Source organism: Bradyrhizobium sp. LHD-71 (assembly GCF_031157255.1).
Classification (GTDB): domain Bacteria; phylum Pseudomonadota; class Alphaproteobacteria; order Rhizobiales; family Xanthobacteraceae; genus P52-10.
Map to the genome: position 1 here is coordinate 1 of NZ_JAVIFX010000036.1, position 56,181 is coordinate 56,181.

At 62.5% G+C, this 56,181-nt stretch carries 53 protein-coding genes and 1 tRNA gene (1 of these 54 only partly in view); 25 read left to right on the plus strand and 29 right to left on the minus strand.

Features of this window, described 5'->3' with window-relative positions; translation table 11 throughout:
* The 6 genes from RCO31_RS29900 to RCO31_RS29925 all read right to left on the minus strand — a co-directional run.
* A partial coding sequence (locus tag RCO31_RS29900) for a 3-keto-5-aminohexanoate cleavage protein (protein WP_308972039.1) occupies positions 1-350 on the minus strand: 350 nt, incomplete at its 3' end.
* A 150-nt stretch (positions 351-500) separates the two neighbouring features.
* Positions 501-1,508, minus strand: a complete 1,008-nt coding sequence (locus RCO31_RS29905) for a branched-chain amino acid ABC transporter permease (protein ID WP_308971978.1) — start codon at positions 1,506-1,508, stop codon at positions 501-503.
* Positions 1,508-2,383 (minus strand): branched-chain amino acid ABC transporter permease, encoded by an 876-nt coding sequence (locus tag RCO31_RS29910; protein WP_308971979.1) that lies wholly within the window; start codon positions 2,381-2,383, stop codon positions 1,508-1,510. Before RCO31_RS29910 ends, RCO31_RS29905 begins: the two co-directional genes overlap by 1 nt.
* Before the next feature lie 9 nt (positions 2,384-2,392).
* Positions 2,393-3,106: an ABC transporter ATP-binding protein gene (locus tag RCO31_RS29915; protein ID WP_308971980.1), complete on the minus strand. Its 714-nt coding sequence runs from the start codon at positions 3,104-3,106 to the stop codon at positions 2,393-2,395.
* Positions 3,099-3,860 carry an ABC transporter ATP-binding protein gene (locus RCO31_RS29920; RefSeq protein WP_308971981.1) on the minus strand — a complete coding sequence of 254 codons (762 nt, stop codon included), beginning with the start codon at positions 3,858-3,860 and terminating at the stop codon, positions 3,099-3,101. The genes RCO31_RS29915 and RCO31_RS29920 overlap by 8 nt, the downstream gene beginning before the upstream one ends.
* A gap of 52 nt (positions 3,861-3,912) precedes the next feature.
* Positions 3,913-5,130, minus strand: a complete 1,218-nt coding sequence (locus tag RCO31_RS29925; RefSeq protein ID WP_308971982.1) for an ABC transporter substrate-binding protein — start codon at positions 5,128-5,130, stop codon at positions 3,913-3,915.
* A 279-nt stretch (positions 5,131-5,409) separates the two neighbouring features.
* On the opposite strand from RCO31_RS29925, the gene RCO31_RS29930 reads away from it, so the two are divergent.
* Positions 5,410-6,459: an alcohol dehydrogenase gene (locus RCO31_RS29930; protein ID WP_308972040.1), complete on the plus strand. Its 1,050-nt coding sequence runs from the start codon at positions 5,410-5,412 to the stop codon at positions 6,457-6,459.
* 855 nt (positions 6,460-7,314) lie between these two features.
* On the opposite strand, the gene RCO31_RS29935 is transcribed toward RCO31_RS29930, so the two are convergent.
* The 3 genes from RCO31_RS29935 to RCO31_RS29945 are packed head-to-tail and all read right to left on the minus strand — an operon-like array spanning position 7,315 to position 10,864.
* Positions 7,315-8,988 (minus strand): flavin-containing monooxygenase, encoded by a 1,674-nt coding sequence (locus tag RCO31_RS29935; protein WP_374991552.1) that lies wholly within the window; start codon positions 8,986-8,988, stop codon positions 7,315-7,317.
* 54 nt (positions 8,989-9,042) lie between these two features.
* Positions 9,043-10,068 (minus strand): tripartite tricarboxylate transporter substrate binding protein, encoded by a 1,026-nt coding sequence (locus tag RCO31_RS29940; RefSeq protein ID WP_308971983.1) that lies wholly within the window; start codon positions 10,066-10,068, stop codon positions 9,043-9,045.
* A 25-nt stretch (positions 10,069-10,093) separates the two neighbouring features.
* Entirely contained in the window at positions 10,094-10,864 is a 771-nt protein-coding gene (locus RCO31_RS29945; RefSeq protein WP_308971984.1) for an enoyl-CoA hydratase-related protein, read from the minus strand.
* Positions 10,865-11,091: 227 nt separating this feature from the next.
* Between RCO31_RS29945 and RCO31_RS29950 the strand changes: the two genes are divergently transcribed.
* Positions 11,092-12,117, plus strand: a complete 1,026-nt coding sequence (locus tag RCO31_RS29950; protein WP_308971985.1) for an NADP-dependent oxidoreductase — start codon at positions 11,092-11,094, stop codon at positions 12,115-12,117.
* A gap of 53 nt (positions 12,118-12,170) precedes the next feature.
* On the opposite strand, the gene RCO31_RS29955 is transcribed toward RCO31_RS29950, so the two are convergent.
* Complete coding sequence (locus RCO31_RS29955) at positions 12,171-13,124, minus strand: tripartite tricarboxylate transporter substrate binding protein (protein ID WP_308971986.1); 954 nt, start codon at positions 13,122-13,124, stop codon at positions 12,171-12,173.
* Positions 13,125-13,319: 195 nt separating this feature from the next.
* Between RCO31_RS29955 and RCO31_RS29960 the strand changes: the two genes are divergently transcribed.
* On the plus strand, positions 13,320-14,066 hold the full coding sequence (locus RCO31_RS29960) for an FCD domain-containing protein (RefSeq protein ID WP_308971987.1): 747 nt from the start codon (positions 13,320-13,322) through the stop codon (positions 14,064-14,066).
* 142 nt (positions 14,067-14,208) lie between these two features.
* Here RCO31_RS29960 and RCO31_RS29965 read toward each other — a convergent pair whose 3' ends face one another.
* From RCO31_RS29965 to RCO31_RS29980, 4 genes are all read right to left on the minus strand, one after another.
* Complete coding sequence (locus tag RCO31_RS29965) at positions 14,209-15,009, minus strand: amidohydrolase family protein (RefSeq protein WP_308971988.1); 801 nt, start codon at positions 15,007-15,009, stop codon at positions 14,209-14,211.
* A 35-nt stretch (positions 15,010-15,044) separates the two neighbouring features.
* The gene (locus RCO31_RS29970; RefSeq protein ID WP_308971989.1) at positions 15,045-16,142 is read right to left on the minus strand and encodes an Ldh family oxidoreductase; all 1,098 of its coding nucleotides are present in this window, start codon (positions 16,140-16,142) and stop codon (positions 15,045-15,047) included.
* A 129-nt stretch (positions 16,143-16,271) separates the two neighbouring features.
* Positions 16,272-17,114 carry an ABC transporter permease gene (locus RCO31_RS29975; protein WP_308971990.1) on the minus strand — a complete coding sequence of 281 codons (843 nt, stop codon included), beginning with the start codon at positions 17,112-17,114 and terminating at the stop codon, positions 16,272-16,274.
* On the minus strand, positions 17,101-17,859 hold the full coding sequence (locus RCO31_RS29980) for an ABC transporter ATP-binding protein (protein ID WP_308971991.1): 759 nt from the start codon (positions 17,857-17,859) through the stop codon (positions 17,101-17,103). Before RCO31_RS29980 ends, RCO31_RS29975 begins: the two co-directional genes overlap by 14 nt.
* A 274-nt stretch (positions 17,860-18,133) precedes the next feature.
* On the opposite strand from RCO31_RS29980, the gene RCO31_RS29985 reads away from it, so the two are divergent.
* Both RCO31_RS29985 and RCO31_RS29990 read left to right on the plus strand, forming a co-directional pair.
* Positions 18,134-19,135 (plus strand): ABC transporter substrate-binding protein, encoded by a 1,002-nt coding sequence (locus RCO31_RS29985; protein ID WP_308971992.1) that lies wholly within the window; start codon positions 18,134-18,136, stop codon positions 19,133-19,135.
* A 107-nt stretch (positions 19,136-19,242) separates the two neighbouring features.
* A complete protein-coding gene (locus RCO31_RS29990) occupies positions 19,243-19,527 on the plus strand; it encodes a DUF3303 family protein (RefSeq protein WP_308971993.1) in 285 nt (94 codons plus the stop codon).
* 22 nt (positions 19,528-19,549) lie between these two features.
* Here RCO31_RS29990 and RCO31_RS29995 read toward each other — a convergent pair whose 3' ends face one another.
* From RCO31_RS29995 to RCO31_RS30010, 4 genes are all read right to left on the minus strand, one after another.
* Positions 19,550-20,515: a tripartite tricarboxylate transporter substrate binding protein gene (locus tag RCO31_RS29995; RefSeq protein ID WP_308971994.1), complete on the minus strand. Its 966-nt coding sequence runs from the start codon at positions 20,513-20,515 to the stop codon at positions 19,550-19,552.
* A 57-nt stretch (positions 20,516-20,572) separates the two neighbouring features.
* Positions 20,573-21,382 (minus strand): aldolase/citrate lyase family protein, encoded by an 810-nt coding sequence (locus tag RCO31_RS30000; protein ID WP_308971995.1) that lies wholly within the window; start codon positions 21,380-21,382, stop codon positions 20,573-20,575.
* 119 nt (positions 21,383-21,501) lie between these two features.
* Entirely contained in the window at positions 21,502-22,398 is an 897-nt protein-coding gene (locus tag RCO31_RS30005) for a LysR family transcriptional regulator (protein ID WP_308971996.1), read from the minus strand.
* A gap of 52 nt (positions 22,399-22,450) precedes the next feature.
* Positions 22,451-23,227, minus strand: a complete 777-nt coding sequence (locus RCO31_RS30010; protein WP_308971997.1) for a helix-turn-helix domain-containing protein — start codon at positions 23,225-23,227, stop codon at positions 22,451-22,453.
* A 155-nt stretch (positions 23,228-23,382) separates the two neighbouring features.
* On the opposite strand from RCO31_RS30010, the gene RCO31_RS30015 reads away from it, so the two are divergent.
* Positions 23,383-24,765, plus strand: a complete 1,383-nt coding sequence (locus tag RCO31_RS30015) for an LLM class flavin-dependent oxidoreductase (RefSeq protein ID WP_308971998.1) — start codon at positions 23,383-23,385, stop codon at positions 24,763-24,765.
* A gap of 256 nt (positions 24,766-25,021) precedes the next feature.
* Here the strand turns inward: RCO31_RS30015 and RCO31_RS30020 are convergent.
* Both RCO31_RS30020 and RCO31_RS30025 read right to left on the minus strand, forming a co-directional pair.
* Positions 25,022-25,096 (minus strand) — tRNA-Gln (locus RCO31_RS30020).
* 136 nt (positions 25,097-25,232) lie between these two features.
* The gene (locus RCO31_RS30025; protein WP_308971999.1) at positions 25,233-26,954 is read right to left on the minus strand and encodes a thiamine pyrophosphate-requiring protein; all 1,722 of its coding nucleotides are present in this window, start codon (positions 26,952-26,954) and stop codon (positions 25,233-25,235) included.
* Positions 26,955-27,169: 215 nt separating this feature from the next.
* Between RCO31_RS30025 and RCO31_RS30030 the strand changes: the two genes are divergently transcribed.
* Both RCO31_RS30030 and RCO31_RS30035 read left to right on the plus strand, forming a co-directional pair.
* Positions 27,170-27,961, plus strand: coding sequence for an enoyl-CoA hydratase-related protein (locus RCO31_RS30030; protein WP_308972000.1), 792 nt, complete (start codon positions 27,170-27,172; stop codon positions 27,959-27,961).
* A 132-nt stretch (positions 27,962-28,093) separates the two neighbouring features.
* Positions 28,094-29,341 carry an FAD-binding oxidoreductase gene (locus RCO31_RS30035; RefSeq protein WP_308972001.1) on the plus strand — a complete coding sequence of 416 codons (1,248 nt, stop codon included), beginning with the start codon at positions 28,094-28,096 and terminating at the stop codon, positions 29,339-29,341.
* A gap of 94 nt (positions 29,342-29,435) precedes the next feature.
* Here RCO31_RS30035 and RCO31_RS30040 read toward each other — a convergent pair whose 3' ends face one another.
* The gene (locus tag RCO31_RS30040; RefSeq protein WP_308972002.1) at positions 29,436-30,689 is read right to left on the minus strand and encodes a Zn-dependent hydrolase; all 1,254 of its coding nucleotides are present in this window, start codon (positions 30,687-30,689) and stop codon (positions 29,436-29,438) included.
* Positions 30,690-31,052: 363 nt separating this feature from the next.
* Between RCO31_RS30040 and RCO31_RS30045 the strand changes: the two genes are divergently transcribed.
* The 9 genes from RCO31_RS30045 (at position 31,053) to RCO31_RS30085 (ending at position 42,273) form a co-directional block, all read left to right on the plus strand.
* Positions 31,053-32,834: an acyl-CoA dehydrogenase gene (locus RCO31_RS30045; protein WP_308972003.1), complete on the plus strand. Its 1,782-nt coding sequence runs from the start codon at positions 31,053-31,055 to the stop codon at positions 32,832-32,834.
* Between the two features lie 160 nt (positions 32,835-32,994).
* A complete protein-coding gene (locus RCO31_RS30050; protein ID WP_308972004.1) occupies positions 32,995-33,756 on the plus strand; it encodes a crotonase/enoyl-CoA hydratase family protein in 762 nt (253 codons plus the stop codon).
* Positions 33,757-33,906: 150 nt separating this feature from the next.
* Positions 33,907-35,586 (plus strand): bifunctional metallophosphatase/5'-nucleotidase, encoded by a 1,680-nt coding sequence (locus tag RCO31_RS30055; RefSeq protein ID WP_308972005.1) that lies wholly within the window; start codon positions 33,907-33,909, stop codon positions 35,584-35,586.
* Between the two features lie 227 nt (positions 35,587-35,813).
* Entirely contained in the window at positions 35,814-36,743 is a 930-nt protein-coding gene (locus RCO31_RS30060) for a histone deacetylase family protein (RefSeq protein ID WP_308972006.1), read from the plus strand.
* Between the two features lie 101 nt (positions 36,744-36,844).
* Positions 36,845-37,096 carry an exodeoxyribonuclease VII small subunit gene (locus RCO31_RS30065; protein WP_308972042.1) on the plus strand — a complete coding sequence of 84 codons (252 nt, stop codon included), beginning with the start codon at positions 36,845-36,847 and terminating at the stop codon, positions 37,094-37,096.
* Positions 37,097-37,438: 342 nt separating this feature from the next.
* A complete protein-coding gene (gene dxs, locus RCO31_RS30070) occupies positions 37,439-39,355 on the plus strand; it encodes a 1-deoxy-D-xylulose-5-phosphate synthase (RefSeq protein ID WP_308972007.1) in 1,917 nt (638 codons plus the stop codon).
* 1 nt (position 39,356) lies between these two features.
* Positions 39,357-40,088 (plus strand): TlyA family RNA methyltransferase, encoded by a 732-nt coding sequence (locus RCO31_RS30075; RefSeq protein WP_308972009.1) that lies wholly within the window; start codon positions 39,357-39,359, stop codon positions 40,086-40,088.
* Positions 40,089-40,129: 41 nt separating this feature from the next.
* Positions 40,130-41,383, plus strand: a complete 1,254-nt coding sequence (locus RCO31_RS30080) for a methyltransferase (RefSeq protein ID WP_308972010.1) — start codon at positions 40,130-40,132, stop codon at positions 41,381-41,383.
* A 65-nt stretch (positions 41,384-41,448) separates the two neighbouring features.
* Entirely contained in the window at positions 41,449-42,273 is an 825-nt protein-coding gene (locus RCO31_RS30085; protein ID WP_308972011.1) for an alpha/beta hydrolase, read from the plus strand.
* Positions 42,274-42,484: 211 nt separating this feature from the next.
* On the opposite strand, the gene RCO31_RS30090 is transcribed toward RCO31_RS30085, so the two are convergent.
* Positions 42,485-43,321 (minus strand): DUF1194 domain-containing protein, encoded by an 837-nt coding sequence (locus RCO31_RS30090; protein WP_308972012.1) that lies wholly within the window; start codon positions 43,319-43,321, stop codon positions 42,485-42,487.
* Positions 43,322-43,737: 416 nt separating this feature from the next.
* Here RCO31_RS30090 and RCO31_RS30095 point away from each other — a divergent pair, with 416 nt between their 5' ends.
* Positions 43,738-45,420, plus strand: coding sequence for a methyl-accepting chemotaxis protein (locus RCO31_RS30095; protein ID WP_308972013.1), 1,683 nt, complete (start codon positions 43,738-43,740; stop codon positions 45,418-45,420).
* Positions 45,421-45,460: 40 nt separating this feature from the next.
* On the opposite strand, the gene RCO31_RS30100 is transcribed toward RCO31_RS30095, so the two are convergent.
* The 4 genes from RCO31_RS30100 to fabI all read right to left on the minus strand — a co-directional run bounded on the left by RCO31_RS30100 (position 45,461) and on the right by fabI (position 48,643).
* Positions 45,461-45,742, minus strand: a complete 282-nt coding sequence (locus RCO31_RS30100) for a LysR substrate-binding domain-containing protein (RefSeq protein WP_308972043.1) — start codon at positions 45,740-45,742, stop codon at positions 45,461-45,463.
* A 310-nt stretch (positions 45,743-46,052) separates the two neighbouring features.
* Positions 46,053-47,138, minus strand: coding sequence for a chorismate synthase (gene aroC / locus RCO31_RS30105; RefSeq protein ID WP_308972014.1), 1,086 nt, complete (start codon positions 47,136-47,138; stop codon positions 46,053-46,055).
* 54 nt (positions 47,139-47,192) lie between these two features.
* Positions 47,193-47,792: a histidine phosphatase family protein gene (locus RCO31_RS30110; RefSeq protein WP_308972044.1), complete on the minus strand. Its 600-nt coding sequence runs from the start codon at positions 47,790-47,792 to the stop codon at positions 47,193-47,195.
* Between the two features lie 26 nt (positions 47,793-47,818).
* Positions 47,819-48,643, minus strand: a complete 825-nt coding sequence (gene fabI, locus RCO31_RS30115) for an enoyl-ACP reductase FabI (RefSeq protein WP_308972015.1) — start codon at positions 48,641-48,643, stop codon at positions 47,819-47,821.
* Positions 48,644-48,852: 209 nt separating this feature from the next.
* Here fabI and RCO31_RS30120 point away from each other — a divergent pair, with 209 nt between their 5' ends.
* The 4 genes from RCO31_RS30120 to RCO31_RS30135 all read left to right on the plus strand — a co-directional run bounded on the left by RCO31_RS30120 (position 48,853) and on the right by RCO31_RS30135 (position 51,540).
* Entirely contained in the window at positions 48,853-49,344 is a 492-nt protein-coding gene (locus RCO31_RS30120) for a sigma-70 family RNA polymerase sigma factor (protein ID WP_308972016.1), read from the plus strand.
* Positions 49,345-49,396: 52 nt separating this feature from the next.
* On the plus strand, positions 49,397-50,176 hold the full coding sequence (locus tag RCO31_RS30125; RefSeq protein WP_308972017.1) for an anti-sigma factor: 780 nt from the start codon (positions 49,397-49,399) through the stop codon (positions 50,174-50,176).
* 87 nt (positions 50,177-50,263) lie between these two features.
* Positions 50,264-50,959: a cation transporter gene (locus tag RCO31_RS30130; RefSeq protein ID WP_308972018.1), complete on the plus strand. Its 696-nt coding sequence runs from the start codon at positions 50,264-50,266 to the stop codon at positions 50,957-50,959.
* Positions 50,960-51,075: 116 nt separating this feature from the next.
* Complete coding sequence (locus RCO31_RS30135) at positions 51,076-51,540, plus strand: pyridoxamine 5'-phosphate oxidase family protein (RefSeq protein ID WP_308972019.1); 465 nt, start codon at positions 51,076-51,078, stop codon at positions 51,538-51,540.
* A gap of 6 nt (positions 51,541-51,546) precedes the next feature.
* Here the strand turns inward: RCO31_RS30135 and RCO31_RS30140 are convergent, their stop codons facing one another.
* The gene (locus tag RCO31_RS30140; RefSeq protein ID WP_308972020.1) at positions 51,547-52,524 is read right to left on the minus strand and encodes a DnaJ C-terminal domain-containing protein; all 978 of its coding nucleotides are present in this window, start codon (positions 52,522-52,524) and stop codon (positions 51,547-51,549) included.
* A 135-nt stretch (positions 52,525-52,659) separates the two neighbouring features.
* The gene (locus RCO31_RS30145) at positions 52,660-53,157 is read right to left on the minus strand and encodes an RT0821/Lpp0805 family surface protein (RefSeq protein WP_308972022.1); all 498 of its coding nucleotides are present in this window, start codon (positions 53,155-53,157) and stop codon (positions 52,660-52,662) included.
* A gap of 42 nt (positions 53,158-53,199) precedes the next feature.
* Between RCO31_RS30145 and pdxH the strand changes: the two genes are divergently transcribed.
* Positions 53,200-53,841: a pyridoxamine 5'-phosphate oxidase gene (pdxH, locus tag RCO31_RS30150; RefSeq protein ID WP_308972023.1), complete on the plus strand. Its 642-nt coding sequence runs from the start codon at positions 53,200-53,202 to the stop codon at positions 53,839-53,841.
* 120 nt (positions 53,842-53,961) lie between these two features.
* Positions 53,962-54,717 (plus strand): SDR family oxidoreductase, encoded by a 756-nt coding sequence (locus tag RCO31_RS30155; RefSeq protein ID WP_308972024.1) that lies wholly within the window; start codon positions 53,962-53,964, stop codon positions 54,715-54,717.
* 30 nt (positions 54,718-54,747) lie between these two features.
* Here the strand turns inward: RCO31_RS30155 and RCO31_RS30160 are convergent, their stop codons facing one another.
* Positions 54,748-55,728 (minus strand): tripartite tricarboxylate transporter substrate binding protein, encoded by a 981-nt coding sequence (locus tag RCO31_RS30160; protein ID WP_308972025.1) that lies wholly within the window; start codon positions 55,726-55,728, stop codon positions 54,748-54,750.
* A gap of 108 nt (positions 55,729-55,836) precedes the next feature.
* Here RCO31_RS30160 and RCO31_RS30165 point away from each other — a divergent pair, with 108 nt between their 5' ends.
* Positions 55,837-56,181, plus strand: partial view of a 3-isopropylmalate dehydratase large subunit gene (locus RCO31_RS30165; RefSeq protein ID WP_308972026.1) — the start only. The gene runs 918 nt beyond the window's last position; 345 of the gene's 1,263 nt are visible here — the first part of the coding sequence; its start codon is at positions 55,837-55,839; its stop codon lies beyond the right edge, outside the window.

Genomic DNA, 56,181 nt, shown 5'->3' on the forward strand with positions numbered 1-56,181 from the left:
TAGGGACGTTCCCAGTCATGCTTGAATTCTTTGAACTTGCTGGCGGCCGGGAACAGCCCGAAGTTCAGCGAACCCATGTTCATCGAGGCAAGCTCTGGCTTCAACGCCTTAGCCGCAGCGAGCCGGTCGTCGAGGCTCATGCCGAGCCCGCCGCCGGTCGTGATGTTCACCACTGCATCGCAGTTTTGCTTGATGTCCGGCAGGAACCTCCTGAACGCCGCGGGATCCTGCGTCGGCGCGCCGTCCTCTTCCTTGCGCGCGTGCAAATGTAGGATCGCGGCGCCTGCCCGCGCGGCATCGATCGCCTGTTCGGCGATCTGGGCGGCTGACACCGGCAATGCTTCCGACATGGTCGGGGTGTGGATCGAGCCGGTGACGGCGCAGCTGATGATGACTTTGTCGATGCGTTTCACTTGAACGGACCGTTGCCTTTGCTGTTGCGCACTTACTGAGCTCGCCTTCTAGATTTGTCAAATGGTTTGACCAAATATGTGCATTGTCTAGGCGGCATTGCGGGGCGCGACGGCGTCCTGCCGGCCGGTCTTTTCCGAGCGCGGCGGCGAAACGGCGCGCAATCGGAAATTGCGGTAGATCCGCTCGGCCTCGCCCGCGATGCCGCGCCGGAAGATCAGCACGGTGAAGAAAAAGACCAGGCCCTGGATGGTGACCACCCATTCGGCGAAACCGGTCAGATAGTTTTGCATCGTGATGATCACCGCCGCGCCCAGAATTGGCCCGACCACCGTGCCGATGCCGCCCATCAGGGTCATGAGCACCACCTCGCCGGACGTCGTCCACGAAACGTCCACCAGCGTCGCGAGCTGAAGCACGATAGCCTTCAGGGCTCCGGCAAGCCCGGAGACGAACGCCGAGATGGTGAAGGCGATCAGCTTGAAGCGATTGACGTCATATCCGAGCGAGATCGCGCGTGGCTCGTTGTCGCGGATGCCCTTGAGCACCTGGCCGAAGGGCGAATGAATGGTCCGGTAGATCAGGAATATCCCGCTGGCCACGATCGCGAACACCACGTAATAGAGCGAGACGTCGTCGCTGAGGTCGAGAAGGCCGAACAAGTGGCCGCGCGGAATGGCGGTAAGTCCGTTCTCACCGCCGGTGAACGGCGCCTGCACGCAGAAAAAGAAGAACATCTGCGCCAGCGCCAGCGTGATCATAGCGAAGTATATGCCCTGGCGCCCGATCGCCAGAAGCCCTGTGATGACGCCGAGCACGGCAGCCGCAGTAGCGCCGGCGAGTATGCTCACTTCAGCAGGCCAGCCAGCGACCTTGAGCAGGTAGCCCGTGACATAGGCCGCACCACCGAAGAACATGGCATGGCCAAAGGCGAGCAGACCGACATAGCCGATCAACAGATTAAAGGCGCTCGCAAACAAAGCGAAGCACATCACCTTCATCAGGAAGACCGGATAGACAAGCAGCGGTCCAACGAGGCCGAACGCAAGCAAGGCGAGAAATATGGCGGCAGCGGGATTGAGCGAAATGCGTGGCATCAATGCACCTCCCGTCCGGCAAGACCTGCGGGCCTGAGCAAGAGGACCAGAGCCATGACCACGAAGATCACCGTTGATGACGCCGTCGGATAGACGAGCTTGGTCAATCCCTCGAGCAGGCCGAGTCCGAAGCCGGCGACCACCGAGCCCATCAAAGACCCCATCCCGCCGATCACCACGACCGCAAAGACGATGATGAGAAGATTGGCGCCCATGCCGGGATTGACCTGGTAGATCGGCGCAGCAAGCACGCCCGCGAAGGCGGCAAGCGCCGCGCCTGCGCCATAGGTGACGGTGACCATCAACGGAACGTTGATGCCGAACGTACGCACCAGATCCGGTCGTTCGGTGGCTGCGCGCAGATACGAGCCGAGCTTGGTCTTCTCGATCACCAGCCAGGTGGCGACGCAAAGCACGATCGAGACCGCGACGACCCAGGCGCGATAGTAGGGCATGAACATGAAGCCGAGATTGATCCCGCCCGGCAGCGGATTCTCGTACGGAAATCCGGAGGAGCCGAACAACGCGCGCAGAGTGCCCTCGATGATCAACGCGAGGCTGAAGGTCAGCAGAAGCTGGTAGATGTTGTCGACGTCGTACAGGCGCCGCAGAAACAAGCGCTCGAACGCAGATCCGAGCAGCCCGACAATCAGCGGCGACAGAATCAGCGCACCCCAATAGGGCACGCCCGCGAACTTGAGGAGCAGGTAGGCGCAGAATGCACCCAACGCGTACTGGGCCCCGTGTGCGAAATTGACCACGTGCAGCAGGCCGAAGATCACCGCCAGGCCGAGACTCAACAGGGCATAGAAGGCGCCGTTAATGGCGCCGAGCAGCAGCTGACCGAATAGAGCAGGTGCGGGAAGATCAAGCATCGCCGGGCCTCAAACGCTCAAATAGGCCCGAAGCCGATCGGGTTGCGATCGTGCCTCGTCGGCGCTGAAATGCTCTACGACGCGCCCGTTCTCGACAACATAGATCCGGTCGGCGAGCTGCGAGGCAAACTCGAAGTTCTGTTCGACGAGCAGAATCGTGAAACCACGTTGTCTCAGGATCCGGACGATGTCGCCGATCTGATCGACGATCACGGGCGCGAGCCCCTCGGTCGGCTCGTCCAGCAGCAAGAGCTTTGCACCTGTGCGCAGGATGCGCGCGATAGCAAGGATTTGCTGCTCACCGCCTGAGAGTTTTGTGCCCTGGCTGGAGCGGCGCTCGTAGAGTCTCGGAAAGAGCTGATAGATGTCGTCGGCCGAATAGCCGCTCTGGTGCAAGACCGGCGGCAGGAGCAGATTCTCCTCAACCGAGAGGCTCGCGAAAATGCCACGCTCCTCGGGACAGTAAGCGGCACCCAGTCGCGCAATCTTCTCCGGCGCAAGGCGGATCGTCTCGGCACCGCCGATCGCGATCGATCCCGTCCGATCGCGCATTAGCCCGGCGATCGCCTTCAGCGTGGTGGTTTTGCCGGCACCGTTGCGTCCGACAAGGGTCACAAGCTCGCCGGAGTGAACGTCGAGCGTCACGCCATGCAATGCCCGCGAGGGACCGTAGTTGGCGCAAACGTCGCGGAGCGACAGCAAAGGCAGCACTGTCTCAGGCATTGGCGGCGGCCTTTCGCCCGAGATAGGCGGCCATGACGTCGCTGTTTGCCGACACCTCCGCATAGGTGCCTTCGGCAAGCACCTTGCCGCGAGCCAGGACCGTGATGCGGTCGGACAATGACGCTACGACCTGCAGGTTATGCTCGACCATGAGGACCGTGCAGGTCCTGGCGATGCTGCGTATGAGATCAGAGATAGGCGCAATATCCTCGTGCCCCATGCCGGACGTCGGTTCGTCGAGAAGCAGCAGTTCGGGGCCCAGGGCCAGGGTTGTGACGATCTCGAGCGCACGCTTGCGCCCATAGGAGAGCTCACCTGCGGTGAGATTCGCCAGCTTGTCCAGATTGACCATCGCCAGCAGCTCGTGGGCGCGGCCGTCAAACTGGCGCAGCGATGTTTCGCTGCGCCAGAAGCGATACGGCCGACCGCTGGCGCGCAACAATGCAAGCCGCACGTTTTCCAATAGCGTCAGGTTGGCGAAGGTCGCCGAAATCTGAAAGCTGCGGACCATTCCAAGACGCGCGACGGTGGCCGGGGCGAGTCTCGTGATGTCATGGCCGTTGAAGGCAAGCCGGCCGCTCGTCGGCACGAGAAACTTTGTGACCAGATTGAAGCACGTGGTCTTTCCGGCTCCATTGGGTCCGATCAACGCATGAATCGTTCCCCTCTCGACCGACAGATAAACGTCGTCGACAGCACGGAAGCCGGCGAACTCCTTTGTCAAACCTGAGGCTTGCAGGATCGGATCGGGCATGGTCTGTCGTGCGCTTCCATCAAGACGTCGGCGCCCAGCGCCGACATTGCATCTACTTGACGAGGGGACAGGCGGAGGGATCCGCCGGTCCGAAAGCTTCATTCGCGGGAATGGTGCCGACAATCTTGTAGAGATCCCACTCGCCCTTCGATTCGTCCGGCTTCTTGACCTGCAGGACCTTCAGTTCGCGCAGAACGCGGCCATCAACACGAATCGTGCCGTCCTTGGTCATGAAGTCGTTGATCGGCGTTTCCTTCATCTTCGCAAGGATTGCCGTCGTGTCTTCCGAACCGACTGCCTTCACCGCATTGAGATAATGCATCACAGCCCCATAGGCACTCGCCTGCACCTCGTTGGGGTACTTCTTGAACCGCTCGAAGTAGCGCTTGGCGAAGGCGCGCGTCTGGTCGTTTTCGTCCCAATAGAATGGATTGCTCGAGACGATTCCCTGGGCCGTCTTCAAGCCCATCGCCTTGACGTCGTGCAGTGTCAGGCTGAGCGGCGCGATGGTTTGATTGGCGCGAATGCCGAAATCGTCCGACTGTTTGACAATGTTGGCGATGTGTACAGTGGTTGTCGCAAGTCCGATCACCTGCGCGCCGGAACTCTGGGCCTTCAACAGATCGGAGGAGAAGTCGGTCGTCTCGAACGGATGACGCGCGGAGCCGATCACGCTGCCGCCGCCGGCCTTGACCATCGCCGTAGCATCGCGTTCGGAATTGACACCGAACGCATAATCGACGGTCAGAAAGTACCAGCTCTTGCCACCCCTCTCCTGTGCGCCGCGCACGGCGCCGTTGGCTTGGCTGTAGTTGTCATAAGTCCAGTGGATGCCGTTGGGGCTGCAGTTCTTGCCGGTCAGATCGGCGCTGGAGGTGGACAGGAAGATGACGGCGCGATTCTTCTCTCTTGCGAGCTGCTGCACACCCAGCGCGACGCTGGTGATGCCGACGTCAAAGATCGCGTGCACACCTTCATCATAGAACTTGCGCGCGAGACTGATACCGATGTCGGGCTTGTTGAGATGGTCACCCGTCACGAGCTCGATCGGACGGCCCAAAACCTTGCCGCCGAAGTCCTCGACGGCCATGCGCATGCTCGTGGTCGTGCCTGGACCGGACAGGTCGACGACCATGCCGGAGAGATCGCTCAAGTGACCGATCTTGAAGGGCTTTGCATCCTGCGCGCGGACGCTGACTGACGTGCCGGTGCCCGACAGCAGCGCCAGCGCCAGCGCGGCAGCCGTCGTACCCAAGTGCCTTCCTGACATCGTTCCCTCTCCGCCTTGTTCTTCGTTCCCAGATCCCAAGCGCTGCCGCCTGGCTCGGGGAGGCCGATTTCCAGGACTTAAACACCAGTCTGCTATTTGGTCAAACCAATTGACAATATAGTTGCAGTTGTATTGTCCTTGCGCGCGGCTGCGGCATTAGATCGCCGCCTCGCAGCATCTCGAAGCCCGGACTGGCTGCATCGGCGCGGATCGCAGCCATTCGGACGTGAGATACTGCAGGACAAGAACCAACCGGAGACGCCCATGAGCAAGGTAAACATGCGTTGCTATCAACTCACGGCCTTCGGCCAGCCTCTCGCGAAGCACGATCAGCCCGCGCCTGAGCCGGTGGGCACAGAGGTGATCGTCAAAGTCCGTGGCGCCGGCGTGTGTCACAGTGACGTTCACATCTGGGAAGGCCACTATGACCTCGGCGGCGGCAAGAAGCTGTCCTTCGCCGAGCGAATAAAATTCCCCCTGACACCGGGTCACGAGACTGCCGGCGAGGTTTTCCGGATCGGACCAGACGCGAAGGACGTCAAGCTTGGCGCGAAGGTGCTCGCCTGCTCCTGGATCGGCTGCGGCGACTGCGAGCAATGCCTGGCAGGCGACGAACACCTATGTGCGAAACCGCGTTTCCTAGGCGTCAACTGCAACGGCGGCTACGCGGATCTGGTCACCGTGCCTCACCCACGCTATCTCGTCGACATCGGCGACCTGGATCCGGTGGCGGCAGCGCCCCTGGTCTGTTCGGGCCTTACCACTTACAGCGCTCTGAAAAAGTTCGGCGCCGCCCTGCAACAGTCACCGGTGGTGATCTTCGGCGCCGGCGGACTTGGCCTGATGTCCCTCGGCGTCCTCCAGATGATGAAGGGCCACGGGGCGGTCGTCGTCGAGATCGATCAGCGCAAGCGCGAAGAGGCACTCAAGGCGGGCGCGATCGCTGCGATCGACCCGCGCGCACCGAATGCGGCGCAAATGATCCGCGACGCCACCGGTCGACCCGTGCGGCTTATCCTCGATCTCGTCGGCAGCGGTGAAACCGCTTCGCTCGGCATCGACCTGCTCGAGAAAGGCGGCAAGCTGATCATCGTCGGCCTGATCGGAGGCGAAACGATGTTGTCGGTGCCGATGGTGCCCATGAAATCGATAACCATCCAGGGCAGCTACGTCGGAAGCCCGACCGAGCTCCGCGAACTTGTGGAGATGGTGAAGGTCAGCGGCCTGCCTGCAATGCCGCTCGATCGCCGTCCCCTCGCAGCCGCGTCGAGCGCTCTCGACGATCTGCGCCAAGGCAAGGTCGTCGGCCGCGTCGTGCTCGTCCCCTGACGCCATCATGCGTTGCGCAGATTGCATCGGCTGCGATCGCGCTTCGCCGTCTGGATTGCGAGGCGGCGCCTCCCTTCTTGTCGTTGCCGGGCCAAACGCTCGGCAACGACAAGCGCATTCAATTGTCAAACAGCACCGGCTTCGCCCTGCGGGCTACGCCGGGCGCGGGACACGACTTATCGCCCCCTGTTCGTGTCCGGCCTGGGGCTTGCCGGTCGTCTGGCGCTCTCCTTCGCCTGAAGAGGGCGTGCGGAACGCTTGGGCGTTGAGCTGCACCCGCAGCCCCACGTGCAGTGAAAGAAAGCACGTGAGTGGTGGTCACCACGGACGCAGGCCCTAGCGCCGGCGTTCCGCACGCGATGGTTCTTGAACGGCTTGCTACATGCTCCCGGGACTCACCGCTTTCGCCGGCTTCGCCCAGTTCGTGCGAACTGTCGCCCGGGCATGCACTTGGGCCGTCCGTCCGTGTTACCGGCGTCAACTGCCTTTAGGCATCACACGGATTTCTCCGGCGCTTTCCATAGCCGTTCGAAGAACGGCGTCGCTTCGCTCGCCTATGGCCCGGTATCGTAACGGCCACCGCATCCCGCTCCGCATCGATAGACGATCGCGACGCGCCCCTCCATCGGAGCGGGACAGAGGTATGGTACTGCGGATAGGAATGAAGGCAAGAGCAATTTCGGAAAAAAAGAATTTCCTGTGAAGATCCTGTGCGTATCGCTCCGGGTGAATGGCGAATATTGTGCAGTCCCCCGTCATTGCGAGGGCGCGGCCCGAAGCAATCCAGCGCTGGGGTCGCAGCAGGCTCAGCGCTGGATTGCTTCGCTTCGCTCGCGATGACGGCGGGGGCGGCGCTCAGCCCTTCTTTACGGCTCTGCGCGACTGGGAGGTGCCTGCAATGGTCCGGAGCTCGAACCCCTCGTAGCCCCTGTTCGCGACCTCCCGGCATTTCAGCCGATACATATTGACGCCACCGATATAGGGCATGAAGACCCGTGGCTTGCCGGGGACGTTCGCGCCCATGTACCAGGAGTTGGCCTCCGGATAGAGCGTCTTGGACGCAACCTCGTTGACATGCGCGACCCAATCGCTCTCGGACCGTTCGGTCGCCTCAATACTCTCCACGCCGCGCTGGCTCAGCTGGACGAGACAGTCGGCGATCCAGTCGACATGCTGCTCGATCGACACGACCATGTTCGACAGCACCGACGGGCTGCCGGGCCCGGTGACAAAAAACAGGTTGGGAAACCCCGCGACCATCAGCCCGAGATAGGTCTTCGGACCCTCGGCCCATTTCTGTTTCAGTGTCATCCCCTCGCGGCCGCGAATGTCGACCTTGGCGAACGAACCCGTCATGGCGTCAAAACCGGTGGCGAAGACGATGGCGTCGAATTCGTATTCCTTGCCACCGGTGATCAGGCCTCGGGGCGTGATCCGCTCGATCGGTGCATTGCGAATATCGACCAGCGTGACGTTGTCGCGGTTGAAGGTCTCGTAATAGTTCGTGTCCACACAGATGCGCTTGGTTCCGATTGGATAGGTCGTCGGTTGCAGCAGCTTGGCGACGTCGGGATCCTTGACGATCTCGCGGATCTTGGACCGGACGAACTCGGCCGCGGTATCATTAGACGCCTTGTTGATGGCGAGGTCGTTGTACGACGCGGTGAAGATCGTCCCGCCAATCGCCCACCTCGCCTCGTAGTGCTTCGAGCGATCCGCTTCCGTATCCTCCAGCGCACTCTTGGTCGGAAAGTCGAACACAAGGCCATTGCGGCTTTCCTCCCGCGCCCGTCGGCGCAGCTCGGAATAGTTCACCTTCCAGTCTTTAGCCTTCTCATCGCTGAGCGAGTGGTTGTGCGCCGGGATGCTGAAATTCGGTGTCCGCTGGAACACTGTGAGATGCCTGGCCTCCCCGGCAATGATCGGAATTGCCTGGATCGCCGAAGATCCCGTACCGATCACGCCGACCCTTAATCCGCTGAAGTCGACACCGTCATGTGGCCACTGGCCGGTGTGGTAGGTCTTGCCTTCAAAGCTCGACAGGCCAATGAGGTCAGGCGTCCGCGCGTTGGAGAGCGAACCGGTCGCCATAACAACGAAACCTGCCGTGATATCCTGCCCACTGTCGAGCGTAACGGTCCAGCGGTTGCACTCCTCGTCGAAACTCATCGAGACGACGCTCGTCTCGAACTGGATGTCAGGACGCAGATTGAACCGATCGGCAACGTGGCGCGCGTACGCCAGAATCTCGGGCTGGGCGGCATAGCGTTCGGTCCATTTCCACTCCTGCTGCAGCTCTTCGGAGAAGGAATAGGAATACTGCATGCTCTCCACGTCGCAGCGCGCACCGGGATAGCGGTTCCAGTACCACGTGCCGCCGACGTCCGTCCCTCGCTCAAAGACCCGCACCTTCAGGCCGAGCGATCGCAGGCGGTGCAGCATGTACATGCCTGCGAACCCCGCCCCGACGATGACAACGTCATGATTTGCCTGGAGCACTTGCTCAGCATTCTCATTCCTCATCGACATGTCGTCTCCTCATTGTGATATCTGAGCGGGTCCGTCAGCTGGTGCAACCGGCGCTCAATTCACCGTAATGTTCGCGGCCCGAATGAGCTCACCCCACTTGCGGGTCTCACTTGCGACAAACTCATTGATGGTCTCCGGCGGCGGCGCGTCCGGGACTTCTGCTCCCAGGTCAAGAAAGCGCTTCTTCATCTCCGGCGTTTGCACCACCGCCCTCATATCGGTAGCCAGTTGATTGATGATGTGCTTCGGCGTTCCACGCGGCGCCAGCACCAGGCTCCAAGTGTACGCCTCGTAGCCGGTGAGACCGGCCTCGGACATCGTCGGCACATCGGGAAGCAGGGCCGAACGCTTGCTCGTCGTGACCGCGAGCCCCTTCAGCCGTTGGGAGGCGATCAGTTGGGCCGCGGTCGAAACTTGATCAAAAATGAAGGCGACCTGCCCGCTCAGAACGTCATTCATCGCGGGCGCTGCTCCGCGGTAAGGAATGTTGACCACGTCGACATCCGCCATCGCGCAGAACAGAACGGCGGCCATGTGAAGGATGGATCCGTTGCCGGAGGTCGCGTAGTTGTACTTCTTTGGATTAGCTTTCAGCAGCGAAATCAGTTCCTGAATGCTGTTTGCCGGAACCGATGGATGTATCGCGAGGACGAGCGGAGCCGCCGCAACGATTGCGACCGGCACGAGGTCGTCCTGGGCGAAGGGCAGTGTCTTGTAGAGCGCCGGATTGATCGCATAGGCGGGCGACGTGTAGAGCAGCGTATAGCCATCCGGCGCGGCCTTTGCCACAGCATCAGTCCCGATCGATGAGCCCGCTCCCGGCCGGTTATCCACGAACACCGGCGCCCCCCATCGCTCGCTCAAGCCCTGCGCGACCGTCCGTGCGAGCACGTCCGTTCCGCCACCGGCCGCGAAAGGCACGACAACGCGGACTGGTTGACTTGGATACTTTTGCGCATGGGCCGGATGGGCCAAGAACATCAACGCCACCATGATGCCGGCCGCTAGCCAGCCGCATGTCGCGAAGCCGAATGTGTCGGCTCGAGGTGGTTCAAGAGGCTTCGAGGTTCTGCCACCCATATTTCGCTCTCCCTGCTCTGGCGGACTATTCGCCAGTGAATCGCGGACGCCGCTTGCTCTGGAAGGCCTCGATCCCTTCGCTGTGGTCTTTGGTCACCAGGTTAATGCCTTGCGCCCAGGCTTCCGCGTCGAGGAAAGTTTCCAGGCTTGGAACATGCATCAGCTTGAACATCTTCTTCGTCGTGCCGAATGAGAAGTGAGGTCCGTTGATCAGCTCGCCGACAAGCTTCTCGGTCTCGGATTCGAGCTCAGCATCGTTGACAAGGCGCGTGATGAGACCAAGGCCGAGCGCTTCTTCTGCGCCGAGTTTGCGGGCGCGGTAAACCAACTCCTTCGCCCGCAACTCGCCAATGACCTTCGACAGAAAATAGACGGCACCGCCGTCCGGTGACAGCCCGACATTGCGGAAGACTTGCGAGAACGTCGCGGTGTCCGAGGCGACGATCATGTCGCACGCCAGCGCCATGCTCCAACCGATGCCAGCGACCGCACCGCGAACGCTCGCAATCACCGGCTTCTCGATATTGGCCAATTCGATGATCATGCGATGTGCGCGTTTCAACCGCTCGCGTCCCGAGACAGGCGTGAAGCGGCCCATCGTCGATACGTCGCCGCTCGCGCAAAAACTCTTACCGACAGCGGACAACACGACCACCTTGATCGCCGGATCGCGATTGAGCTGGCCAAACATCTCGGCCATACGCTCTTTCATGTCCTCCGACAGCGCATTCAGCCTTTCCGGACGGTTGAGGCGGACCCTGCCAACACCATCTTGTCTGGAGAGCTCGACCGTCACGCAAATCCTCCCAGTGTCGCGATTTCAGCGCCCTCGAAAGTTGGGCGTTGCTTGTTCGGTAAGAGGGTGACCGGCTTCGATACGAGCCGCTCGTTCCCCGACCGTGCAACAAAGTTGGACCTAACGGAGCGCTTATGTCAAATGGTTTGACCATTTTTTGAAAAGACGTGACTATGGACACCGAAGCTGCATGAGGTGCGAGTAATGATCCCGAAACGGAGTTCTCAATGACCAATCGCCAATGGGTACTGGCGTCTCACCCTAAGGCTGCCGCCGACGAAAGCACCTGGAGGCTGACGCAAGCGCCGCGCCCGAAGCCCGGTCCGGGGCAAATCCTGATCCGCACACAGTGGCTGTCGGTGGATCCCTACATGCGCGGCCGCATCAGCCCGTCGGCGAACTATACCAAGGGCGTGCAGATCGGTGAGGTCATGCAAGGCGGCGGTGTCGGCGAGGTCGTGGAGACCAACCACCCAGCCTGGAAGGTCGGCGACATCGCCGAGTCGATGGATGTCGGCTGGCAGGAATGGTCGGTCCTCACCCCGGACTTGCCGGGCGCATCGCGCGTCAACAAGGTCGACACCGCCGTGGCGCCGGCACAGGCCTCGCTCTCGTGGCTCGGCATGACCGGACTGACCGCCTATGTCGGCCTGCTCGATATCGGCCGTCCGCGTCCAGGCGACACCGTCGTGGTTTCCGCTGCATCAGGCGCCGTCGGCCAGATCGTCGGCCAGATCGCCAAGCTCGCCGGCTGTCGCGTGGTCGGCATCGCAGGCTCCGACGATAAGCTCGCATGGTGCCGCAACATCGGCTTCGATGCGACGATCAACTACAAGACGGAGGGCGACATGGCGGCTGCAGTCGCCGCGCAATGCCCTTCCGGCGTGAACGTCTTCTTCGACAACACCGGTGGATCGATCCACGACGCAGTATTGAAGAATCTCGCCGTCGCCGCCCGCGTGGTGATCTGCGGGCGTATCGCGCTCGCCAACAATTTCGACCAGGAAGATACCGGCCTGCGCGCGAGCTCCCGGCTGATCGTCACCCGCGCGACGATCCAGGGACTCGTGGTGTTCGACTGGTGGCATCGCCGCGAGGAGGCGCTGGCAAGGCTCGCCGCTTGGCATCGCAGCGGCGCGATCCAAATCAGGGAGGACGTCGTGGAAGGCTTCGAACGCATCCCGCACGCCTTCATTCGCATGATGGCCGGCCAGAACTTCGGCAAGCAGTTGGTCCGCCTGGAGGGCGGATGACATTAGATCAATCTCCGCCTCATGTCCGCGCACAACTGTTCGAAGAACGGCGGCTACTTCTTTTCCATCTTCGCCACGTCGACGATCTCCGCCCAGCGCTTGGTATCGGCTTCGGCGAAGGCTGCGAGTTGCTCCGGTGTCGAGGGAAATGGCGCCGCACCGATGGTGCCGAGGTAGCTGATTGTCGCAGGATTGTCGACGAAGGTCGTGACAAGCTGATTCAGCTTCGCCACGATGTCTTTCGGCGTCCTGGCATGAACAAACACGCCGACCCAGGCGGCAAACTCATAGCCCGGCAACCCGCTCTCGGCGATTGTCGGCACGTCCGGCAGGGACGCCAGCCTCTTCGACGCGGTCACCGCGATCGCTCGCAACGCACGATCGCGAACCAGCCCCATGCCGGTAGAAGTATCCGCGAAAACCAGTTCGACCTGGCCGCCGACCACATCGGTGATCGCTTGCGGCATACCGCGATAGGGCACGTGCTGCATTGGAATGGCCGCGCGCGACTTGAATAGCTCAGCGGCACCGCGGCTCGACGTATTGCCACTCGCAAACGCCAGGGGCTTCTCCCGGCTCTTGGCGACCGCGATGAACTCACTCACCGACTTGGCAGGGAAATCCGGCTTCACGGTCAGCATCATCGGGATCGTCATGATCCCAGCGACCGGTGCGAAATCCGATCTCGGATCGTAAGGCATCGAATTGAACAGGTTGACGTTGGCCGCGTGGGTTGAATTCGTCGTCACGAACACGGTGTAGCCGTCCGGCTCGGCGCGCAACACCGACAGCGCGGCCAGGTTGCCGTCGGCGCCCGGCTTGTTTTCGACGATCACCGTTGCACCGGTCGCATCCTTCAAGCTGTCGGCCAGCCGTCGGGCTACGCCATCGGTTGCACTGCCTGCGGGAAACGGCACGACCAGCGTGACCTGACGTGATGGATATGGCTGCGCCGTAGCGGTCAGACCAAACCCAAGGCAGACGGTCACGATCACCAAAGAAGTCATCAAAACGGACCGCATCATCGCTCGCGTCAACTCCCCTTCAGACCGATGCACTTGCTTTCCCCCAGAGGCTTTTCCACCTGCCATTGCGCCGCAGCATCAAGTCCATTATTCAAATCATGGCACAACTAACGATTTGCTCCTACCATTTAACATTGCCTTCGAACATTGGAAAGCGACTTGGCAAGGAACCGGCCGATGCGAAAACCTAGCACCAAGAAAGACCTGCGCCTGACCCGCGTCTCGGTCCCCAAGTCCTATGATGTGCTCGCCGCCAAACTGCGCGAAACTATTCTCGGCGGCGGTATCCGGGAAGGCGAAAGCCTGCCGACAGAACGCGAGCTGGTCAGCCAGACCGGGTTGAGCCGGGGCTCGGTGCGGGAAGCCCTGCGCATGCTGGCGGTGGAAGGGCTGGTGCGACCCCGTCATGGCCGCCTTGGCGGAAACATCGTCACCTTGCCGGGCAAGGAATCGATGGCGCACTTCATCAATCAGTTCGTCATCGGCCGCAAGCTGTCGATCAGAACTCTGCAAGAGACGCGCGAAACGATCGAGCCAACGCTCGCGCGCCTCGCCGCGGAGCGGCGCAAGCTGGACGACGTCGCAAGGCTGAGGGCGCTCAACACCGACCTGGCGGCCGCCGTCTCCGATCGCGCCCAGTTCGCCGCCGTCAATATCGAATGGCACAATGCGGTCGCCGCGGCCAGCCGCAATGATCTGCTCGCCGCCTTCCTGTTTTCCATGTCGTTCGGCGTTGCGATGTCGACCATGGCGGATGAATACGACACCATGGACGTTCGCAAGGCCGCGATCAATGTCCACGCCCGGATCGCGGATGCGATCGAAGCTCAGAACGCCGATCTCGCCTTCCGCCGCATGGAAAAGCACGTCCGCGCAACGCGCGCCGTTACCAGCGCGCGCGAAGACAGAGAGATCGACACCTAGGGCGACCGTCGCTGCCGATCATGCTTCGATCTGTGCTGGTCACACAGGCAGCAGTTCCAACCTTCTTCCGCTCGTCCGACCTGCCTCTATAGCTGCGCTTATGCCCGGCGCCGACAAGCAGATCGCCATAACGCCCGGCACATCAGACGAAATGATAGAGCCGCTCGGCATTGCGCATCATGACCGCGCGGTCTGCTGCACCCGGAACCCATTCACGAAAGCTGTCGATGGTTGATTGATAAGTCACCTTGTCGGAGAAATCCGTGAACGGCCAGTCGCTGCCCCACACGAGGTGCGAGGCGCCGCCGGCCTTCAAAAGGAGCGTCGCGAGCGGCAACGGGTCGCAGCCAATCCGGTATCCACCGGAGAGACGAACCCAGATCCGCTCGCTGTCAAGTGCGCGCAACAGGCATTGAAAGCCTTCGCATGCTTCTCCCTTGGCAGGATCGGGGCGGCCGAAGTGATCCACCACGATCTTCGCGGGCGATGCCGCGAGCCCCGGCAGCACCTGTGGAATCCGCTGTCCCTCGATATGCAGATGAACGTGCCAGTCGAGATCGGCCATGCGGCGCAAGAACATCCTGTAGTCGGGCGACGTGATGTCCGGCAGTTCGGCGCGACCGCGAAACGACAGCCGCACGCCGACGATCCCGTCCTTGTTCATTTCCCTTAAGATGTAGGGGTCGATCTGCGGGCCAAGGATCGCAGTCGCGCGGATTCGCTGACAACCGCGGATCGCGTTGATGGTGTAATCATTGTATGTGCCAAGGAAGCTCGGCGCCGCAATCACACCGTTGCGAACGCCGTGGCGATCGAGCGCGTCGAGATAGGCCGGCAACTCGAAATCGTCTTTTGGTATGTGCAACCCCCCGGCCGCAAGCGGCAGATCGCGCCGATAAATATGAGCGTGGGTGTCGACCAACAATTCGTCGGAGGCGGCCATTGCAGATGCTCTCTTGTACCCGGAGCTGCCAATGATCAGGCGTTGAACGGTGCGGGCGACAGGGATGGAAATGACACGCCAAACTTCTCCGCCTCGAGGCGGATGGCGTCAAGCTCGGCTTTCGGAAGCTCGATCCCGCTCGCGCGCCGCGCAGCTTCGAGCATTGCCTCAGGCTCGCCGGCAACGAGGATCTCCGAGAATCCATCCGCGAGTGCCGACGATTTGACCCGGCTCGTCAATATATCCATGCGAGCCTCATAATCCTGTTTGGACACGAACAGATCGGGCTTTATCGCCATGATGAAGTGGCCGACGTTCTGAGGTTTCGTGAATTCTTCAGTATGATTGGTGACATCGCCGGCGAAGGCCGACCCGGAAAATACGCCGCTGAAGATATCCATCATCATGGCAATCGCGGATCCTTTCGGACCTCCGACCGGCAGCACGACTCCCCCGTCGAGTATCTTGTTCGGATCGGTCGTTGTGCGCCCGTCCTTGTCGAGACCGAAGCCCTCAGGAACCTGTTCTCCGCGCTTCGCCGCGAGCCGGACCTTGCCGCGTGCAGCGACCGAGACCGCCATGTCGAGCACGAAGGGCGGAAGCTTGCCGCCCGGCGCACCGGCCGCGAACGGACTGGTCCCCAGTATGGCATCCTTGCCGCCCCAAGGCGGCATTGCCTTTGAGGCGTTGGTGAACACGAGAGACATATAGCCCTCCCGTACGGCCTGCAGGACGTAGCTTGCGGCCATTCCGAAGTGACTGCTGTTATAGACCGATGCAAGGCCGAGGCCATACATCTTCGCCATTGTGATCGCTTCGTCCATTGCGCGTGTGGCGACGACAAAGCCGAAGCCATCGTCGCCATTAACCGATGCCGCAACGAGCGATTTGTGCGTAATCGTGATGTCCGGCTTGGGATTGATCAGCTTCAGCCTGATGCGATTGAGATAATGAACCAGTCGCACGACGCCGTGGGTCTCGACGCCACGCAAATCTGCTTCGACCAGGCAGCCTGCGACAATGGCCGCATCTGAGGGCGACAGGCCGTGTCTTTGCAGCAGAGCCTGAGAAACTGCCTGTAGCTCGTCCGCCTTGACGAACAATTTTCGCGCATCCGAGCTCGCCTTGCCCATTACACTCACCTATGACGCCGATCGACTGCTCCATATAGATGCGAATGGCGGCTTCAGGCCAATAAGATGAGTACGGTGAAGCATAATCAGAAATAATGCCGACCTGTTTTTATCGCAGATGACGAACGTTCAGGACTGCAGCCCCCATCGACGCACCGTCCGAGCCTCGATCGTGCGAAAGACGAGATTGTCGATGACAAGTCCGATCAGCACCACCGCCAACAAACCGGAGAAGACCGCGGGCATGTCGAGCTGGTTCTTGCGCTGATAGATGAACCAGCCGATCCCGCCGCTGCCCGAGCTGACCCCAAACACCAATTCAGCAGCAAGCAGCGTTCGCCAGGCGAAGGCCCAAGCAATCCTCAGGCCCGACAGGATGCTGGGAAATGCTGCAGGAATCAAAATCCGCAGGGTGTAGCGCCAACCTTTCAGGCCATAGTTGCGCCCAACCATTCGCATGACCGGCGACACGCTTTCGAACCCGGCCTGCAGATTGAGCGCCAACGGCCAAAGCACTGAATGCACAAGGACAAACAACACGCTGTTGGTACCGAGCCCGAACCAGATCAACGCGAGCGGGAGCAGGGCAATGGCCGGCAACGGATTCAGCATTGCCGTGATCGTGGTCAGATAATCGCGCGCCAGCAGGCTATTCATCGCGATGCCCGTCAGCAGGATGGCGATGACAAAGCCGATTGCATAGCCCGTCAGCAGGATGCGGAGGGAGGTTCCGACCCGCGCCAGCAGCTCGCCCGACGCGATCTCCTGACTGAGCGACGTCAGTGTCTCGCCAAAGGTCGGGAACAGCAAGGAATTGTCGAGGTAGCGACCATAGGCTTCCCACGCGATCGCCAATGTCAACAGCACGAACAGGGTTCGCATCAGCCGCGACTGATAGAGACGCTCTACCGCGCCGAGCTTGCGCTCGACGATGTCGAAAGCGTCGGGCCGCGCATGCTCACGCTGAAGCATGATCCGCTTCCTCGGAGAGACTGTCATGGATACGGCGCTCGAGGACCGCAGGGTCCGGCCATTCGGCAGGCTTGAATTCGGCCTTGACGCGTCCGGGATGGGAGGTGAGCAGCAAAATCCGGCTGCCCACCCGCACAGCCTCGGCAATCGAATGGGTGACGAAGATGACGGTAAACTGCGTATCGTGCCAGAGCCTGATGAGCTCGTCCTGCATATGGCGACGCGTCAGGGCGTCGAGCGCCGCGAAGGGCTCGTCCATCAAAATGACCGCTGGCTCCATCACCATGCCGCGGGCGATTGCGACGCGCTGCTTCATGCCACCGGAGAGCATGTGCGGATAGCTGTCGGCGAAAGACGTCAGACCAACCTTGTCGATATAGACGTCGGCGCGCCGCCTCGCTTCGTCGGTCGCACAGCCGGTCTCGACCAACGGAAAGATCACATTCTGACGAACCGTCTTCCATGGCAGCAACTGATCGAACTCCTGAAACACCATCATCCGGTCAGGTCCCGGTTGGCGGACCGGCTTGCCGCCAAGCAAAATGCGGCCCTCGACCGGTGCAAGATAGCCGCCCACCGCCTTGAGCAGCGACGACTTGCCGCAACCGGACTGTCCAAGCAGCACGAGCCGATCGCCCGGCCTGACTTCGAATGAAACGCGGTAGGTTGCGGTGATGCGTGCCGTTCTGGTGCGGTATTGCAAAGTGACGTCGTCGACATCGATCAGCGGCGGTGCATCGTTCATAAGCGGTGCCCCGAGCACCTGATGGAGCTGGCCATTCGTCACTGCCGGCGACCTACATCCGTCCCCGGCTCGCATGCAGGCGCAGTCGCAGATGAGCAGCAAGGCAAATCGATGCATCTCATGGCAACGACTCCACAACAATCGCATCGCAAAGTCACCATAAGAAAATTGATACCGCACATCGATTAATTTATCCGATGAAATCTTGTCGCGCGGTGCCGTCAAAGCCTAATCTTGCTCCGCGCAGCCAAAACAAAATGTCGGGAGATCGCACTTGAAACGCCGAGCCTGCCTCACAGGCATCCTGCTCTTTCTAACCGCGCTGTCCGCATCGCCGGCAATTTCCGAGCCATCGAGCATCCGAATGGGCACCCAATTCGGTCTCACCTATCTACCTTTTGCGGTGATGGAGCACGAGAAGCTGATCGAGAAGCAGGCCAAGGCCCGCGGAATCGGCGACGTGCAAGTCAAATGGCTGCGCTCCGCCGGCGGCAACGTCATGAATGACGCGCTGTTATCGGGCGATCTCGATTTTGTGGCAACCGGCTTTCCATCCTTTCTCGTGCTGTGGGCACGTGGCAAAGGCAAGTTCGACATCAAGGCTTTGTCTTCCTACGGCACAACGCCGCTGATGCTCTTGACCCGCGACCCCAACGTGAAATCGATCGCGGATTTTTCGAACAAGAATCGCATCGCCGTTCCTGCTGTCAAAAGCTCTATTCAAGCCATTCTCATCCAGATGGCGGCAGAAAAGCAGTTTGGGCGATTTGACAAGCTCGATGAGTTGACGATCTCGCGTTCGCATCCGGACGCTGCCGCCGCATTGCTGTCCGGCGTCGGTGAAGTCGACAGTCACTTCAGCGCGCCGCCCTACCAGTATCAGGAGCTGGACAGACCGGGCGTCCGCCTCGTGACGACCTCGAATGAGATTTTCGGCGGGCCGCTGTCCAACGGCGTTCTGTATCTGACGACGAAATTCCACGATGCCAATCCGAAGACGATTGCCGCCGTCAATGCCGCGCTGCGCGAGGCGCTCGAACTGATAAGCCGCGACAAGCGCCGCGCGCTCGAGATGTATCTCGCGGTCTCGGGCGACAAGATCTCCGTAGAGGAGGCGCTCAGGACAGTCAGCGATCAGAACACGATCTTTGACGCTGTACCCCGCGGCACGATGCGGTACGCAGAGTTCATGAAGCGAACCGGCGGAGTCGCTTTGGCGCCAAAGGATTGGAAAGAGATATTCTTTGTGGAAGCCCACGACTTGCCGGGCAACTAACGCCTGGCTTCCGGCTCTCTCGTTCGCACGAGAACGAGCTGAACGACGCGAATGACGCGCCGCCGTCGGTGGCGATCGCTCTGCCCTTTCGACTGAGGAGTGACACGATGAAATTCATGGTGATGAGCAACCCCCGCCCTGAGCGCCCGTCGGACGTACGAGGACGACAAACGTCGTTTTGGGACTGGCTCGAACCGCTCAAGGCAAACCGAACGGTCGAAGCGGTCTACGTCAAGACGGGTCGTGGCGCGATCCTGGTGTTCGAGGTCGATGATCATGAGACGCTGCACCGTCTCATGACCGAATGGGCGGACTGCGTGCCGGCCGAATTGACCGTCTATCCCTTGCTCGATGACCCGGCTCATCAGGAAAAGATCGCCCGCAAAGGATAGGCTCCGCCGGAGCGGTCGACGTCTACTCGCCTTTCATGTTGGTTTCGCGGATGACCGCGCCCCACCTGTCCCATTCGGTCTTGATATAGGCGCCGAACTCGATCGGAGTGTTGTACGCTGGCCGGCTTCCGGAGGTTTCCATCGTCTTGATGAATTCCGGTTCGCTCGACAGCCGCCGCAGCGCCTCGCTCAGCTTACTGATGATGTCAGGCGGCGTGCCCGCAGGCGCCAACAGTCCGATCCAGGAGCCGCCTGAGTATCCGGGAAAGCCCATTTCAGCGACGGTCTTGAGGTTGGGGAAGTCCTTCATGCGCTCAGAGCCCAGTGCGGCGAGCGCGCGGACACCGCCGCTCTTGACCTGACCGGACGCCGACGCCATCACCAGCAGCCCGATGTCAAGGTGACCACCGACCAGATCCGCAAGGGCCTGCGCATCGCCTTTGTAGGGAATGTGATGCATGTCGATGCCGGCGGTACGCTTCAGCAGCTCGCCAGCCAGGTGCGTCGGCGAGGCGAAACCCGACGTGCCGAAGCCAAATTTCCCTGGCGACTGCTTCAAAAGCTTTACGAACTCCTGAAAGTCCTTCGCCGGAAAATCGTTCTTGACCAGCAGAACACCGTCATTGACGGCCAGCAGGCCGATCGGTGCGAAGTCGCGCAACGTATCGTAATTCGGTTTCGGCGGAATGTGGACGCCGATCGCAAGCGCGCCCACTGTTGCGACCGTCAACGTGTAACCGTCAGCCGGCGCCTTGGCGACAAGCTCCGCCGCAATTCTTGCATTGGCGCCAGGCTTGTTTTCGATGATGACGGGCTGGCCGAATTGCCGATGCAGGCTCTCGCCGACAGCCCGCGCCAGAATATCGGTGGCGCCGCCGGCCGCAAACCCTACGATGATCCGGATCGGACGATCCGGATAGTTAGCATGGGCGCAAATCGTGCCGGCGAACAGAACGGCGAGCGTCAGCGTCCATCGCAACGCGTTCATCATGTTCCTCCCCTCGTTGGCTCGCGGCCCCCTCTTGAGGTGCCCAATGCGATCCGACTAGCGCGACGTTTGTAGCTCTCTCAGCTTGGCCGCCCGGCTCTGGGCCGCCGAAAGCAGGAAAGCCAGGTCCGCACCGGACGACACGAAACGCGCGCCGAGGCGCACGAACTGTTCAATGAGCACCGGGTTGCTTGCAAGACCGCCGATGCCCGTGAACTTGCCGTGCCTTCGCGTCGCCTCGATTACGCGCGCGTAGGCGTCGCGCACCTTCCGATGGTCGAATTGCCCGTCGATCCCCATCTCCGCGCACAGATCGTTGGTGCCAATCATCAGGATATCGACACCGTCGACCGCCGCGATTTCGTCGGCTTTCGCGAGACCTTGCTCCGTTTCGATCATCGCAACGACCATCGTTGCCGCGTTGAGAGTACGACGAGCCTCGACAAGGGGCCACGTCTGAAACCGGAAATGCGGCAATCCGACCGTGACCGATCGGTTGCCCGAGGGGGCAAATTTCGCGTTCTGCACCACCAACCGTGCGTCACTGGCCGAACTGACGTGCGGCGCGATAATGCCAAGCGCTCCGCCATCGAGCACGCGCGACACGAACTCAGGCTCGAAATTGGGAACCCGGACCAAGGGAGTGATACCCGCGCCAAGGGCCGCGATGCAGATCTGCGAAGTCGTCTCCAGCGAAAAGGCGCAGTGTTCGAGGTCGACGTAGAACGCGTCGAATCCTGCCGCCTTGGCGATCGTCGCTATCTCGATGCTTTGCACGAGGCGAACCACCATCGAAATCGCCACCTCATCATTGGCGAGCCGATCGAGGACATTGTTGCGCAGACTCTGTTCAAGCTCCGGAGGCATGTGAAATCCCTTATGTCATTGCCTCAAGTTATCCTGGCGGCGCCGGGCGTAGAATTAAGATTTACGCGCCCTGTCATAAGTCAGGTTGATGGGCGGCACCGCACGCTTCGCATCACAGTTCAACGGTCGTTGCGGCCTTGCTTCATTTCGGACCTCACCAGCTTGATCAGTTCCTTCGCCACCTGCGTCTGCGGCCGTCCGATCGGCTCGATGAGCATGGTTCTGACTTCGATGGTCGGGTGGATGGGGCGAACCACCAGCAGCGGATTCGAGGCGGTCCGAAACAGAAACGGCTCAACCAGCGCGAGGCCGGCGCCTTGCGCCGCCAGCACAAACGCCGTCATCGCATAGTTCACTTGAATTCGACGTGCGAACTTGATTTTCGCGGCGGCGAAAGCCGCTTCGACCGGCGTGCCGATCGGCGTATTCGACGCATATGTGATGATGTCGTAGCCAGCCAATTGATCGATCTTGATCTCATTCTGACGCGCCAATGGATGGTCGACCGGCATGATGCAGGCAATCGGCGCGGTTGCGAGCAAGGTCGCGGCAACGTCAGGATTCTTGATCGGTGCAAAACCGAGCCCAAAATCCGCCTCACGCTGTGAAACACGATCGACTACTTGAACCGTCGGCAAGGCCTGAATCGAAATCCGTACCGAGGGCCGCGTCTTCAGGAATTTGGCGACCGCCACAGCCAGCGGTCCGTTCGCCACGGCGAATGTGGCCGCCACGGAGATATGGCCGAGCCGTCCCGCGGCAAGGTCCATCAGGGATCGGTTGACGGTTTCGACGCGTTGGAAGATGTTGGCGACATCGGCGAATATAATGTGAGCCTCTGGTGTGGGCTGCAGCCGGCCCCCGGCGCGATTGAACAACGTGATGTTGAGCTGACGTTCGCAATGCCGCAGGATCGTGCTGACGGCGGGCTGCGAGACATTTAAGAGCTTGGCGGCTCCCGTGACGGAGCCGACCTTCATCACAGCGTGGAACACCTCCATTTGTCGCAGATTCATTTGGTGCCACCTGCTTTGGAATTTCCCTGGGATGGTGCGTCGTCGCGTTGCGCTAAGTGGCGCGGCGAGAGCGTTGCTCGCTATCCCCGTTAACGTGCCGCTTGATGACTTTCTTCATGAGATCGATGTACGCATCGCGATTCTGAACGATCACGGATTCAACGCTCGAAACTCCGATCGCCAGCGGTGTTTCACCAACGCTCTTCGGCAGCAGCATTGCGATCGCGCCTGCACCCGGGACGACGCCGCCAATCGAAACGCAGTGGCCGTCACGACGGATCGCTTCGATCTTCTGCAGGACTTCGGGGAGATTTATCAGCTCTGCTTCACCCTCATCGTTGATACGACGTATGAGCTGGCCGATCGTACGGTCATCGAAGCGGCTTAGTAGCATCAAGCCCGCGGCGGTCGTCGTCAGTCCGCGAAAGCTTCCGGATTCCGCGTGCAGCCGCACCGGTCCCTTGGCGTCAATGACCTGAGTGTATTGCAAGCGCAGCCCGATCTGCACACCGAGCAAAATCGTCTCGCCCGTCGCATCGCTGAGCTCCAGCATCATGGCCCAGATACGATCGTGATCGAACAGGCGCGTGCCGATCCAGTTATTCAGAAACGGCAATCGTGCCGTCGGCAGATAGCTTCGCGTCGTCGCGTTGTAGGACAGGTAGCCCATGGCGACCATCGTCCGCATCACCGACGAGACGCTCGAATTCGGATACCCGAAATGATTTGCAAGCTCGGCCACCGACACGGCGCGCTGCACCTTTGCGTAGTACTCCAGAAACTCGAAGACCCGCCGCGCCGACTTCACCCCCTCGTTCGGTTCTTTCACGCGTCACCTCCGGTCCGCCCCCGGTCCTATTGATACTATCTGAACATCTCTATATGTGAATTGCAATCTCATACCGATTTTGTGTTGCAGTTTTCGGCATCGGGGCTCATGTTTTCGGACAATCAGGCCAGCCGCGAACCGCAAGGAATTGAGCCATGCCGGAAAGACGCGATGATCAGATCAAGCTCGGCGTCTTCTACTGGCCAGGCGGGCACCATGTGGCTGCTTGGCGCCACCCGCAGGCAGAGACCGACAGCGTGTTCGATTTCCGTCGCTGCGCCGAGCTCGCCCAGCTCGCCGAGCGCGGTAAGATCGACCTGTTTTTCATCGCCGACCTCGTCGGTATCCGCCCCGAAAACATCGATGCGCAGGCCGGCGCCGCTCGCGCGGTGTATTTCGAACCGCTGACTTTGCTCGGCGCGCTTTCGGCCGTGACCGATCGCATCGGGCTCGTCGCGACCGCCACGACGACCTACAACGAGCCCTATCACCTGGCGCGCAAACTAGCGTCGCTTGATCTGATCAATGGCGGTCGGACTGGTTGGAATCTGGTGACCTCGCACAATCAGGCCGAGGCCGCGAATTTCGGCGCTGAAACGCATATGGCGCACGCCGATCGCTACGATCGCGCCACGGAGTTCGCCGAGGTCGTGAAAGGGTTATGGGATAGCTGGGAAGACGACGCGATCGAGCGCAACAAGCAAAGCGGTCGCTACTTCGACCCGGCCAAACTGCACTTCCTCAACCACAAAGGTAAGCACTTCTCGGTGCGTGGTCCGCTCAACGTGCCGCGCTCCCCGCAAGGTCATCCCGTTCTCGTTCAGGCCGGCTCGTCCGGCCCGGGCCGCGAGCTTGCGGCAAGAACGGCCGAAGTCATTTTCACGGCTGCGGAAAGCATCGGCGAAGGCCAGGCCTTCTACAGCGACGTCAAGGAGCGTCTAAAGAAGTACGGCCGCGACCCGCAGCACTGCTGCATCATGCCCGGCATTTTTCCCGTGATCAGCCGCACGCAGAAGGAAGCGGAAGACAAGTACGAGTACCTGCAGTCGCTGGTGCAGCCGCAAGTCGGCCTGTTCCTGCTGCAACATCTCCTGGGGCGGGACCTGTCCGCATACGATCCCGACAAGCCGCTGCCGGATCTGCCTGAGCATGACGGCGCGAAAGGCAGGACCGAGGTCATTCTGCGCACGGCGCGCAAGGACAACCTGACGCTGAGGCAGCTTTATCTGCAGATCGCCGTCGCGCGTGGGCACACGGTCGTGATCGGAACGCCCGAAAAGGTCGCCGACACGATGGAGGAATGGTTTGTCGGCCGCGCGGCCGACGGCTTCAATATTCTTCCCCCCGTATTTCCAACCAGTCTGGAAGATTTTGTCGAGCTTGTGATCCCTGAGTTGCAGCGACGCAACCTGTTCAGGAAGGATTACGAGGGGACGACGCTTCGCGAACACCTTGGCCTGCCAAAGCCGGAATTCGTCAAGCGCAGCTCGGCACATGCGGAGGAGGAAAAGGAGCGGCAGTTGGCAAACGCCGGATGAACTTTATCTCACTATTGAGGCACGATCCCGAGGTCCTGGAGATGATTGAGCCAGAAAGGGAGCCTCTTCAGTGTAAAGCTTCTGCGTTTCTTCGAGTGACTGAGGAGGATCTAAGCTGAAGGTCGATGCCGCCACGGCGGCATGACCAAGCTTGAGGAGGCCGAACTAACAGACGGCCAGGGCCGTGCGCTGTCCACTTACAAGGCCGTTCAGAACGCCAGCCCGGCGAATGTGCAAAATTCTCAGTAAAATCAACTGGCTGGGGCGGGAGGATTCGAACCTCCGCATGCCGGAATCAAAATCCGGTGCCTTACCACTTGGCGACGCCCCAATGTCCGGCAGGTCTGGCAGGAGGCGGCTGGCCACCCTCCTTGCGAAACACCGCCGCAATAGCCGTTGGCGGGCCATCTTGCAACACCGCAACGCCTTGGCAGACAAGCGAAATCACATTCTGAGTAAAGCCGATCCTACCGCCGTCCCTGCACATGCACATTGAGCAGCGCCGGCGTGCCTGAGCGGACCTTCTTGAGCGCACGAGCGATTGCATCGGGCAGCTTTGCCGGATCTTCGACCGATTCACCGAAGCCGTCGCAACATTCCGCCACTTTCTCGAAGGCTGGCGAGGGATTGAGATCCTGGATCGGCATGACGTTCGCCCGGGAGGCAGCGCCATCAGGATAGACCGCAAGCGTGGCCTGCTTCACGGCGAGCCATTGGTGGTTGTTCGTCACGATCGTCAGCGTCGGCAAGTTTTCCGCGCGCTGCACGAAATGATACGGCACGGGATTGCCAAACATGTAGGAGCCGTCGCCGAGCGTGACGATCACCTCCCGCTCGGGCGCAGCGAGCTTGGCGCCAAGCGCCGTGCCGAGGCCCGCACCAAGGCCGCCGGCGAGCGACGTGCCGATGAAACTGAGCGGCTCGACCAGATCGAGCCGACCGGGTGCGACGCCAAGCTCGTTGACGATGATCGCGTCCCTCGCCTTCGCCGCGTTGAGGCAGTGCGCGAGCCACACCGGATGGATCGGCACGTCGTTCTTCGACTGCGCGAGAAGTCTGTCGTACGCCTTCTTCGCCTCTTCACGCGCTGCCGCGACCGTCTTGCGGCGAGCGTCGAGGCGACCTTTCCTGCCCGCGCCAAGAGCTTCGTTGAGCATGACAAGCGCAGCGACCGGATCGCCGGCCACCAGCAGATCGGCTTCGTACTCGCGGAACGGATGCCGGCTCACCAGCGGATCGATCCCGATGTGGATGACCTTGGCGCTTGCCTTCGGCGCCGCCGTGCGCGGTATCCACGGCACGCCCGAATCGATGACGATCACCACGTCCGCCTGCGCCAGATGCGGGGTCGGCTCCGGACCATAGCCGAGATTCATCTCATGATCGCTCGGCAAATTCATGTCGGTTGCGTTCATCTGCAACACCGGAATGGCCTGCGCGCCGCACAGCGCGCTCAAAGCTGCCACTGCCGCGGCGGAACGGCCGAGCGCCGAGGTGATGATCAGCGGATACTCGGCCCCGGCGATCAGATGCGCAGCTTGTTCGATCGCCTGCAACGACGGTGCAGGCGCGGCTGCGCCAAGCGGTCGTATGGTGTCGCGCCGCATTGGCACGGCGTCGTCCGCCAGCACCTCGCGCGGCAGGCAAAGATAAACCGGACCGCGCGGTTCGCTCATCGCGATGTCGAGCGCGCGGTCAACCAGCGCGCCGACCGGCTGTCCCGCGCGCAGCTCATAATCCCATTTGACGAACTCACGCAGCATGCCGCCCTGGTCGAATGCCTCCTGGCCCCAGTGAATCGGCAGGTTGCGCGAGGCGATGTGGCCCGCTTCGGTGATCGGCGTGCGGCCCGCGCAGAGCATCACCGGCACGTTGTCGCGCGCCATGTTCATCACCTGGCAAACGGCGTTGGCGGTGCCGACTGTGACGTGCAGCATTACCGCTGCCGGCTTTCCCGCGACGCGGTAGTAGCCATTGGCCATGGCCATCGCCAAATTCTCATGTGGCGCGGTGACGAACCGGGGAAATTTGCGTCGGTTGCCGTTCCGCGAAACGGCCTCGATGATCGGCGCGAAATCGGTTCCGGCATTGGCGAAAACATACTCGATGCCGCGCTCGCCCAGTCGGGCAAGAAAGGCCTCCGCCGCAAAATCTCCCGCGACCAAAGACTTGTCTGCAACCTGGTCCATGGCTGTCGCCCTTCTTGATGGAGGCCTGCCTCAACTATAGCCGTCTCGTCTGCGCTCGACCATCGCAACGTGCTGCGACACAGCAACCTCCAGCTCTGATCATGGCCTAAGATCATGGCCAAGCCCGACCTGATGTGTTTTCGTAAGCTCGAACGCTCAACGGCGAGCTTCGGAACCAAAGCGAAAACAACAAACAATAACAAACGGAGGTCAACATGCCCGTGCTGTTCGAAACTCGCGGCCACGCCGCCATCCTCACGCTGAGCCGGCCTGAGGCGCGCAATGCCTGGGGCGACGATTTCAACGAGGGGCTGAAGACGCTCTTGCAGCAGGCGGAACATGATCATGGCATCCGTTGCGTCATCCTGACCGGTGATGAAAAAGGCGGCGCGTTTTCAGCAGGCGCAAACCTGGCGAATGCAGCCACCCACACTGTCAGCTCGCCAGCGGATTTCATCACCGGCGAGATTCCTGCAAAGCGGAACTTCGTCGCCAATCTCCTCACGGATTTCGCGAAGCCGGTGATCGCCGCCGTCAACGGCTATGCTGTCGGCATCGGCTGCATCGCGACCTATAGCTGTGATCTGATCGTCGCCTCGGAACGCGCCGAATGGCGGTTGCCGCAAGTGCGGCTCGGTATCCTGCCGGCTTATGGCGGCGCGCCGCGGCTTGCACGCTGGGTGGGCAAGGGCAATGCCATGCGCGCGGCGCTGGGCTATTCCATCGACGCGACGGAAGCCTACCGCATCGGTCTTGCGCAGTGGCTGGTGCCGCATGAGCAGCTGATGGAGCAGGCGCTGAAGATCGCCGACGATATCGCCGCGATGCCGCCGCTCGCTGCGCGTCTCGTCAAGGAATCCCTGACCAAAGGTCTCGACATTCCCAACATCCGCGATGCATCGGAAGCCGACACCTACCGCTTCATGGTGCTGAGCATGACCGAGGATGCCAAGGAATCGCATCGCGCCTGGCGCGAAAAACGAAAGCCCAGCATTCAGGGGAAGTGAACTCGGAGAACGTTGAGAATATCTCGACAGGCTTTCGGGCAACGAACTTGACTTCGAGGCGTTGCGACTACCCTATGTAGGACGTCCTGACGCCGGACGTGTTGCAACAACCTGCTGCGTGAGTTTGGGTTCATGAAATTCGACGTTGTCGTTCTGGGAGCCGGCATCGTCGGTGTTTGCGTGGCGCTCCATCTGCAGAAGAAGGGCCGATCGGTCCTTCTCGTCGATCGGCGGAAGCCTGGCGCAGAAACATCCTTCGGCAACGCCGGGCTGATCCAGCGGGAGGCGATCTATCCCTATGGCTTTCCACAGGATTTCGGTCTGCTGGTGCGCTACAGCGCCAACCGCGCAATCGACATGCATTACCACGCCTTCGCGCTGCCGACGATCGCGCCGTTCCTGTGGCAGTACTGGAAGAATTCGGGCCCTGCCCGGCACGATGCCATCGCGCGCATCTACGCCAAGCTGATCGAACGCTGCGTCGATGAGCATGACGTCCTGATCACTGAAGCCGGCGCTGAGCATCTCGTCCGCCGCAATGGCTGGATCAAGGTCTTCCGCAGCGAAGCCGTGCGCGACACGAATTTCGCCGACGCGGAGCGCCTGAAGCAGGAATTCGGCGTCACCTATCGCGCGCTTGACCGGCGCGACCTCGAACGCGAAGAGCCATTCCTCGCACCCGGACTCGCGGGCGGGCTGCACTGGACTCAGCCGATCTCGACAAGCAGTCCGCACGGCCTCGTGACGGCCTACGCCGCCTTGTTCCAGAAGCTCGGCGGACGCTACGTGCAGGCCGATGCCCGGACTCTTGAGGCGAACGGCGCACAGTGGACGGTGCGTTCGGTCGAAGGACCGATGCAGGCCGACGCCGCGGTCCTCGCCCTCGGCCCCTGGGCCGACGTCATCACGCGCAGCCTCGGCTACGACCTGCCGCTGGCGGTCAAGCGCGGCTATCACATGCACTACCGCCCCGCCGGCGACGCGAAGCTCAATCACCCGATCCTGGATTATGAGCGCGGCTATCTTCTCGCTCCCATGGAACGCGGCATTCGGCTGACGACCGGTGCAGAGTTCGCGTTGCGCGATGCGATGCGAACGCCGGTGCAGCTCGGCAGAGCGGAACCGATTGCACGCGATCTGGTCCCGCTCGCGGAGCGCCTCGACACCGAGGCGTGGATGGGAGCGCGTCCGTGCACGCCAGATATGATGCCGATCATCGGACCTGCACCGAAGCACCGCAATCTCTGGTTCGCCTTCGGTCACGCGCACCACGGCCTGACACTCGGTCCCGTCACCGGGCGCCTCGTTGCCGAAATGATCACAGGCGAAGCAACCGTGGTCGATCCGACCCCCTATCGGGCGGATCGCTTCTCAAGCTGAGTCAGCGCAGCTGAGATTATTTGAGCACGAGAAGGACGCACGCTCGGCGCAAGCCCCTCTCCCGAGTTAGGGGAGAGGCCGCGACCTGACCTTGTCAGCGCGCTGACGTCACCCCCGCCAGCGCGAGCGTTGCATGCAAGAGCACGTTTGCGCCGGCAGCGCAGTGGTCCTGCGTCGCATCTTCAAGCTCATTGTGGCTGAGCCCGTCCTTGCACGGGACAAAGATCATCGCCGTCGGCATCACCGCATTGAGATTGCAGGCATCGTGGCCTGCGCCGGAGGTAATCCTGCGATGGGAATAGCCGAGCGCCGTCGTGGCCTGTTCGACCGCGCTGACGACCTTGGTATCGAAGATCGTAGGCTCCTTGCGCCACACGCTGTCGAACGCGATGTCGACCCTGCGCTTCGAGCCTATATCGGCGACGGCTGCGCGCAACTCCGCATCGAGCGCCGTCATGATCGCGCCGTCGGGACTGCGCACATCCATCGTGAAGGCGATCTCGCCGGGCACGACGTTGCGCGACGGCGCGGCGATCACCGCCTCGCCGACGGTGGCGACCGCATTCGGCGCGCGCGAATTCGCGATTCTCTCCGCAGCAAGAACGATCTCGGCCAGCGCTGCAAGCGCATCCTGCCGGTATTGCATTGGCGTGGAGGCGTGACGCTCGACACCGCTGATCCGGCCATCATACCAAAGGATGCCCTGCCCGCGCTCGACCACGCCGATGGTCTTGCTCTCGCGCTCCAGGATCGGCCCCTGCTCGATATGCAGCTCGACGAACGCGCCGAGCCGCCGCGCGCCGACCGGCTCCCCACCACGATAGCCTATGTTCTCCAGGGCTGCGGCGACCGTGACGCCATCCGCGTCCTTGCGTGAGAGAATGTCGTCGACGGTGAAATCGCCGGCATAGGCGCCGGAGGCCATCATCGCCGGCGCAAAGCGCGAACCTTCCTCATTGGTCCAGTTCACGACGCAGATCGGCGCATCAGTCTCGATGCCCGCATCGTTCAGGGTGCGGATGACCTCGAGAGCTGCCAGCGTGCCGAGCACGCCGTCGAACTTGCCGCCCGTTGGTTGCGTGTCGAGATGCGAGCCCATGCCGACCGGCAGCTTGGTCTTGTCGCGACCGGGCCGGATCGCGAACATCGAACCCAGGGCGTCTACATGCACCTCGCAACCCGCGGCTTCGCAGGCGGTACGAAACCAGTCGCGCACCTTTTGGTCCTCATCGCTCAGCGTCAGCCGGCGCACGCCGCCCTTCGGTGTACCGCCGAATTTGGCGGTGGCATGGATATCCCCCCACAGGCGATCGGAATTGATGTGAAGATTGGGCAGCCGTTCGGTCATGTCGCGGATTTTCCGGATTTCGAAGGGGTCATTATTTCACAAGCAAACGGCGGGCCGCTAGTGTCCTGATCGAATCCGAAGTTCGGCCATACTTTGCAGCGAGTTCAGAGCGAACTTCGGATTCGATCAGGACACTAGCAAGTTTATGATTCTAGTGTCGTTTATGGATCAGAAATTCGCACGATGGATTCGCGGCAACGATGGTGCGAATTTCTGATCCACGACACTAGCCACTAAAAAAGAGCATTGTCCTGGGGGTGTCTCGCATGGGAATACCCTGCAAGAGCATGCCGTTCGCTGCATGTGGGCACTATATACGGTTGCTGCGCCGGCAGCTGGTCGAAAATACCCGGGAGAAACGTCATGACCTATCGCACACCTCTCAACGACATTCTCCTGTCGCTCAACCATGGCGCGGGTTTCGCGCAGGCAGGCAAGGCAGAGCAGCTCGGCGACTACGACGCCGAAATGACGGCGGCCGTGCTTGAAGAGGCGGGCAAATTCGCCGAAGACGTTCTTGCGCCGCTCAACCGCGATGGCGACAAGGTCGGGGCGAGGTACAGCGACGGCAAGGTCGCGACTGCGCCTGGGTGGGCGGATGCCTATGCGCGCTGGACGGCGGCCGGCTGGAACGCCGTGTCGGCACCGACGGAATGGGGCGGGCAAGGCCTGCCGCTGGCCATCAACGCCGCCTGCACCGAGATCTGGAGCTCCGCCAACATGGCGTTCGGGCTTTGCCCGCTGCTCACCGCGAGTGCAATCGAAGCGCTGGACGCGCATGGCAGCGAGGCCCTGAAGAAGCTCTACCTTGCCAAGCTCGTTTCCGGCGAATGGACCGGAACGATGCAGCTGACCGAGTCGCAGGCGGGTTCAGACGTTGGCGCCCTGCGCAGTCGCGCCGAGAAGCAGAGCGACGGCACCTACAAGCTGTTCGGCCAGAAGATCTTCATCACCTATGGCGAGCACGACATGACGGAGAACATCATCCACTTCGTCCTCGCTCGCCTGCCCGATGCGCCGCCCGGCACGCGCGGCATCTCGCTGTTCCTGGTGCCGAAGTTCCTCGTCAATGAGGATGGTACGCTCGGGGCGCGCAACGACATTCGCGCCGCCAGCATCGAGCACAAGCTCGGCATCCACGCGTCCCCCACTTGCGTGATGGTGATGGGCGATAAAGGCGGCGCCACTGGCTACCTGATCGGCGAAGAGAATCGCGGCATGGCCTGCATGTTCACGATGATGAACCAGGCGCGCCTGAGCGTTGGCCTTGAAGGCGTCGGCATTGCCGAACGCGCATACCAGCAGGCGCTGGCCTATGCCCAGGAGCGCAAGCAAGGCCGCGGCACAGCCAGCAAGAATAAAGACTCTGACGCGATCATCGTGCACCCGGACATCAAGCGCATGCTGTTGCAGATGCGCGCGCTGACCGCGGCGGCGCGAACCATCTGCTACGCGACGGCAGTGGCGATCGATGTTTCGGAACGCGCAGGCGACGCAGCCGTGCGCGACGCCGCAAGCGCACGCGCCGCGCTGTTGACACCGATTGCCAAGGCCTTCTCGACGGATATCGGCAACGAGGTCGCGACGCTCGGGGTGCAAGTGCATGGCGGCATGGGCTTCATCGAGGAGACCGGCGCCGCACAGCATTTTCGCGATGCACGGATCGCGGCGATCTATGAAGGCACCAACGGCATCCAGTCGATCGACCTCGTCACGCGCAAGCTCGCTGCCCTGGGCGGCGCTTCGGTGTGGACGCTGCTCGATGAGCTGAAGGAGATCGTCGATCGTGTCGAAGCTTCGAACGACCCGGCCTTTGGCACCACCGGCCCACGCTTGCGCGAGGCGCTCGCGGCGCTGGAGCGCACTAGCCGCTGGCTGCTGGAACGGATGACGACCGCACCGAACGACGTGCTCGCGGGAGCGACGCCGTATCTGCGTCTGTTCGGCGCCACCCTCGGCGGCTGCAACCTGGCCGGCGAAGCGCTTGCCGCGCGCAGCCTCGATGGCGGCGACGGCCAGAAGCGCCACACCATACTGGCGCGCTTTTTCGCCGAGAATATCGCCGTTCAGGCTCCCTCACTCGAGCGCGCAGTGATCGACAGCGCCGACGCCGTGAACGGCGCGGATGCAGTGTTGCTGGGTTAAGTTCGTCATTGCGAGCGAAGCGAAGCAATCCAGCGCAGCATTTGCCGCATTCTCAGCGCTGGATTGCGTCGTCGCTACGCTCCTCGCAATGACGGGATGCCGCTATAACGTGCTTCAGTCTCACCTCGATCGACTAGACCTCAAGCAGAAGGCCGGAAACATGTCCCATGTCCTCGTGCGCGACGAAGGCGCAGTTCGCGTCATTACCATGAACCGGCCGGAAAAGAAGAATGCGCTGACGCAGGAGATGTACCACTCTATCGCCGGCGCGCTGGATTCTGCGACCGGCGACAAGGCAATCCGCTGCATCGTCATCGCGGGCCAGCCGGGCGCTTTCACCGCCGGCAACGATCTTGCGGACTTCATGGCCGCAGGTTCATCCGGCGAGCGCCAGGAGTTCGGCACCTCCGGCGGGGCGACGCTGCTGCATGCACTCTTGCGCAACCCGAAGCCGCTGGTTGCTGCCGTCGACGGCGTTGCCGTCGGGATTGGCACAACGATGATGTTTCACTGCGATTATGTCGTCGCGACCAAAGCCTCGATGTTCGCCACGCCGTTTGTCGGCCTCGGCCTTGTGCCGGAAGGCGCGTCCAGTCTCTTGATGCCGCGCGCGCTCGGCCATCAGAAGGCGTTCGAGATCCTTGTCATGGGCCGCAGGATCGACGGTGAGGCCGCCCATCATGCGGGCTTCGTCAATCAGGTCGCAGCGCCCGGTCAGGCAGAGGCGGATGCGCTGACAGTCGCGCAGGAGATCGCCGCACTGCCGCCGGAAGCCGTCGCCATCTCCAAACGGCTCATGCGCCTGCCGCCGGAACAGGTCGCCGAGCGCTTTGCGCTCGAAGGCAAGCACTTCGGCGAACAGATGCGCTCGCCCGAAGCGCTGAGCGCCTTTAAGGGATTTCTCGACCGCAAGCGGGCGTGAGGACTTTCGTGGACTGAAGCGTCGTCCCCGCGCAAGCAAAGACCCGGCGTTCCAGGAAACTGATGCATCATCTGCTGCGGCATACTGGATGCTTGCTTTGGCGGGCATGACGGCGGAGTGGTACGGCTGATCGTCAAACAGGTATAGGATATGCGCCTTCGCTACTGGATCGCGCCGCTCGCCGCATTGGTGCTGATCGTCACAGGCTTTTTCGTCACGCGCTCGGGGATCGTCTTCCGCCGCGCTCCCGTCGAGCTGACAATTCTTGCGTTGAACGATTTCCACGGCAACTTGCAGCCGCCACCAGGCGGCATTCGTGTTGCCGATCCTGCCGACAAGGCGAAGAAGATCGCCGTGCCGGCCGGCGGCGCCGAGCATCTGGCAACGCTCGTCAAGGAACGGCGCAAGGAAAAGACGCACAGCATCTTCGTCGCCGCCGGTGATCTGATTGGCGCGAGCCCGTTCCTGTCCGCACTGTTCCATGACGAGCCGACCATCGAGGCGCTATCGATCATGGGCCTCGACGTCGCCTCCGTCGGCAATCACGAGTTCGATGAAGGCGCGACAGAGCTCAAGCGCATGCAGGATGGCGGGTGCCATCCGACCGAGGGCTGCAAGGGTCCTCACCCGTTCCTTGGCGCGAAGTTCAGGTATCTCGCCGCCAGCACTGTCGAGAAGGCGACGGGCAAGACGTTCTTTCCTGCTTACGAGGTGCGCGAATTCGGTGGCATTCCTGTCGCGTTCATCGGGCTGACGCTGAAGGCTACGCCGCTGATCGTCAATCCCGCCGGCGTTGCCGGCCTCGAATTTCGCGACGAGGTCGAGACTGTCAACGCGCTCGTTCCCGAAATCAGGGCGCGCGGCATCGAAGCCATCGTCGTCCTGATCCATGAGGGCGGCTTTCCGACCGGCGGCTACAATGAATGTCCCGGCATTTCCGGACCGATCGTGGGTATCGTCAGCAAGTTCGACAAGGCGGTCGACATCGTCGTGTCCGGCCACACCCATCAGGCCTATGTGTGCAACATCGGCGGTCGCCTTGTCACCAGTGCCGACAAGTACGGCACGATCCTGACCGAGATCGATGTGAAGCTGGATCCTGCGACGCGCGATATCATCAGCGCCAAGGCTGGCAACACGATCGTGCGCACCGACGCGTTCGCCAGGGATGTGGAGCAGACACGGCTGATCGCAGCCTATGACGAACGCGCGAAGCCGATCGCGGCGCGCCCTTCCGGAAAGATCACCGACCCTATCTTGCGTGATCCAAACCGCGCGGGCGAGAGCGTGCTGGGCGATATCGTCGCCGATGCGCAGCTCGCTGCGACTGCGGGCGAGGCGAATGGAGGTGCCGTGATCGCCTTCACCAATCCCGGCGGCATCCGCAACAGTATCCCGAAGAGTGGGGATGGCACCGTCACGTACGCCGACGTGTTTGCAAGCCAGCCGTTCCGTAACCAGCTCGTGACGATGACGCTGACCGGCGCACAGATCAAGCAGGCACTGGAACAGCAATGGACCGCGCCATCGTTTCCGCGCATCCTGCAAGTCTCACGCGGCTTCGGCTTCAGCTTCGATACGACGCGGCCGATCGGTGATCGCGTGCCGATCGAAGGCATCACGTTCAACGGCACGCCGATCGATTCGAAAGCTACGTACCGCGTGACCGTGAACGACTTCCTCGCCTCCGGCGGCGACGGGTTTTCGACCTTCAAGGACGGCGTTGAACGGCGCACAGGCGTCTACGACGTCGACGCGCTCGATGCGTACTTCAAGGCCCACAGCCCGATTTCACCACACGTCCTCGATCGCATTCGACGGGTCGATTGAATATCGGGTCATTGATCATCAGGCCGAAGCTGATGAGTTATTCCGGAACAAGCGAGCGCGGCCCTCGGCCCTGCGATAACGTGCGGTGAGGACTTCGTGGCTAGCCGCTTGCTTCAGCCCTTGAAAGGGAGTGGTTGGCTGACCAGCACCATAACAAAAGGCGAGCGCGCCGATCATTGCGCCCTCCCCTTGTGGATGCATTGGGCAAAGCGTAACTGAGTCCGACAATGACCACTCTTCTCATCACCCATCCGGCTTGTCTGGACCACGCGACGCCTCCGGGTCATCCCGAGCGGGCGGACCGCCTGCGCGCCATCGACCAGGTTCTGAATGGCGAACGCTTTCAGTTCTTGCAGCGGGACCTTGCACCCGAAGCGAGCTTCGACACGATCGCGCTCTGTCATTCGGAGTATGAGATCGGCGAGATCCGTCATCTCGCCCCGAAGGAAGGTTTTGCGTATATCGACGCCGACACGGCGATGTCGCCGGGCAGCCTTCAGGCCATCACGCGCTCGGCCGGCGGCGCGGTAGCGGCCGTCGACGCCGTGATGTCGGGAAGCGTCGACAACGCCTTCGTCGCTACGCGCCCACCGGGCCATCACGCCGAAGTCGGCCGACCGATGGGCTTCTGCTTCTTCAACAACGCGGCGATCGCTGCGCGCCACGCCCAGCGCAAGTACGGCATCGGCCGCGCTGCAATCGTCGACTTTGACGTGCATCACGGCAACGGCACGCAGGACATCTTCTGGGCCGACAAAAGTGTGATGTATTGCTCGACCCACCAGATGCCGCTGTTTCCCGGCACCGGTGCTGCGAGCGAACGCGGCGAGCACAACACGATCGTCAACGCGCCGCTGCGGGCGGGCGACGGTCGCGCCCAGTTTCGCGAAGCTTTCGAAGCCACAATCCTGCCCCGTTTGCGGGATTTCGCGCCCGAGTTCCTGATCATTTCAGCGGGCTTCGATGCGCATTATCGCGATCCGCTCGCGAACATGATGCTAGAAGCTGCAGACTATCAGTGGGTGACGCAGAAGTTGATGGACGTCGCAGATGCGAGCGCACAGCAGCGAATCGTCTCGGTGCTCGAAGGTGGTTACGATTTGCAAGGGCTTGCGCACTCTGTGGAGGCACATGTGACCGCATTAATGAAAGGATAGCTTTCATCCTGCCTTGCCGCGGTGGAACTCACCGCCACAATGCCTCCGTAAATTTCCGGTCAACTCCAACTTTGTCGAAGCATCATTCAGGGGACGACATGATGGTCGAGAATACGCACGTTGACGTCAAGCGGCTGAGCTTCGAGCGCGCGATCGAAGAACTGGAGACGATCGTCAGGCGACTCGAGGAAGGCAAGGTGCCGCTGGAGGAATCCGTGACGATCTACGAGCGCGGCGAGGCCCTGAAGCGCCGCTGCGAGGAATTGCTGCGACAGGCTGAAGCGCGGGTCGACAAGATCACGACCGATTCGGCCGGCCAGCCGGCCGGAACCGAGCCGCTTGACGTGCAGTAAGACACTCCCCGGTTGCAGCAAAACAAGCCTTTTTCAGCGAATGGAACTCTTGCCGAACCCTTCGATGTGATTTAACGCACATCCTAAATACGGGGGTCGGAGTTAGCTTAGGGGCCGGTCGACGAGTCGCCCGACTGGCCTTAATGAACGTGCCGAAAACTGGCCAAAACCAGCATGGTTTCCCAGTTTGCGCGTTAACCTTTGAACCGGTCGAGCGGCTCCAGAGACCCAAACCGACTGGGCATTCGCTTGGCTTCCGCCATGCATTTGGTGTATGCCTGAACGTTAATTCTTCGACCGGAAGAGGATTCCGGCCGGACAACTTTGAAAGCGTGTGACCAAATGAGTGACACCCCGCTTCTCGACACCATCAAGACTCCTGAAGACCTGCGAAAGCTGCGTCCGGATCAGATGCGTCAGGTTGCCGACGAGCTGCGTCAAGAGACCATCGACGCCGTCTCCGTCACCGGTGGCCACTTCGGGGCTGGCCTTGGCGTCATCGAGCTGACGACTGCCATCCATTACGTCTTCAACACGCCGAAGGATCGCCTGATCTGGGACGTCGGCCACCAGGCCTACCCGCACAAGATCCTCACCGGCCGTCGTGATCGCATCCGCACGCTGCGCACCGGTGGTGGCCTGTCCGGCTTCACCAAGCGCACCGAGAGCGATTACGACCCGTTCGGCGCCGCACACTCCTCGACCTCGATCTCCGCAGGCCTCGGCATGGCTGTGGCCCGCGATCTGTCCGGCGGCACCAACAATGTGATCGCGGTGATCGGCGACGGGTCGATGTCGGCAGGCATGGCGTATGAGGCCATGAACAACGCCGGCGCGCTGAAGTCACGCCTGATCGTCATTCTCAACGACAACGACATGTCGATCGCGCCGCCGGTCGGCGCCATGTCTGCCTATCTCTCGCGCCTCTATTCGGGCCGGACCTATCAGTCCGCTCGCGACGCGCTGATTCACATCGCTCACAAGATGCCGAAGTACTTCGAGGAACGCGCGCTGCGTGCCGAGGAATATTCGCGCGGCTTCATGGTCGGCGGCGGCACGTTGTTCGAGGAGCTCGGCTTCTTCTATGTCGGCCCGATCGACGGCCACAACATGGATCACTTGTTGCCCGTGCTCACCAACGTGCGCGACTCAACCAAGGGCCCGATCCTCGTCCATGTGGTGACGCAGAAGGGCAAGGGCTACCCGCCGGCCGAAGCGTCCGCGGACAAGTATCATGCGGTGGTCAAGTTCGACGTGGCCACCGGCACGCAGGCCAAGGCCAAGCCGAATGCGCCGGCCTACCAGAACGTGTTTGGCCAGAGCCTCGTCAAGGAAGCAGAGAAGGACGACAGGATCGTCGGCATTACCGCGGCCATGCCGTCGGGAACCGGCATCGACATCTTTCAGAAGTCTTTCCCCACCCGCACCTTTGACGTCGGCATTGCCGAGCAGCACGCAGTGACGTTCGCCGCCGGTCTTGCGACCGAGGGCTTCAAGCCGTTCTGCGCGATCTACTCGACGTTCCTGCAGCGTGGCTATGACCAGGTCGTGCACGACGTGGCGATCCAGAACCTGCCGGTGCGCTTCGCGATCGACCGCGCCGGCCTTGTCGGCGCCGACGGCGCGACCCATGCCGGCTCGTTCGACAACGCTTATCTCGGCTGCCTGCCGAACTTCGTCATCATGGCCGCCAGCGATGAAGCTGAGCTCGTGCACATGGTCGCCACCCAGGTGGCAATCAATGACCACCCGAGCGCGCTGCGGTATCCGCGCGGCGAAGGCCGCGGCGTCGAGATGCCGGAAGTCGGCGTGCCGCTGCCGATCGGCAAGGGCCGCATCGTCCGTGAAGGCAGCAAGGTTGCCCTGCTCTCGTTCGGCACGCGTCTCGCCGAATGCGAGAAGGCGGCCGACGAGCTCGCTGCACTTGGCCTGTCCACCACGATTGCCGATGCGCGCTTCATGAAGCCGCTCGATGTGGATCTGGTGCTGAAGCTCGCAAACGAGCACGAGGTGTTGATCACCGTCGAGGAAGGCGCGGTTGGCGGCTTCGGTTCGCACGTGTTGCAGACGCTCTCCGAGCACGGCGCCCTCGACAAGGGCCTGCGGGTGCGTGCGATGGTGCTCCCCGACATCTTCATCGATCACGACACGCCGAACGCGATGTACGCGCTGGCCGGCCTCGACGCCAAGGGCATCGTCAAGAAGGTGTTCGAGGCGCTCGGCAGAGACGGCAAGGCGGAAGTGATCAAGCTGGCGTAACATGTCTGAACGGCAGCGCGCCGACCGTCTGCTGGTCGCGCGAGGCCTGTTCGAAAGCCGCGCCCGCGCACAGGCTGCGATTGCCGCCGGACTGGTGACAGCCGGCGGCAAACTCGTCTCAAAGGCCTCCGACGAAATCCCGCTGGACGCAGCGATCGAGGCGAGACCCGAACATCCATGGGTGTCGCGCGGCGGCGTCAAGCTTGCCGGCGCGCTCGAGCGCTATCCAATCGACATTGAGGACAAGGTCTGCCTCGACGTCGGCGCATCCACCGGCGGCTTCACCGAGGTACTGTTGAACTGCGGCGCGAGCCTCGTCCATGCGATCGATGTCGGACGCGATCAGCTGCATCCGAGCCTGCGAGGTCACCCCAGCATCATCTCGCGCGAGGAGACCGACATCCGCACGCTCGCGGGCAAGCGCCTCGACGTCAGGCCGACGGTCGTCGTCATCGACGTCAGCTTCATTTCCCTGAAGCATGTGCTGCCAGTGGCACTGGAGCTTGCTGCAGCGCCGACCAGCCTGTTGGCCCTGATCAAGCCGCAGTTCGAGGCGCCGCGGCCGGCGATCAAGAAGGGCATCGTGCGCGATGAGGCCGTGCACCGTGCGGTCTGCGACGACGTTGCGGCGTTTGCCGCATCGCTCGGCTGCACAGATATCGCAGTCTTCGAGTCCTGCATCGCAGGCGGCGACGGCAACCGCGAGTTCTTCCTCGGCGCCCGGCGTGGCTGAACTCCGTTGCTTTCCCGAAGCGCGTGCTAAGAGTTGCCGCCATGGACCACGACCATCGGAACCGGCTTGTCATCGACCATGTCGGCCATCGCGGCGACGGCGTGGCGAACGCCGCGGCGGCGCATGTCTTCGTTCCCTTCACATTGCCGGGCGAGACCGTCGACGTCGATCCGGTTGAAGGGCATGCCGACCGCAGCCGACTCAGGCGCGTGGTGGCGCCGAGCGCCGAGCGCATAGAACCCTTCTGTCCACATTTCACGGTCTGCGGCGGCTGCGCAATCCAGCACTGGCGAGCGGACGGCTATCGCGCCTGGAAGCGCAGCATCGTCGTCGAGACGCTTGAACGGGCCGGCATCGCTTGCGACGTCGGCGAGCTGGAGGACGCGCACGGCAATGGCCGCCGCCGCATGGTCGTGCATGCCCGCAAGAGCCAGCGGGGAATTCTGAAGGTCGGCTTCGCCGCGGCGGGTTCGCACGACATCGTGCCGATCGATCGCTGCCCGATCCTTGCGCCGGGGCTTGATGGCGCACTGGTCGCCGCGGAGACGATCGCTGAAGCGCTCGCGGCCACCGCCAAGCCGCTCGACATCCAGCTCACCGCCACCGCGAACGGCCTGGATGTAGATGTGCGCGGCTCCGGCCCGCTCATTGCAACGGCAACCGCAGCACTCGCCAGGATCTCTGCGCAACACCGTCTGGCACGGTTGACGCGACACGGCGAGATCGTCGCCCAGCTCAAATCGCCCGTGATCGCGATCGGCCCCGCCCAGGTGATATTGCCCCCGGGCAGCTTTCTGCAGGCGACGCAGGCGGGCGAGGAAGCGCTTGCCGCCCACGTGACGTCTTTCTGCGGAAAGGCCAAGCGCGTCGCCGATCTGTTCTGCGGCGTCGGTCCTTTCACGTTGCGCCTGGCGCAGACTGCGCAGGTCAGCGCACACGATTCTGAAGCCGGCGCGATCGAGGCCTTACGCAAGGCCGCGCAGACGACGAAGGGCCTCAAACCAGTCAAGGCAGAAGCGCGCGACCTGTTCCGCCGCCCGCTCCTGCCGCAGGAATTGAACGCCTTCGATGCGGTCGTGTTCGACCCGCCGCGCGCTGGCGCGCTGGCGCAGGCACAGCAACTGGCGGCGAGCCGCGTCCCACTGATTGTCGCCGTCTCCTGCAACGTCGCGACCTTTGCCCGCGATGCGAAGATCCTGATTGACGGCGGTTACAGGATCAGCCGCATCACCCCGATCGACCAGTTCCGCCACACGCCGCATGTGGAACTGGTAGCGCAGTTTTCGCGGCGATAACCCGGTCGGATTGAATGAAGGCGATTGTTTCGTCTGATTGACCGATCGCAAATGGAGAGCGATCCATGAGCACCATCAAGACGGCAGACGGCACGGAAATATTTTACAAGGACTGGGGTACGGGTCAGCCGATCGTCTTCCATCACGGCTGGCCGCTCAGCGCAGACGACTGGGACAGCCAGATGCTGTTCTTCCTGCATAATGGCTACCGTGTCATCGCACATGATCGCCGCGGCCACGGCCGTTCGACACAGACGAGTACCGGCAACGAGATGGATACCTATGCCGACGACGTCGCCGCGCTCACGAAGGCCCTCGACCTTGAGGAGGCCATTCATATCGGCCACTCGACGGGCGGCGGCGAAGTTGCGCGCTACCTCGGGCGTCACGGCACGGGCCGCGTCGCCAAAGCCGTGCTGATCGGTGCCGTGCCGCCCATCATGGTCAAGTCCGAGAAAAATCCGGGCGGCACGCCGATCGAGGCCTTCGACGGCTTCAGAGCAGGGGTCGCCGCCAATCGCGCACAGCTTTACATCGATATCGCCGCCGGCCCGTTCTACGGCTTCAACCGTCCAGGCGCCAAGGTCTCTCAGGGCATCATCGACAATTGGTGGCGGCAGGGCATGATGGGCGGCATCAAGGCCCAGTACGACTGCATCAAGGCCTTCTCCGAGACCGACTTCACCGAAGACCTCAAGAAGATCGACGTGCCGGTTCTGGTCATGCATGGCGACGACGATCAGATCGTGCCCTATGCCGACTCTGCTCCGCTGTCGTCCAAGCTGCTCAAGAAGGGGACGCTGAAGACCTATCGCGGCCTGCCGCATGGCCTCTGCACCACGCATCCGGAAATCGTTAACCCGGACCTTCTCGCCTTCATCAAGAACTGACCGAGGCAACCTCAGCGTTGCCGAACAGGGATTGGCGAAGTGAGTGGCGAAAACTCAGTAGCCCGGATGAGCGGAGCGACACCCGGGGGCTGACTCCGCGACACGATCACCCGGATGTCGTTTCGCTCATCCGGGCTACAGACTGCAAGCTGTTTGACTCTTGAATAGACGGACTACGACCGCGCCGTAGCACGTAGGGCGAAGGCTGCGCCTACCGCCCCCAGCGGTCGCGCCAGAGCTGTTCGCCGATGGTGCAAGGAACGCGCGCTTCACCGCGCGTCTGGGCCGGAATCACCCTGCCCTCAGGTTGCCGCCCTGCCACCTCGAGCACCAGCTTGGTGCGGATCGCCTCCTGGAATTTCTCGCGCTCCTTGATGGGAATAACGAAAGACCCCGGCCCGCCGATGACGCAATCTTCGAAATAGAGGTCGAGCTTCTCGATATCCATCGTCGCGTAGGACGCCTGCTTCACCATCACCGGCAGCCCGTTGATGGTGATGCCTTTCTCCAGCGCCGCATCGCGTGCGGTCAGTACCGGCTCGCCGTTGTTGTTCGGGCCGTCGCCGGAAATGTCGATCACACGCCGCAGGCTCTTGTAGGGACTTTCCGCCAGCATCTGCATCCCGAAGTTGATGGCGCCGGAGATCGAGGTGCGCGAGGCGCGCCGCAACGGCGCCTTCATGATTTCGGCGGCAACCGCATCCGCGGTTTCCGGCCCGTCGACGATCCGCCACGGAATGATGATCTTCTGATCGTGCGCCGCGGCCCACTCGAAGTAGGTTACGGCCACCTTGCCCTGCGGGCCGGTCTTGAGGGCCCTCAGGAACTCCGGCGACGTGATCGCCTGAGCGTAGCCTTCGCGTTGAACCGCAAGCTCCTCAAGGTCCATCGAATAGGACACATCGACCGCGAGCACGAGTTCAACGTCGACCTGACCGTCAGCCGCTTTCTGCACGAACTGCGCATTCGGCGATGCCAAACTCGCGACATCGCCGCCGACCAAGGCTCCCGCGACCAGCGCGGCTCCGATCGAGACACACCAGCGCATAGCGGTCCTCCCGTCGTCCGACGTACGATGCTGCCACGGCTTTGCGGGCCATGAAAGTGTTAACCTGCGGCCGTTGCGGACCGCCTTTCGAAAACCGCGCACATTGTCGAGAGTTTCGCAGGCGCCGGGGTTCCTCGCTCCCGCCGTTTATGAACATTTCACTGAACCCGTCGAAACTAAGTCGCCTCCGCCGGAAAAGTGCCGAGTGCTTTTCCGAGGCGCCGCAACCGGCCATTTACCAACACTTCACTGAGTTGCGTCAAAACAAGGGCGAACGTGTCCGCGCTTTCCTCGCTCGGGTACGACTGGAATTTGCGTCTCCCTTGCCGCGCCTCCCCGCGCAAGTCGTGCCGATCCGCCAGCTCCAGACTTGTCATGATCGGCCAACGGGTCAGAACGACCCAAGGGGTCTCTCAATGCTTGCCAAGCTTTCCATTCGCTTCAAGATCGTCGCGATCGTCACCTTCCTGTTGGTGACCATGGCCTTGCTCGGCGGCTTCGCCGTCCTGCAGATGCGCGCGATCAACGCTTCGGCACACGATATCCAATCGGTCTGGCTGCCGAGCGTCCGCTGGCTCGGCGAGCTGCGTACCAACGTCAACCGCTACCGCAGCGTGGTACGCGAGCATCTGCTCGCCATCGACGCGAAGGGCAAGACGGCGAATGAAGAGCGGCTTGCAGTGGTCGCCAAGGAAATCGCCGCCGCAAATCAGGCGTATCAGCCGCTGATCAGTTCGGCTGAGGAAAAGGCGATGTACGACCAGGCCGTGAAGTTCTGGGCCGAGTATCGCAAGATCACCGACGAGGTGCTGGAGTACTCGCGCATCCTCGAGCTCGAGAAGGCGCGGGAAATGAACGCGGAACACGCGACGCCGGCGGGCCTGAAGGCCGACGAGGTGCTGAAGAAACTCGTTGATTACAACAACGCCGGCGCCGAGACGGCGGCGAAAGAGGCCGAACGAAGCTACGGCCGGGCGCTGTGGCTGCTGCTCGCGACCCTCGGAGCCGTCACGATCGCCGGCCTGTGCGCAGCAATTTTCGTCGTCCGGGACATCTCGCGCGGCATCCAGTCGATTATGTCGCCGATGCGCGCGCTGGGCGAAGGCGATCTTTCCGCGGTCGTCCCGCATCAGGGCGAAAACACCGAGATCGGCCAGATGGCCGACACGCTGCAGGTGTTCAAGGACGCCCTGATCGCCAAGAAGGCAGCCGACCAGGCTGCCGCGGCCGATGCCGAAGCCAAGATCCAGCGCGGCCAGCGCGTCGATGCCGTCACCCGTGAGTTCGAGGCGATGGTAGGTACCATGGTGACCTCGCTGTCGTCGGCCTCGACCGAGCTCGAAGCCGCCGCCCACACGCTGACCAGCACGGCCGAAACCACCCAGCAGCTTTCCGGCTCGGCCGCGGCCGCCTCGCGCGATGTCTCCGACAACGTGCAATCAGTGGCGGCAGCGTCCGAGGAGATCACCTCGTCAGTCAACGAGATCAGCCGACAGGTGCAGGAATCCAGCCGGGTCGCGCAAAGCGCCGTACAGCAGGCCCAGATGACGGATGCGAGCATCGCCGAGCTCGCGCAAGCGGCTGCTCGCATCGGCGACGTGGTCAAACTGATCACCGCGGTCGCAGAGCAGACCAACCTGCTCGCGCTGAATGCGACCATCGAGGCGGCCCGCGCGGGCGAAGCCGGCCGTGGCTTCGCCGTCGTCGCCTCCGAGGTGAAGGCGCTTGCCGCCCAGACGGCCAAGGCGACCGAGGAAATCAGCACGCAGATCGAAGGCATGCAGAGTGCCACCGAGACGTCGGTCAACGCCATCCGCGAGATCGGCAAGACCATCAGCTCGATCTCGGAGATCTCGTCGACCATCGCCGCGGCGGTGGAGGAACAGGGTGCGGCGACCAAGGAGATCGCTCGGAACATGCAGGAAGCCGCGCGGCTTTCCACGCAGGTCGCCTCCAACGTCACCGACGTCAACAAGGGCGCCGGCGAGACCGGCTCCGCCTCGACCCAGGTGCTGGCCTCGGCGCAATCGCTCTCGAAGGAAAGCGGTCAGCTGCAGCTTGAAGTCGACAGGTTCCTGACCGCGCTGCGCGCGGCATAAGCCGCCCTTCCGCTTAATTCTGCGATCGGCGGCTGAGCGATCAGCCGCCGATTTCGTTGTTGGTGCGCGCTGGCCTCTGCTTCCGCCGGCCGCCGTCCAGCAGCTCCCGCAGCGCCTCGATCTTGGCGGAGCCTGCGCCCCTGCGCCAGATCAGCACGATGTCGAAACGGTTCTCGCCCGGCGGCAGCTTCTGCACAGCCAGTCGCCTGCTTTCGGGGAAGGTCGAAAGCACGCTTTTCGGCAGCATGGCAATGCCAATGCCGGCGACGACGCAGCCGAGCATGGCGTGATACGAGCCCAGCTCGATCGTCCGCTCCGGGATCTCGCCGCGCTTCGCAACGCTTTGCGCTGACCCGAGAGATCATTCGTCGCGCGCGCAGCGAACGCGACAAGGCCATCGGCATTGCCATCGACCGCGCTTTCCTATGGGCCTTGCGACAGGTCCGACGCGTGAGTGCATTACGTCAGGCATCGCGTTCGCTTGTCCGAAAACGACGTGAGCGCATCGCTGCCGCGCAGTTGCGCGATTTAAGGGAGCAAGAACTCGCCGACATGGGGTGAACCGTGGCGAAATCGAGAACTGCGTGCGCTATTGCGCGCAACGCCCGCGATGAAGACGCGCTCGTCGCGACCTAGCCGACTTGGCCCCGGTGCCGCAGAAAGTGGTCGGCGAGAACGCAGGCGACCATTGCCTCGCCCACCGGCACTGCGCGAATGCCGACGCACGGATCGTGGCGACCCTTGGTCATGATCTCGGTGTCGGCGCCCTTGCGGTCGATCGTCTTGCGCGGTGTCAGGATCGACGAAGTCGGCTTGACCGCAAAGCGTGCAACCACGGGCTGGCCGGTCGAGATGCCACCAAGAATTCCGCCGGCGTTGTTGGACAGGAACGCCGGTCCCTGGTTGCCCATGCGCATCTCATCGGCGTTCTCCTCGCCGGATTTTTCCGCCGCAGCGAAGCCGGCGCCGATCTCGACCCCCTTCACCGCGTTGATGCTCATCAATGCGGACGCAAGGTCGGCGTCGAGCTTGCCGTAGATCGGCGCACCGAGCCCGGCCGGCACGCCTTCGGCGACAATCTCGATCACCGCGCCGATCGACGAGCCGCTCTTGCGCACGCCGTCGAGATAGCCTTCCCAAAACTCTGCCGTCGTCTTGTCCGGGCAGAAGAACGGATTGTTGCCGACCTCGCTCCAGTCCCACCTATCGCGGTCTATTGCGTGCGGCCCGACCTGCACCAGCGCACCCCGCACCGTCACGCCCGCCACGATCTTGCGCGCGATCGCACCCGCGGCAACGCGCATGGCGGTTTCGCGCGCCGACGAGCGGCCGCCGCCGCGATAGTCGCGCAGGCCATATTTTGCGTCGTAGGTGTAATCGGCGTGGCCGGGACGGAACTTGTCCTTGATGTCGGAATAGTCCTTCGAACGCTGATCGGCATTCTCGATCAAGAGCCCGATCGGCGTTCCGGTCGTCACCTGCACGCCCGTGTCGGGATGCTCCATAACCCCCGACAGGATTTTCACCTGGTCCGGCTCCTGCCGCTGGGTGGTGAAGCGCGACTGGCCCGGCCGGCGCCGATCGAGATCACGCTGGATATCGTCGGCGACAAGCGGGATCTGCGGCGGGCAGCCATCGACCACGCAGCCGATCGCAACCCCGTGGCTCTCGCCGAAGGTCGTGACCCTAAACAAATGGCCGAATGTGTTGAACGACATGGGCTTGTGGTAGCCCCGGCCGCGCCAGGGGTCAAATGATCGGGCAAGCCCGCGTCAAGCGTACTTGGTCAGCCTACCGCCGGCGAAAACATAGACGACGCCCTGCTCCACCTGCGCTTCGACCGCCTCCAGTGCCGTGGCGACGCCGGTCGCCACCATCAGCGCGCGCATCGTGCCGCCATGCGCCACCGCGACCGTGTCCGAGGTCAGTTCGGAGAGCCAGGCCCGCATCCGCACCGCGACCTCGGCATAAGTCTCGCCACCCGGCGCAGTGGTCCCCCAACGATCCTTGTGGCGCGCCGCGAACGCGACCGGATCATGCGCTTCCATTTCCGGGACAGTGAGCCCTTCCCAGACGCCCCAGCCGATCTCGCGCAGGCGATGTTCGACCTTGTAGCTGTTGGCCGGCAGGCCGAGCGCGCCGCGCAGCAGATCCATGGTCACTCGCGCACGCGACAATGGACTGGACACATAACCAAAATGCTGCGGCTCGCGCGCGTCGCGGACGATCAGGTCACGCAGAATGCCTCCGGCCGCTTCAGCCTGCACGCGGCCGCGCGCGTTCAGCGGGATGTCGCGGCTGCCCTGAAAGCGCCCTTCAGCGTTCCATGCGGTCTCGCCATGACGGACGTAGTAGATGACGGGCGAGGACATGGTCGTCGGCATCGCGCTTTCGGCGCCTATTCCTTCGAATTCGCGAGCGTCATGTCCGGCGCATCGGGACGCTTCATGCCGACGACGTGATAGCCGGAATCGACATGGTGAATCTCGCCGGTGACGCCGCGCGACAGGTCAGAGAGCAGGTACAAGCCGGCGTCGCCGACCTCCTCGATGGTGACATTGCGCTTCAACGGCGCGTTGTATTCGTTCCACTTCAGAATGTAGCGGAAATCGCCGATGCCCGATGCCGCCAAAGTCTTGATCGGCCCGGCCGAGATCGCGTTGACGCGAATGTTCTTCTCGCCGAGGTCGGCCGCGAGGTAACGCACGCTGGCCTCGAGCGCCGCCTTCGCCACGCCCATCACGTTATAATGCGGCATCCACTTTTCGGCGCCGTAATAGGTCAGCGTCAGAACTGACCCCCCGTTCGGCATCAGCTTCTCCGCGCGCTGGACCACGGCGGTCAGCGAATAGCAGGAGATCAGCATCGTCTTCGAGAAGTTGTCCTGCGTGGTCTCGAGGTAGCGTCCGTCGAGCTGGTCCTTGTCGGAAAACGCGATCGCGTGGACGACGAAATCGATGGTGCCCCAGGCCTTGCGCGCCTCCTCGAACACGGCGTCCAGCGTCGCCGGCTCCGTGACATCGCAATGGCCAAGCAGGATCCCGCCGAGTTCCTTGGCAAGCGGCTCGACGCGCTTCTTCAGCGCCTCGCCCTGGTAGGACAGGCCGACCGTGGCTCCATGCGCCTGGCAGGCCTTGGCAATGCCCCAGGCAATCGAGCGGTTATTGGCGACACCCAGAATGATGCCGCGCTTGCCCTTCATCAGCCCCGAATTGTCCGCCATCTACGAACCTCTTTCGAATCCGGATCCGGTTCAGCCCATCCGATCCGGCATCGATACGCGACAGGAGGGGTGTAATGGCACACCCCCCACAGGCCTTCAAGGGACCCAGCCAACACAAGAAATAACCGACAGAAACAAAGGAATAGCAGCACACTCAAGGTGTTAGTAGGATCGGAACTGTATCTTTCCACACCCACGCCTGGTCCGTCATGATCGCCTTCCGCCCCAGCGTCGAAGCCATGATTCCCGCCCTGCGCCGCTACGCCCGGGCTCTGACCCGCGACGCCGACGTCGCCGACGACCTCGTGCAGGACACTTTGGTCCGCGCATTGCGATCGGAGAAGCTGTTTCACGGCGGCGACATCAGAAGCTGGCTGTACACCATCCTGACCAATCTCAACCGCAACCGCCGCCGGTCGCTGGCGCGTCGCCCACAGGTCTCGCAGCTGAACGAAGACGACGAGCCCGGCGCCAACGGCACTGAAGCAGAAGGTCGCGACATCGAGCGCGCGCTTGCCGGGCTCGTGGAGGAGCAGCGCTCGGCGTTGCTGCTGGTGGTGCTGGAGGGGATGACCTATCGCGAGGTGGCCGAAATCCAGGGTGTGCCTATCGGCACGGTGATGTCGCGCCTCGCCCGCGCACGCGCACATGTCAAGATGTCGATCGACGGCGAGAAGGTAACGTTGCGACGAGTGAAGTAACGCCATTTTGGGGATGAGCACCTCATAGCGTTTGAAGAACAAGAACTGGACGATGACAATGACCGAACCGAACATGCCAGTCACAGAAGACGAGTTGCATGCGTTGGTCGACAACGAACTGCCGGCTGATCGCCGCGCCGCGGTCGAGAACTGGCTGAAGACCCATCCCGACGATGCCGCTCGCGTCGCCGCGTGGCGCGCAATGGGCAATGCAATGCACGCCCGCTATGGCGGGGTGGCGGACGAGCCGGTGCCGACGCGGCTCGAGCTCGAGCGGCTTGCGACCCAGCCGCGCCGGTGGATGATCGGCGCCGCGGCAGCCGTGTTGCTTGCGTTCGCCGTCGGCGGCGGCGTCGGCTGGTTCGCCCGCGAAGCAGCCGCAGCGGTCGCAACGGCGCCCGACCCTGTCGATGCCATGCGCGAGGAGGCTTTCGCCGCGCACCGGCTGTACATCGGCGAGGTACGCCATCCGATCGAGGTGCGGGCGGAGGAGAATCATCTGCTGCCATGGCTGTCGCGGCGTATCGGCATGACACTGCGCGCGCCGGACCTGTCGAAATTCGACTTGAAGCTGCTCGGCGGCAGACTGCTGCCCGGCATCGGCGCGCCGGCCGCGCTTCTGATGTACGAGAACTCCGCCGGCGAACGGGTGACGCTGTACACAACGCCACTGAAAGCGCAGCGCTCGTCGTTCCGCTATCAGGAGGCCGACAAGTTTGCGTCGATCCACTGGGTCGCCGACAATTACGGCTGGGTGGTCTCCGGTCCCGCCGACAAGCCGCGGCTGAAGAGCATCGCGATGGCAGCGATCGAACAAAGCGAGCGGCGCTGACCGCTCGCAAAAACGCGTTACACTATCCGTGATAGTGTAACGCGGCTGCAAGGGTCCATATGAACCTCCACAGATGATGGAGGGCTCATGAGCGCCGGCTGCGGACACACCCACACCTTCGACGGCGTCTCGGACGACTACAAGCGGCGGCTCTGGCTGGTCATCGCCATCAACGGTGCGATGTTCGCGACCGAGATGATCGCCGGCGCTGTGGCTGGCTCGGTTGCGATGTGGGCCGATGCGCTCGACTTCCTTGCCGATGCGGCCACCTACGGCTTGTCGCTGGCGGTGATCGGCCTGGCGCTCGCCGTGCGCGCCCGTGTCGCGCTCGTCAAGGGGATCAGCCTGACATTGATGGGACTGTGGGTGTTCGGCACGACGGCGTGGCACGTGTTCGTCACCGGCGTGCCGCGCGCGGAAGTCATGGGCGCGATCGGTTTCCTCGCGCTCGCTGCGAATGTCCTGAGCGTGCTGATTCTGATGCGCTACAAGGACGGCGACGCGAACGTGCGGTCGGTCTGGCTCTGCTCGCGCAACGATGCGATCGGCAACATCGCAGTGATGGTGGCCGCCGCCGGCGTGTGGGGCACGGCGACGAAATGGCCGGACCTGGTCGTCGCCGGCTTTATGGCCGCGCTGTTTCTCTCGTCCTCAGTGCAGATCGTCCGACAGGCACTGGTCGAGATGAAGGCGGGAAAGATCGATTTCCACGCGCATGAGCACGACGACCCGTGCTGCGAGGGGCAAGCGCTCGCGACGCATTCGCATCACGCCGCGCACTGAAGCTGCCTGAGTCCGCAAGCAGTGGAGATCAATCACAGCGGCCTGCGCGCGCGCCTGATGCCTCCTTTCGCAGGGATGGCGCACGAGCTATCATCCTTTCATCAGGGAGACTGATGATGCTGACGCTCGACATGAAACGCATCGTACGCGAGCAGCCGCTCGGCTATGTCGCGACGGTTGCCGCCGATGGCACACCCAACGTATCGCCGAAAGGCACTTTCTTCGTCGTCGACGATGCGACCATCGCCTTCGCCGAGATCCGCTCGCCCGCGACCATCCGCAACCTGCAAGGCAACCCTCGCATCGAGGTGAACTTCATCGATCCGTTCGCACGCAAGGGCTATCGCTTCGCCGGCACGGCAAAGATCGTGCCGCGCGGCGAAGAGGATTTCAACAAACTGCTCGAGATGTCGGGCTCGACACTTGCGCCGCGCGTACGTGCCGTGGTCGTCATCACCGTGGCCAAGGCGCTGCCTCTGGTGTCGCCAGCCTATGACGACGGGACGAGCGAGCCCGAGATACGCCGCTCGTGGACCACGCGCTTTCGCAAGCTGCAGCCCAACGAAAGGTTCGAGGAGTAACTGTTCTCACATCCCGCTGCGCGGGTTGTAGGGCTTGGTCTCACGCCAGCGCTGCATCAGCGCTTCGAGGTCGGCATCGTTGCCGTCCGGCAGCGCGATGCGCACGGTGACGAACAGGTCACCCGGGTCCTTACCTTTCACCGGCATGCCCTTGCCCCGCAGGCGGAATGTGCGCCCGCTCGAGGTATTCTTCGGGATCGACAATTCGACCGCACCGTCAAGCGTCGGCACGCGCACCTTGGCGCCAAGCACCGCCTCGTAGAGCGTCACCGGAAGCTCGGCGCGCAGGTCGTTGCCGTCCACCTTGAACAGCGGATGCTGCGCGATCGTCACCGTGATCAGTGCATCGCCCGGACGATGACCGGCGATCTCCTGCCCTTGCCCGCGTAGGCGGATCGTCTGGCCGCTGGTGATGCCGGCCGGAATCTTGACGTTGAGCTCCTTGCCGGTGGGCAACCGCACACGCTTCTCAGCGCCGTGCACCGCGTCCTCGAGTGTGATGCCGAGCGAGGCATTGAGATCGAGGTCGGGCATCGCCGACGGCCCGGGCTCGTACTCGAACGTCTCGGCGCCGCCGCCACGCGCACGCGCGGCACCGCCGAACATGCTGGAGAGGATGTCGTCGAACGCACCGCCGCCGTGGCCGCCTTGCGGCCCAGCTCCGCCGGTGCGGAAGGTGAAGGTCTCGAAGCCGTCGCGCGAGCTGCGCGAGAAGCCGCCCGGCCCGCCAGCGCCGCCACCTGGAAAGCCCTGGAAGCGCGGCTTGCCCTCGGCGTCAATTTCGCCCCGGTCGAACTGCTTGCGCTTCTCCTCATCGCCAATGATTTCGTTGGCGGCGTTGACTTCCGAAAAGCGCGCGGCCGCCTTCGGATCGTTCTTGTTGGCGTCCGGATGGTGCTTCTTGGCAAGTTTGCGAAACGCGCTCTTTATCTCAGCCGCGCTCGCGCCCTTGTTGACCCCCAGCACATCATAGGGGTTGCGCATTGTTCCACTCTCCTTGCGGGAAATCCCCATTTGCCCGCGCGCTGCCATGCGGCGACGGACTTCAGTTCATGTGGGAACGACGTGGCATTTTTGCAACGGGACCACCTCCCGCGCAGAGGGCCGAACCGCGTCGCCTCAGACCCTTCGCCAGGGCTTCATGGTCCGCACTTCCCAACCCTTGCCGACCTTACAGGCCTCGCCCTGCAGCCAGGTCTCGGCCTTGTCCTTGACGTAGCTGGCGAGGAAATCCCGACAGGTGACACCGTTCGCGGAATAGGCATTGGTCAACGGCGTCACCGAGCCGCGTGCGCCCGTGTGCGGGTTTTCCCACGGATGGCTGGTATCCTTGCCGCCCCGCGCCAGGGCTTCGGTCGCGGCCGCCCGGGCATAGGCCAGGTCGGCCTCCGACGGCGACGGCACCGCGCTGAGGCTGGCATAGGCCCCGACCGCGGTCGGCCGGATCGAGGCGGTGGTCTCCGGCTCGGCCTTGCTGTCTGCGAACATCGAGCCCAACTGATAGGAACAGCCGCCGAGCACCGGTGCGGCCACAACCAGCAAGGCTGCGGCGCAGGCCGGCCTTGCGAACGCCAATAGGCGCGCGCTTACCCATCCCGTATAAGGAGAACGTGGCACTGGCTGACAAACTCCCGGACGCAACCGAGGCACCCCACGCACATGACCGATACGACAATCAACAAGACCCCAAACTCGTTAACGTCCGGTGATTTTACGGCGGCCGAGGAGCCGTTCGCGCTATTTTCGGAATGGCTTAACGAAGCATTCAAGTCAGAGCCGGCCGACGGCAACGCCATGACGCTTGCAACCGTCGACCAGGACGGCCTGCCCGATGCGCGCATGGTGTTGCTGAAGGGTGTCGACCACGGCGGCTTCGTCTTCTATTCACATGTCGACAGCGCCAAAGGCCGCGAGCTCAAGGCAAACCCGAAGGCGGCGCTGGTGTTTCATTGGAAGTCGCTTCGCCGCCAGGTGCGCATCCGCGGCAACGTCGAGGCCGTGACGCCGGCCGAGGCCGACGCCTATTTCGCGACCCGCCCGAAGCAGGCCCAGCTCGGCGCGTGGGCGAGCAAGCAATCGCAACCGCTGGAAAGCCGTTTCGCCTTCGAGCAGCAGATCGCAAAATACGCAGCCAAGCACCTGATCGGCGACGTGCCGCGCCCGCCGGGCTGGAGCGGTTGGCGCGTGGTGCCGCTCGCGATCGAGTTTTGGCACGATCGCCCTTACCGCCTGCACGACCGCATCGTCTTCACCCGCGCGACCTCAAAGGATGCGTGGACAAAGACGCGGCTGTATCCGTAATGCATTGTCGCTCGCGAGAGGCGAAGCGGCGCCGTTCTTCGAACGGTCCCAGGCGAGCGAAGCGACGCCGTTCTTCGAACGGCTATGGGCGCTCGCAATGACGCGTGAAAGAAAGTCCTGATGGCCCAGTCCCATTCCAATCACCCGCGCCGGACGTTGCTGCTCACCGGCGCCAGTCGCGGCATCGGCCACGCCACCGTGATCCGTTTTTCGTCCGCCGGCTGGCGCGTCATCACCTGCTCGCGGCATCCGTTCCCCGAGGAATGTCCATGGGACGCAGGTCCGGAAGACCATATCCAGGTCGACCTCGCCGACCATCAGGACACCGAGCGCGCCATCAAGGAAATCCGCTCGCGGCTCACCGACGGGCTGTTGCACGCGCTGGTGAACAACGCCGCGATATCACCAAAGGCACCGGGCGGTGCCCGCATGGGTACGATCGAGACCGACGTCGATACCTGGACGCACGTATTCAACGTCAACTTCTTCGCGCCGATTACACTGGCGCGCGGGCTGATCGAGGAGTTGAAGGCGGCCAAGGGTTCGGTGGTAAACGTCACCTCGATCGCCGGATCGCGCGTGCATCCGTTCGCGGGAGCAGCCTATGCGACTTCGAAAGCGGCGCTTGCGGCGCTGACCCGCGAAATGGCCTTTGACTTCGGCCGCCACGGCGTGCGCGTCAACGCGATTGCACCAGGTGAGATCGACACCGCCATCCTCTCGCCGGGGACGGAGGAGCAGATCGTGCCGCACATTCCGCTCGGCCGCCTTGGTACACCCGACGAGGTCGCGCGCGTGATCTACGCGCTGACTGCCGAGACGAGCTCTTACGTGAACGGCGCCGAGATCCACATCAACGGCGGCCAGCACGTGTGAGGACGGCTGCCACCGGCCCGACAGTCCACGTCAGTCTGGAGTTGCGCCGGATTGCTTGACGATCGGTGCCCAGCGCTTGACATCGTCGCGGACGAACGCGGCGAATTCCGCTTGGCTGTTACCGACCGCGGACGCGCCTTCGAGCTCAAGCTGCTGCCTCAGCTTCGCGCCCTTCAAAGACTCGGCGATGGCTGTGTTGAGCTTGGCGGCGATCGGCGCCGGCAGGTTTGCAGGCGCAAAGACGCCGAACCATGCCACCGACTCGAACCCCGGAACGACTTCACCGATCGCAGGTAGATCGGGAAACGCCTGCAGGCGCTTTGCGCTTGTCACGCCGAAAGCCTTCAGCTTGCCGGCCTTCACCTGCGCTGCTCCAGTCACCATGCTGATGAACATGAGGTCGACATGGCCCGCCAGCACATCGGTCATCGCCGGCGTAGAGCCCTTGTAAGGAACGTTGAGCAGCTTGATCCCTGACATCATCTTCAGCTGCTCTCCGGCGAGATGCAGGGACGATCCGATGCCGCCGATGGCAATCGTGAGCTTGTCGGGCTTGCTCTTCGCCGATGCAATCAGTTGCTCAAGGGTCTGATCCGGCAGCCTCACGTTACCGACGAGCATGCTGGGCACGGTCGCAATCATCGTGATCGGCGTAAAATCCGCGATCGGGTCGAAGGGAAGGTTCGGATAAAGCGTTGCGTTGATCGTATGGCTGGTGAAGCTCACCAGCAGCGTATGTCCATCGGACGATGCTTTGGCGACCGTATCCGCGGCGAGATTGCCGCCGGCTCCCGGCTTGTTCTCGACGATCACCGGCTGCCCGAGAGCCGCCGACAATTCGTGCGCAACCGCCCGCGCCATGGTGTCGGTCGTGCCGCCGGGGGACGCGCCAACGAGAATGCGAACCGGCTTCGACGGATAATCCGTCGTCTGGGCGCGGCTGGCGCTCGACGAGCCTGCAAACGCGGCGGCAACGAGGATGACGGATGCCGCCCGACAAATCGCTTTCATTGTTCAATCCCAGTCATTTCCCGACTACCTGGCTTCACCGGTATTGCCATATTGATATATGTTTATATCATAAGGTAAGTCGTGGCCAACAGGAATTGGACCGTCTCAATGGGCATGACCCTCGCGGAAAAGATCATCGCAAAGGCTGCCGGACGTCCGAAGGTGGCGCCAGGTGAGATCGTGACTTGCAAGGTCGATCTGGCGATGATTCATGATTCGGGCGGCCCGCGGCGGGTCAAACCGATCCTGGATCGGCTGGACGTCGGTGTCTGGGATCCGAGCAAGGTCGTCCTTATTACCGACCACTATGTTCCGGCAACCGACGACGAGAGCCGCAATATCCAGGCTATCGCCAGATCGTTCGCCGCTGCCCAACGCATTGCCAATTTCTACGACCAACAGGGGATCTGTCATGTCGTTCTCCCGGAGCGCGGTCACCTGCGCCCGGGAATG

What these genes read in the sequence shown, in the direction of transcription:
- RCO31_RS29930 (WP_308972040.1), top strand. Translation starts at nt 5,410, where the DNA reads ATGCGTTGCTATCAACTCACGGCCTTCGGCCAGCCTCTCGCGAAGCAC.
- RCO31_RS30160 (WP_308972025.1), bottom strand. Translation starts at nt 55,728, where the DNA reads ATGAAAGCGATTTGTCGGGCGGCATCCGTCATCCTCGTTGCCGCCGCG.
- RCO31_RS30120 (WP_308972016.1), top strand. Translation starts at nt 48,853, where the DNA reads ATGATCGCCTTCCGCCCCAGCGTCGAAGCCATGATTCCCGCCCTGCGC.
- RCO31_RS30085 (WP_308972011.1), top strand. Translation starts at nt 41,449, where the DNA reads ATGAGCACCATCAAGACGGCAGACGGCACGGAAATATTTTACAAGGAC.
- RCO31_RS29920 (WP_308971981.1), bottom strand. Translation starts at nt 3,860, where the DNA reads ATGCCCGATCCGATCCTGCAAGCCTCAGGTTTGACAAAGGAGTTCGCC.
- RCO31_RS30030 (WP_308972000.1), top strand. Translation starts at nt 27,170, where the DNA reads ATGCCCGTGCTGTTCGAAACTCGCGGCCACGCCGCCATCCTCACGCTG.
- RCO31_RS29905 (WP_308971978.1), bottom strand. Translation starts at nt 1,508, where the DNA reads ATGCCACGCATTTCGCTCAATCCCGCTGCCGCCATATTTCTCGCCTTG.
- RCO31_RS30005 (WP_308971996.1), bottom strand. Translation starts at nt 22,398, where the DNA reads ATGAATCTGCGACAAATGGAGGTGTTCCACGCTGTGATGAAGGTCGGC.
- RCO31_RS30080 (WP_308972010.1), top strand. Translation starts at nt 40,130, where the DNA reads ATGGACCACGACCATCGGAACCGGCTTGTCATCGACCATGTCGGCCAT.
- RCO31_RS30135 (WP_308972019.1), top strand. Translation starts at nt 51,076, where the DNA reads ATGCTGACGCTCGACATGAAACGCATCGTACGCGAGCAGCCGCTCGGC.
- RCO31_RS29950 (WP_308971985.1), top strand. Translation starts at nt 11,092, where the DNA reads ATGACCAATCGCCAATGGGTACTGGCGTCTCACCCTAAGGCTGCCGCC.
- RCO31_RS29995 (WP_308971994.1), bottom strand. Translation starts at nt 20,515, where the DNA reads ATGAACGCGTTGCGATGGACGCTGACGCTCGCCGTTCTGTTCGCCGGC.
- pdxH (WP_308972023.1), top strand. Translation starts at nt 53,200, where the DNA reads ATGACCGATACGACAATCAACAAGACCCCAAACTCGTTAACGTCCGGT.
- RCO31_RS30125 (WP_308972017.1), top strand. Translation starts at nt 49,397, where the DNA reads ATGACAATGACCGAACCGAACATGCCAGTCACAGAAGACGAGTTGCAT.
- RCO31_RS29980 (WP_308971991.1), bottom strand. Translation starts at nt 17,859, where the DNA reads ATGAACGATGCACCGCCGCTGATCGATGTCGACGACGTCACTTTGCAA.
- RCO31_RS29940 (WP_308971983.1), bottom strand. Translation starts at nt 10,068, where the DNA reads ATGGGTGGCAGAACCTCGAAGCCTCTTGAACCACCTCGAGCCGACACA.
- RCO31_RS29935 (WP_374991552.1), bottom strand. Translation starts at nt 8,988, where the DNA reads ATGTCGATGAGGAATGAGAATGCTGAGCAAGTGCTCCAGGCAAATCAT.
- RCO31_RS29955 (WP_308971986.1), bottom strand. Translation starts at nt 13,124, where the DNA reads ATGACTTCTTTGGTGATCGTGACCGTCTGCCTTGGGTTTGGTCTGACC.
- RCO31_RS29960 (WP_308971987.1), top strand. Translation starts at nt 13,320, where the DNA reads ATGCGAAAACCTAGCACCAAGAAAGACCTGCGCCTGACCCGCGTCTCG.
- RCO31_RS30110 (WP_308972044.1), bottom strand. Translation starts at nt 47,792, where the DNA reads ATGTCCTCGCCCGTCATCTACTACGTCCGTCATGGCGAGACCGCATGG.
- RCO31_RS30155 (WP_308972024.1), top strand. Translation starts at nt 53,962, where the DNA reads ATGGCCCAGTCCCATTCCAATCACCCGCGCCGGACGTTGCTGCTCACC.
- fabI (WP_308972015.1), bottom strand. Translation starts at nt 48,643, where the DNA reads ATGGCGGACAATTCGGGGCTGATGAAGGGCAAGCGCGGCATCATTCTG.
- RCO31_RS29990 (WP_308971993.1), top strand. Translation starts at nt 19,243, where the DNA reads ATGAAATTCATGGTGATGAGCAACCCCCGCCCTGAGCGCCCGTCGGAC.
- RCO31_RS29925 (WP_308971982.1), bottom strand. Translation starts at nt 5,130, where the DNA reads ATGTCAGGAAGGCACTTGGGTACGACGGCTGCCGCGCTGGCGCTGGCG.
- RCO31_RS29975 (WP_308971990.1), bottom strand. Translation starts at nt 17,114, where the DNA reads ATGCTTCAGCGTGAGCATGCGCGGCCCGACGCTTTCGACATCGTCGAG.
- RCO31_RS30015 (WP_308971998.1), top strand. Translation starts at nt 23,383, where the DNA reads ATGCCGGAAAGACGCGATGATCAGATCAAGCTCGGCGTCTTCTACTGG.
- RCO31_RS30140 (WP_308972020.1), bottom strand. Translation starts at nt 52,524, where the DNA reads ATGCGCAACCCCTATGATGTGCTGGGGGTCAACAAGGGCGCGAGCGCG.
- dxs (WP_308972007.1), top strand. Translation starts at nt 37,439, where the DNA reads ATGAGTGACACCCCGCTTCTCGACACCATCAAGACTCCTGAAGACCTG.
- RCO31_RS30055 (WP_308972005.1), top strand. Translation starts at nt 33,907, where the DNA reads ATGCGCCTTCGCTACTGGATCGCGCCGCTCGCCGCATTGGTGCTGATC.
- RCO31_RS30060 (WP_308972006.1), top strand. Translation starts at nt 35,814, where the DNA reads ATGACCACTCTTCTCATCACCCATCCGGCTTGTCTGGACCACGCGACG.
- RCO31_RS29965 (WP_308971988.1), bottom strand. Translation starts at nt 15,009, where the DNA reads ATGGCCGCCTCCGACGAATTGTTGGTCGACACCCACGCTCATATTTAT.
- RCO31_RS30130 (WP_308972018.1), top strand. Translation starts at nt 50,264, where the DNA reads ATGAGCGCCGGCTGCGGACACACCCACACCTTCGACGGCGTCTCGGAC.
- RCO31_RS30065 (WP_308972042.1), top strand. Translation starts at nt 36,845, where the DNA reads ATGGTCGAGAATACGCACGTTGACGTCAAGCGGCTGAGCTTCGAGCGC.
- RCO31_RS30035 (WP_308972001.1), top strand. Translation starts at nt 28,094, where the DNA reads ATGAAATTCGACGTTGTCGTTCTGGGAGCCGGCATCGTCGGTGTTTGC.
- RCO31_RS30095 (WP_308972013.1), top strand. Translation starts at nt 43,738, where the DNA reads ATGCTTGCCAAGCTTTCCATTCGCTTCAAGATCGTCGCGATCGTCACC.
- RCO31_RS30045 (WP_308972003.1), top strand. Translation starts at nt 31,053, where the DNA reads ATGACCTATCGCACACCTCTCAACGACATTCTCCTGTCGCTCAACCAT.
- RCO31_RS30025 (WP_308971999.1), bottom strand. Translation starts at nt 26,954, where the DNA reads ATGGACCAGGTTGCAGACAAGTCTTTGGTCGCGGGAGATTTTGCGGCG.
- RCO31_RS30075 (WP_308972009.1), top strand. Translation starts at nt 39,357, where the DNA reads ATGTCTGAACGGCAGCGCGCCGACCGTCTGCTGGTCGCGCGAGGCCTG.
- RCO31_RS30050 (WP_308972004.1), top strand. Translation starts at nt 32,995, where the DNA reads ATGTCCCATGTCCTCGTGCGCGACGAAGGCGCAGTTCGCGTCATTACC.
- RCO31_RS29910 (WP_308971979.1), bottom strand. Translation starts at nt 2,383, where the DNA reads ATGCTTGATCTTCCCGCACCTGCTCTATTCGGTCAGCTGCTGCTCGGC.
- aroC (WP_308972014.1), bottom strand. Translation starts at nt 47,138, where the DNA reads ATGTCGTTCAACACATTCGGCCATTTGTTTAGGGTCACGACCTTCGGC.
- RCO31_RS29915 (WP_308971980.1), bottom strand. Translation starts at nt 3,106, where the DNA reads ATGCCTGAGACAGTGCTGCCTTTGCTGTCGCTCCGCGACGTTTGCGCC.
- RCO31_RS30040 (WP_308972002.1), bottom strand. Translation starts at nt 30,689, where the DNA reads ATGACCGAACGGCTGCCCAATCTTCACATCAATTCCGATCGCCTGTGG.
- RCO31_RS29970 (WP_308971989.1), bottom strand. Translation starts at nt 16,142, where the DNA reads ATGGGCAAGGCGAGCTCGGATGCGCGAAAATTGTTCGTCAAGGCGGAC.
- RCO31_RS30000 (WP_308971995.1), bottom strand. Translation starts at nt 21,382, where the DNA reads ATGCCTCCGGAGCTTGAACAGAGTCTGCGCAACAATGTCCTCGATCGG.
- RCO31_RS30090 (WP_308972012.1), bottom strand. Translation starts at nt 43,321, where the DNA reads ATGCGCTGGTGTGTCTCGATCGGAGCCGCGCTGGTCGCGGGAGCCTTG.